This is a genomic window from Burkholderia sp. 22088, from assembly GCF_052045915.1.
In the GTDB taxonomy this organism is placed as follows: domain Bacteria; phylum Pseudomonadota; class Gammaproteobacteria; order Burkholderiales; family Burkholderiaceae; genus Burkholderia; species Burkholderia cepacia.
The window spans coordinates 112235-169706 of sequence record NZ_JBQEPY010000020.1; the positions used below are offsets into that span (position 1 = coordinate 112235).

The window sequence follows — 57472 nt, forward strand, 5'->3', positions numbered from 1 at the left end:
CGCGCTGCTTCGCCGGCTCGGCAGACTGCGGCTGCCGACGGCGTTGGTCGTCGATACCTCCGCGACGGCCTATGGCCGCTGGTGCACGCGGAACGGCGCCACCGCGCACGGCTGGCGGCTGCTGGAAACCGCGCGTGGCGCGGCGCCCGTCGGCGGCGTACTCGTGCCCTGGCGCGACTGCCTCGCGGCACCCGCGACCTCGCGCCGCGTGCTCGCCGATTTCGGCCATGCGTGGGCCGGCATCGATACGAGCGTCGCCATGCTGACCGACGCGCTGCTTGCGAACGACGTGCAGGTCGGGGGCATCGCGCTGGGCGATCTGCTCGCGCAACCCGGTGCCGCGCCCGTATCGCCCGCAAGAATGACCGGCGTCCTGGACCGCCTCGCCAATACGGTGCGCCTGCGCCGTATCACGGCGGCGACGCGCCGGACGCATTCGCTGCGGAGCCGGCTGTGACGGCAGCGCACCATCCGCGCATCGCGTTGATCGGCATGCCCGGTGCGGGCAAGACGACGATCGGCGCGGCGCTTGCGGCGGCACTCGACCGCCCGTTCGCGGATTCCGACCGGGAGATGGAGCAGCGCTTCGGCGCCCCGCTTGCCACGCTGTTTCCGCTGCCGACGTTCCGCGCCCGCGAAGCCGGCGTCATCGATGCGCTGTCGCAACGCGACACGCTGATCCTCGCCACCGGCGGCGGCGCGGTGCTGCGCGACGACACGCGCGCGCGCCTCAAGGCACGCTGCCACGTGATCTACCTGGTCAGCGACATCGACGCGCTGTACCGGCGCACCGGGCGCGATCCCGCGCGCCCGCTCCTTGACGTGCCCGATCCGCGCGCCGTGCTGGCCGAGTTGCAGCGGACGCGCGATCCGCTGTATCGGGCCTGCGCGCATCGCCTGCTCGACACGCGCGGCGCGTCGATCGACGAAATCGTCGCGGCGGCCCTCGCCGAATCCGCGTCCGCCTGACGGTCGCGCCCATGCGCGCGGCTTCCCCGCTCCCGGTTCCCTTCCCGCCCCGTCACGGGCGCTCCCCACTGCCATTTCTGACAGTTGCTCCTTGTTTGAGAATATCTAAAGATATATTTTTAGATAGTCTGAATTCGTCAACCGGACTCGTGGAAACCGATCATGTCCAAGTTTCTTGTCTCGACTCGAAGATGGGGTCCGATCGCTACGGCAGCCGTGACGGCGGCCGTCATGGCCGGTTGTGCCCCGTTCGGCCAGCAGCCGGCCCTGCAGAAGATCACCCCGGTCGAACAGCTCGACCCGGGCCTCGCGCTTCACGCGGCCAAGGGTCAGGCCGACGTGGACGCGCAATGGTGGCGCACCTTCGGCGATCCGCAGCTCGACCGCGTGCTGGCCGACGCGCTCGCGGGCGCGCCGTCGCTGAAGGCCCAGCGCGCCCGGGTCGACGAGGCGCTCGCGCAAGCCGACGTCAGCGCGGCGGATTCCCTGCCGCTGCTCGGCGCAGCGGTCAGCGCGACGCCGACGCGGCTGCCGCGCAGCTACACCACCCCGCCCCCCGCCGCAGGCCACTGGCAGGTCAACGCCCAGGCGCTGCTGAATGCGTCGTTCGATCTCGACGTTGCCGGGCGCCTGCGCGCGCTGACCCGCGCCGCGACCCTGCGCGCCGGCGAGCAGCAGTCGCTCGAGCGCGCGGCAACCGTGTCGTTGCAGGCTGCGCTCGTCGAAACATACCTGCAGCTCGCGCTCGAGCTGCAACTGCTCGACATCGCGAACGATACGCTGCGTCAGCACGATTACCTGCTGCGCCTCACCCGCCAGCGTGAAGCGGCGGGACTCGACATGCCGGTCGCGGTCGCGCGTGCCGGCGAGCCGCTGCCGCTCGCGCAGGCCGATGTCGAGCGGCAGCGCGCGGCCGTCGCGCTGCTGCGCCACCGGCTCGCGGCGCTCGTCGGGCGCGGGCCCGGTTATGCGGACACGCTCACGCCGTCACCGCGCGTGCTGCATGCCGTCGCGCCGTTGCCCGCGACGCTCCCGGCCGCGCTCGTCGGGCGCCGGCCCGACATCCTGGCCGCCCGCTATCGCGTCGAGGCCGCGTCGGCCGACATCGACGCGGCCCGCGCGGCGTTCTATCCGGACATCAACCTGATGGCGTTCGCCGGCGTGCAGAGTTTCGGCTTTCGCGCGCTGCTTCACGGCAGCAGCGGCACGTTCGGCGCCGGCCCCGCGATCACGCTGCCAATCTTCGAAGGCGGCAGGCTGCGAGCCGGCCTGCGCGCGCAGACCGACGCGTACAACGCCGCCGTCGCCGACTACGACGACACCGTCGTCAACGCGCTCGCCCAGGTCAGCGACTCGCTCGTGCAGCTCGACGCGCTGGCCAGGCAGCGCGATCTGAATCGCGATGCGCTGGCACGCGCGCAGCAGACCTACGACATCGAGACGCGGCGCTACCAGAAAGGCATTTCCGGCTACCTGGACGTGCTGCTGGCCGAAACCCGGCTGCTTGAAGACCGCCGGTCGGTCGCTCGCGCCGATACCTCACTTGCCGTCGAGCACGTCCGGCTGATCGCCGCGCTCGGTGGCGCAACGAACCCCGGAGCCCAACAATGAATCGCACCGACACCCCGCCGGCCGCCGCGCCGGCCGCCGCGGGCGCGGCGTCGCCCCCGCCCGCCGAACAGGCGCTGCGCACCACGCGGCGCCGCTATTTCCGCTGGTTCTTCATCGCGCTCGCCCTGGCCGCGCTGGCCGGCGGCTACTGGTGGGTCACGTCGCGCGGCACCGAGACGACCGACGACGCCTACGTGACGGGCGATGTCGTGCAGGTATCGCCGCAGGTGGCGGGCACGGTCGACACGATCATGGTGCAGAACGCCGAATGGGTACATGCCGGCGATCCGCTGTTCCGCGTCGATCCGACCGATGCGAAGCTCGCGCTCGACGACGCCGTTGCACAGCTCGCCCATGCGGTGCGCGAGTACCGCACCGCGCATGCCGACACGGCGCGCGAGGCGGCCCAGATCCTCCAGCGCAAGGCCGAGCTGTCGAAGGCCTCCGACGACCTGCAGCGACGGCTCGGCCTCGCGCAGGACGGCGGCGTATCGCGCGAGGACATCCGCCATGCGCGCGACGCGATGACCAGTGCGTCCGCCGCGCTGGACGCGCAGCAGGCCGCGTACGACGCATCGCGTGCGCGCGTCGACGGCACGTCGATCGACTCGAACCCGCTGGTGCGCGCCGCGGCCGCGCGGGTGCGCAGTGCGGCGCTCGCACTGCGCCGCACCGAAATCCGCGCGCCGCTGGCGGGGCTCGTGACACGCCGTGTCGTGCAGGTCGGGCAACACGTCACGCCCGGCGCGCCGGCCATGGCGCTCGTGCCGCTCGACCATGTGTGGGTCGAGGCCAACTTCAAGGAATCGCAGCTGCGCGGCATGCACGCCGGGCAGGCCGTCGAGCTTCGCTCGGACCTGTATGGCTCCGACGTCGTGTTCCACGGCCGCATCGAAGGCGTCGAGGCGGGCACGGGTTCGGCATTCGCGTCGGTGCCCGCGCAGAATGCGACCGGCAACTGGATCAAGGTCGTGCAGCGCGTACCCGTGCGGGTCGCGCTCGATCCCGGCGAATTGCGCGCGCACCCGCTGCGCATCGGCCTGTCGATGAACGCATCGGTCGTGCTCGGCGACAACGCGCCCGGCACCGCATCGGCCTCCGTGCGCCCCGCGCCGGCCGCCGCCCGGCGCCCGATCGACGCGACGTCGATCTTCGATGACGATGCATCGTCCGGCGACGCCCTCGTCAACGACACGATCCGCGCGAACGACGGCGTTGCCGTGCGCCGCGCGCCGGGAGCCTGAGCATGGCGCCCGTCGCTCGGGGTGCGGCGCCGAAACTGCCGCTGGAGCCGCTGCAGGGCCCGGCTCTCGTGCTCGTCGCGATCGCGATCAGCGTCGCCAACTTCATGCAGACGCTCGACCTGACGATCGCCAACGTCGCGGTACCGACCATCGCCGGCGATCTCGGCGTCGCGCCCGACATGGGCACCTGGATGCTGACGTCGTTCGCGACGCCGCTCGCGATCACGCTGCCGCTGACCGGCTGGCTCGCGCAGCGCTTCGGCCAGGTGCGGCTGTTCCGGGTCTCGGTCGTGCTGTTCGTCCTGACCTCGATCCTGTGCGGCCTCGCACCGAATTTCGAATCGCTGCTGCTGTTCCGCGCGCTGCAGGGCGCGGCCTCCGGGCCGATCACCGCGCTCTCGCAGGCGCTGCTGCTGGCCGTGTTTCCGGCCGCGCGCCGCAACGTCGCGCTGTCGGTCTGGCAGACCACCACGTTCGTCGCGCCCGTGCTCGGCCCGATCGCCGGCGGCTGGATCACCGACAACCTCTCGTGGCCCTACATCTTCTACGTCAACGTGCCGACCGGGGCGCTGGTCCTGCTCGTGCTGACCCGCTTTCTCGGCCGGCGCGACAACCCGACCCGCCACCTTCCCGTCGATTTCGTCGGCCTGCTGCTGCTCGCCGCCGCATTCGGCTCGCTGCAGCTGATGCTCGACCGCGGCCAGAACCTCGACTGGTTCGCGGCGGTCGAGATCCGCGCGCTCGCCGTGCTCTGCGTCGTGTCGTTCGTCGCGCTGGTCCTCTGGGAGCTGACCGACGCGCATCCGATCGTCGACCTGCGGCTGTTCGCGGATCGCGGCTTCACCGCGGGAACGATCGCGGTGACGGTCGGCTTCGGCGTCTATTACGGCGCGCTCGTGCTGGTGCCGCTCTGGTTGCAGACCGAGCAGGGCTACACGGCAACCTGGGCCGGCATCGCCACCGCGCCGCTCGGCATCGCGGGCATCGTGATCGCGCCGTTGATCGGGCGCATCCAGGGGCGCACCGACCCGCGCCACCTCGCGACCGTGGCGCTGGTCGGCTGGGGCGCGGCGTCGTTCTGGCGCATGGGCTTCAATACCGACGTGACGCTCGGCGACATCGCGGCCAACTCGCTGCTGATGGGCGCGGCCACCGCGTTTTTCATCACCCCGCTCGTGTCGCTGTCGATCGCCGGGTTGCCGCGCGAAAGGCTGCCGGCGGCGTCGGGCGTGCAGAATGCGCTGCGCCGGATCGGCACCAGCGTCGCCACCTCCGTCGCGCCGACCTATTTCGAACGGCGCTCGCGCGTTCACAACACATACCTCGTCGATCGCATCACGCCGTTCGATCCGGCCGCCGGCGACTGGCTCGCCCGGCTCGAACATGCGGGCATGTCGCCGGCCGGCGCGCTCGCGTCGGTCAGCCGCTCGATCGACGTGCAAGCCCACATGCTCGCGCTCAACGATTTCTCGTTCGGTTGCCTGCTGCTGTTCGGCGCGACCCTGCTGACCGTCTGGTCCATCCGCTACCGGCGTCCGTGACGCCGATCAACCGGCCCCTTCCTATGAACGCCCCCGACCTCCAAAACGTCGTCGCACCCGACATCGCCCCGGCGCGCACGGCCCGGCTCATCTGTTTCGGCGTCTTTCTCGGCGCGCTGACCTTCGGCCTCCTGCTGCCCGTCGTGCCGCTGTACGTGCACGACACGCTCGGCTTCGGCACGCTCGTCGTCGGCACGGCGGTCGGCGCACAATTCCTCGCCACCGTGCTCACGCGCAGCGTCGCGGGCCGCCGCGCCGATCATCGTGGCGCGAAGCGCACGATGTGCGCGGGGCTCGTGTCGTGCGTCGTCGCGGGCGGCGTCTACGTCGCGAGCGCCACGGCGCCGGCCGGCCCCGGCGCACGCCTCGCGCTGCTGGTTGCCGCGCGGCTGCTGTCCGGGCTCGGCGAAAGCCAGCTCGTCACCGGAGCGCTCGCGTGGGGCATCGGCACGCTCGGCGCGACCCGCTCGGGCCGCGTGCTCTCGTGGACGGGCATGGCCCTCTACGGCGCGATCGCGCTCGGCGCGCCATGCGGGATGGCGCTCGCGCGCGCCGGCGGGCTAGCGGCCGTGGCCGGCGCCACGATCGTCCTGCCCTGCATCGCACTCGCGCTCGTCGCTTCGCTGCCCGCCGTCGCGCCGCAGCCGGGCCTGCGGGTGCCGCTGTCCCGCGTGCTGCGAATCATCGCGCGGCCCGGATGCAGCCTCGCGCTGCAGGGCGTCGGTTTCGCGGCGATCGGCGCGTTCGTGACGCTGCTGTTCCAGGCGCGCGGATGGGAAGGCGCGGGCCTCGCGCTCAGTTGCTTCGGCGGCGCCTTCGTCCTCGTCCGCGTCCTGTTCGGTCATCTGCCCGACCGGTTCGGCGGCTATCCGGTCGCGCTCGCCGCGCTCGCGGTCGAGGCGATCGGCCAGCTTCTCCTGTGGGCAGCGCCGGTTTCCGGCGTCGCGCTCGTCGGCGCGACCGTGTCCGGCCTCGGCTGTTCGCTGGTCTTTCCCGCGCTCGGTGTCGCCACCCTCCGGCACGTGCCGGCGCAGGCACGCGGCACCGCCCTCGGCGGCTTCACGGCGTTCCAGGACGTCGCCTATGCGTGCACCGGCCCGCTCGCGGGCTGGGTCGTCGCGCGTACCGACTACCCGTCCGCCTTCGCCGTCGGCGCGTGTGCCGCATTCGCCGGCGTCCTGCTGACAGCGTGGCTGATGCACACCGACCGGTCGCCCCCGTGAACCCCGGCGGACGGCGGGCGCATGCCCTGCCGTCCGCCGCCCGTATCCGACACCCTCGCGGCGCCCGCGCGGCGCCATCCTGCAGTCCTTCACGCTTCTACAAGGAGTACCGATCATGGAATACCGAACCCTCGGCGGAACCGGCTTCAAGGTCCCCGTTCTGAGTCTCGGCACCGCGACGTTCGGCGGCGGCAACGCATTCTTCAGGGAATGGGGCAGCACGGACGCCGCCGGCGCGCGCGAGCTCGTCGACATCGCGCTCGACGCCGGCATCTCGATGTTCGACAGCGCGGACGTCTATTCCGACGGACTCGCCGAAGAGCTGCTCGGCCAGGCGATCGCCGGCCGACGCGATCGCGTGATCGTGTCGACGAAAGGCACGTTCCGGCTCGGCGAGGGCCCGAATGACGTCGGGTCGTCGCGCCATCATCTCGCCAATGCCATTCACGGCAGCCTCAAGCGGCTCGGCACCGACTACATCGACGTGTACCAGTTGCATGGATTCGATGCCCAGACACGCGTCGAGGAAACCCTGCGCACGCTCGACGATTTCGTGCGCGCCGGCAAGATCCGCGTGATCGGCTGCTCGAACTTCTCCGGCTGGCACCTGATGAAGTCGCTCGCGGCCGCCGATCGCGACGGGCTCACGCGGCATGCCGTGCACCAGGTCTACTATTCGCTGATCGGCCGCGACTACGAAACGGAGCTGATGCCGCTCGCGCTCGACCAGCAGGTGTCCGCGATCGTCTGGAGCCCGCTCGGATGGGGGCGGCTGACCGGCCTGATCGGACGGGGCCGACCGTTGCCGGAGACGAGCCGGCTGCACAAGACCGCCAACGAGGGCCCGCCCGTCACGGATGCCCTGCTGCACCACGTCGTCGATGCGCTCGACGAGATCGCCACCGAAACCGGCAAGTCGGTCGCGCAGGTCGCACTCAACTGGTTGCTGCGGCGGCCGACCGTCGCGAACGTGATTATCGGCGCCCGAAACGCCACGCAACTGCGCGAGAACGCGCAGGCGGCCAGCTGGGCCTTGACACCCGACCAGGTGAAGCGGCTCGATGCCGCCAGTACGACGCAACTGCCCTACCCGTACTGGCACCAGCGCGGCTTCGAGCGCAACCCGGCACCGGTCTAATACGGTGCCTGCGCGTGCGGCACCGGCGGCGACCGATGCGACGGTACCGCACGCGTCGCCGCGGCCTGCATGCGCGCGGCGAGCGGCGACGCGCCGACCAGCCAGTCCAGCTCGACAGGTAACGGCGGCAGCGCGGGCGACGCGTGCGCGGTCAGCGCATCGTAGCCGAACACCCAGTCCGGCTCGGTCGGGCCGTGCATGAAGGTATTCGCGGCGGACACGCGATGCACTTCGCCGAGTCGCGCGACCCGGCACTGCGCATAGGTCGAGAACGCACTCGCCGCGTTCGACGAGCCGATGAGCGCACGCAGCAGGATCGTCGCGTCCTCGAGCGCCATGGCCGCGCCCTGCGACATGAACGGGCGCATCGGATGACAGGCGTCGCCGATCAGCACGACGCGCTCGTTGCCGAACTCGAACTGCGGCGAACGTTCGAACAACGCCCACTTCATGACCGACTCGCGTGGCGCGCGTGCCAGCATGTGACGCACGGCCGGATGAAAATCCGCGAAGATCGCCTGCATCTCGTCGACGTCGCCGGGCATCGACGAAGCCTGCGTGGGCCACTCGGCCTGCGGTGTCATCGCGGCGAAATAGAATTCGCGGCGCGCGCGATCGAGCCAGTACGACAGCACGAATTTCCGGTCGCCCCACCACTTGGTCAGATCCTCGACCGCGAGTTCGCCCAGCAGCGCACGCGGATACGCCCCGCGAAACGCGACCTGCCCGGAGAATTCCGGCGCCTCGAAACCGCGCAGCGCCTCGCGCACGCGCGAGCGCAGGCCGTCTGCCCCGATCACCAGATCGGCCGTTTCGCTCGAACCGTCCTCGAACGTCAGCCTGATCGCGTCGCCCGCCGGGTCGAGGCCGGCGAGACGCTTGCCCCACGCGATCGTCCCGGGCGCCACCGCCCCCAACAGCGCGGCATGCAGGTCGCCGCGCTTGAGCGTCACGAACGTCGCGCCGAAGCGGCCGATCGCGTGTTCGCCGAGCGGCAGCCGATACAGCAGCTCACCGTCGGCCGCCTGGCGGTTGGCGAACGCATCGGGTTCCTGGCCCGCCCACAGGGCCTGGCGATGCACGCCGAGCAGCCGCATCACCCGCATCAGATTCGGGCTCAGGTGAATGCCGGCGCCCACCCGGGCAAACGCCGGTGCCTGCTCGAACAGGCGCACGTCATGGCCGATCCGTTGCAGCATCGCGCCGAGCGCGCACCCGCCGATACCCGCGCCCACGATCGCGATGCGCGCCGCCGAAGTCGTCCCGGTCATCCCTGCTCTCCCACGGTTGCCGCCGGTGCCGCGCCCTGTACGATGATGCCGATCGTGCGTGCGGTGCGTTCGCGAATATCCCGTGCGCGCCGATAGCCGTCGGACTCGTACCACGCCTTTGCGCGGTCGATCGAATCGAATTCGAGCACCACGACGCGCCGAGGCGACCACGCGCCTTCGAGCGTTGACGCCTCGCCGCCGCGCACCAGGAAACGCCCGCCGAATTCAGCGACGGTCGGCGCGCCGATCTCGCGGTACTCCTCATAACCGCGTGCGTCGTGAACGTCGATGTCAAACACGATATATGCCGTCATGTCTTCCCCCCACTTGGTCTCGCGGGCCGCGGCCGAGCGCGGCCCCGGTGTCACAGGCTCCCGAGCGCGATGCTGTGCGTGTCGGCCGCATCGAGCCGCAGCTGCCTCGCGCGCTGATATTCGTCGGAGCCGTGCCAGCGGCGCGCCGCGTCGAGATCGTCGAACTCCAGCACGACCAGGCGCCGCGGCGTCCATTCGCCTTCAAGCACGACCACGTCGTCGCTGCGTGCGAGCACGCGGCCGCCGTGCGCGGCGATCGTCGGCACACCGAGCTTCCGGTATTCGGCGAATCGCACTTCGTCGTATACGTCGACATCCACCACCACATAGGCACTCATGTCCGCTCTCCCGTTGATGCATCCGCTTCGTCATGCGCGACTTCGGTATCGAATCGCACGAACACCCGGCCCGCCTCGATCTTCACCGGGAACGTCTTCACGCAAGCCGTGACCGGCGCGCACAGCGCGGCACCGGTACGCACGCTGAAGCGCCCCTGATGCAGCGGGCACTCGATTTCGTCGTCGAGCAGAAACCCGTCGCTCAGGCGCGCCTCGCCGTGCGTGCACTGGTTGTCGGTCGCGAAGATCTCGTCGTCGACCGCGAACAGCGCAATGTCGCGCCCGCCGACGATCACGCCCGTCAGCCCCTCCTCGCGTACCGCGGCCGTATCGACCGCATAGGTCCATTCCGTCGTCACGCTGCCTCCTCAGATCGGATAGATGATCGAATTCGGCACCATCTCGCTGTCGTACACGCAGATGCGCGACTCGAAACGCAGCCCGTGCGGCGTGCGGCGTATCCGGTCGAGATAACGACCGGTGTTGTACACGTCGCTCATCTGCTCGCTCTTGGTACGCAGCACCGCGTAGTTCGTCTCGGCCTCGATGACCGATTCGTCGAGATACGTGATGAGCGGCGTGCCGATCAGGTGGCGCTGGTAGTACGGGTCGTAGAACAGCGTCTCCTTGATGCCGTACACGCGATCCTTCAGCATCCCCTTGCTCTCGAACGCGAGCAGCGCAAGCGGAAAGTCGCGTTCATGGTTCTCGCGCGGCAACAGCTGATACGTGCAGTCCTCCTCGAAGAATTCCGGCCACGCGTCCCAGTCGCCGCGATCCAGTGCGGACGCGTAGCGCGCGTTCAGGTCCACGAGCCCGTAGAAATCGGCGAAGGTCGCCGCAACCGTTCCGGTGCCGCGCGTCGCGGGCCGTGCGTCGGCCAATGCGGATGAAATCGTCATTCATGCCTCCATCACGTGGCGCCAGTACTGGTACATGCCGCGCACGAGCGTTTCGCTGACCATGTGGTCGGTGCGCTCGTCGACTTCGCGGCCGCCGAGCTCGTTGTATACGTTGCCGTGCTGGATCTGCTCGAAGCTCTGCTGCACGCACTCGATCACTTCGCCGTCGTCCGCCGAAACGAAGCCGGCCGGCCCGAACAGGTTGGCCTGGCGCAGCCGCCGGCGCGTCATGTCCTCGTCGTCCGTCTCGAATCCGAAGTGCGTCCAGACGTAATCGAACACGCCGGGGCTGACCGGGCGGATGCGCCGGGTCGACAGCGCATTCACCTGCTGCTGGATGATCACGCTCGGCATCAACGTCAGCATCACGACGGTCGGCTCGCCCCACCACGGCTCGTGCACGACGTCGAGGAAACGGTCGTCGTTCAGCGTCATGCGCTCCTTGAAGCTCGTCACGTTGTGCGTGACCTCGCCGCCGCCCCCGCCGCTGCGGATCGAGATCATCGCGCCGTGACGGTGATGCGCGTCGGTGACCAACTGGGCCGGATTGTCCGCGCGCCACAGCCCGAAGTTGACGAACCAGGTGTGCAGGAGCCCCGCGTGATAGGGGTCCTTGATGTTCTCCACCATCAGCTTCCAGTTGCTCGGCACGCGCTGGCGCGTATAACCGAGCACGGTCAGCTTCGGCCCGTGGAACAGGCGGTCGTAATAGCGCAGGATGTCGGGACCGAGGAAATCCTCGAACGACTCGACGTCCTGGTCGAACGACGCGAACACCGCGCCGCCGCGCGTCGACACGCGCAGCCGCCGCAACGCGTGATTCTTCGGATCGAAATCCGGCGGCATGCCTCCGTTGATCTTGCCGCTCTGCCGTACGCCGCGCCGGAACGGCACGCCGACCAGGTTGCCCTTCAGGTCGTAGTTCCACTGGTGATACGGGCAGTGGAAATCCTTCGCGTTCCCCGCGCGTTCACGACAGAACTGCATGCCGCGATGCGCGCAGGCGTTCTCGAACACGACCACCTCGCCGTCCTCGGTGCGCGTCATCACGACCGAACGCTCGCCGACTTCGGTGCGCTGGAAATCGCCGGGAGACGGCACTTCCGCCTCGAGGCCGATGTAACACCAGTGTTTCGAATAGAACAAACGCTCCAGTTCGCGCTGGTAAAGCGCATCGCTCGTATAGGCTTCGAACGGTGTCCGGCTTGCGCCGTCCCCCTTCCAGTCGAGCGCGTGTGCGATATCGATGGGTGAGTTCAAGAAAGCTCCTTTCAGTAAGAAATGGCTTGTACGGTGCCGGCCGGAACACCCGGTACCAGAAAGCCGACTCGGGACCGCCGCCGCGACGCGACCGCGGCGGCGAACAGCTCGATCAGTGCAACCGTGTCCTCCCAGCCGAGACAGGCGTCCGTCACGCTCTGCCCGTAGGTCAGTGCCCGGCCGGGCACGATGTCCTGCCGCCCCTCGACGAGAAACGACTCGACCATCACGCCGGCAATCGCGCGCTGCCCGTCGCGCAGCTGCCCGGCCACGTTCTCGCAGACGGCGATTTGGGCGCGCGTCTGCTTTCCGCTGTTGCCGTGACTCGCATCGATCACGACGTGCGGCGGCAACTGCGCATCGCGCAGCGCCGCACAGGCGGCCGTCACGCTGACGTCGTCGTAGTTCGGCACGCGCCCGCCGCGCAGCACGATGTGCGTATTCGGATTGCCCTGCGTGGACGCGACCTCGAGGCCGCCTTCGTCACGCGGACGGAGATAGTGATGCGCTGCCCGCGACGTGCGAACCGCGTCGATCGCGATCTTCACGTTGCCGTCGGTGCCGTTCTTGAAGCCGATCGGCGCATCGAGGCCGGATGCGATCTGCCGGTGAATCTGCGACTCGGTCGTGCGTGCGCCGATCGCACCCCAGGACACCAGATCGTCGAGGTAGGGCGCCGTGAGCGGATCGAGAAACTCGGTCGCGACCGGCATGCCGAGTGCGTTGACGTCGAGCAGCAGGCGACGCGCGAGACGCAGCCCGTCGTCGACGCGGTAGCTTCCGTCGAGCCGCGGGTCGTTGATCAACCCCTTCCAGCCGACCGTGGTGCGCGGCTTTTCGAAGTACGTGCGCATCACGACCTCGAGCGTATCGGCGTAACGCGCCCGCAGCGGCGCGAGCCGGCGCCCGAATTCGAGCGCGGCGTCCGTGTCGTGAATCGAGCACGGCCCGACGATCAACGCGAGGCGATCGTCCCTGCCCGCGAGGATGCGGGCGAGTGCGCGCTGGGCGCCACGTACCACGCGAGTGGTCGCGGCGTCGGCATGCAACTCGCCGCGCAGTTGCATTGCCCCGGTGACCGCCGCCGTCCCTTTCAGATGAGGCTGTTCCACTTGACTCTCCGATTTCGATTCGACAATACGAAACTCACGGGGGTCAATTAAAGCTTTATCAAATTCGATTCGATACTGTCATTTATCTCAGTCGCCAATCGAATTCCTCAATCTGCCATTTTTTACAGTATCTAAAACCATCCGATTCAATTTATTTTCATCGCGAGGACATGCGCCATTGCACCTCGCACTCTCACATGGAGATACACATGACGAAAAATCATTATGAAACTGAAATTACAGTTAAATACCGGGAGACGGACGGACTCGGGCATGTCAGCAGCCCGGTTTATTACGATTACCTTCAGCACGCGTATCTGACGTTCATGCACGACCTGCTGGAGCTGCCGTATTCGGAGAAGTTGCCGCACATCATGGTCAAGACGTCGTGCGAGTACCTGAAGCCCGCGCAGTACGGGGATACGATCACGGTGCGCAGCAGCATTACCCGTTTCGGCTCGAAGAGCTTCGAACTCGAGCACCTGATGATGCGGGACAACGGCGCGGCCGGCGACGACGCGATCGTTGCCCGCGCGCAGTCGACGCACGTGATGTTCGACTATGCGAGCAATGCGACGATGCCGGTTCCCGAAGAGTTCAAGGCGCGCGTGCTGGCGTTCCAGGGCGCGATCTGACAAACGGCTTCCCGGGGCGGGCGCCCCGGGTCCTTTCTAAACGAATACGATCAGGCCCATCAGCACGGCTTTCACGACCGCGTTTGTCTTGTTCGAAGCGTCCAGCTTGGCAATGGAACGTGAAATGTGAAAATTGATCGTACGTTCGGTCAATCCGAGAATCATGCCTATCTCATAGGCAGTCTTCCCTTCGGCTGCCCATTTCAATACTTCACACTCTCTCGTGCTCAACGCGACCGCAGTGGGGGGTGTCATGTTCAATGCCAACCGAGTCATTCTAATCTCCAGAACAATTAACCATGCTGGCCGACTCGGCGCACGCCCATCCTGCGAAGCGTGAATCATCCTGTTCAGCCCTCGAAAGCGCAAACGACAGTGCTTGGCGCCAAAGCGCCAGCCTGTTTCTTTATTTATTAAGTCAGTAATGCACGCGAATCGGCCATGTGCCGCTCGCGTACCTCGGGATCATTATCAGCAACGATCAGGCAACAATCACGAATCAAGGTGCATTGAGCGAAACAATGCAATACGGATTAATTACGCCGGACGCAGCAATCGGACAAGGTTGAGCATACCGAGTTGCAATCCCGCGCGGAAGATGCGTCAGGCTCAATGTATTCATGCAGTTGACGCGCGCGAACGTGACGTGTGCACCGTCATGGTTCAGGTGCGCCGACATCGTACAACGACGACGCCTGGGTCGCGCAGACACGTCGCAGGCAACTGCGCAGCCAGCGATGCGCGGGGTCGTTATCGAAGCGCGGATGCCATATCTGCGAAACCGTCAACGTGGCAGTCAGCACCGGCAACGGGAAGCTGAACATTCCCCCCCGCGATTTCGCGGTCTGCCGCTCCGGAACATTGGCGATCAAATCCGAGTCGCGCGCCAGGGACAATGCGGCGGGAAAACCGGACACGATCGCCGCGACGGTTCGCTGCAGCCCCAGCGTATCAAGCACGTTGTCGATGGGGCCGCTGAGCTGCCCCCGCCGCGACACGCTGATATGGCCGAACGATGCATATCGCTGCGGCGTGACCTCCTCCCGCGCAAGCGGGTGACCGGCCCGAACGACGCCGATGAAGCGGTCGCGAAACAACGCCTGCACACGCAATTCGGGGCCCGTATGGCCCACCACGCCGATTTCGAGATCGACGGCCCCCATGCGCAACGCCTCGACACTCTTGTCCGGCTTCGGCGCGAAGCGCAGCCGAACGTTCGGCGCGGTTTCCATCACCAGCGCGAGCAGTTCGGCCGCGAACGTATCGACGAACCCTTCGTTGGCACGGATCGTAAACGTGCGCTCGAGCCCGCCGAGGTCCGCGTTCTTGCACGGACAAAGGACAGCCTGCGCCCCTTCCACGAGCGCGCGAACCTGGACCCGCAGTTCAAGCGCATGAGGCGTCGGCACCAGATCGCGTCCGGCCCTGACGAGCAGCGGATCACCCGTCGTGGCCCTCAGGCGGGCCAGGGACCGGCTCAATGCCGACGGGCTGAGGCCGAGCGTCTCCGCGGCCCGCGCGACGCTGTTCTCGGACAGCAAGGCATCCAGAACAATCAAGAGATTGAGGTCAGGTGCATTCATCTTGTTCAACTCGTGCCGATCGGGACCCGGCCTGGATTGACGATTAACGGGAACCGCGAATTCGACGTGATATCCGCGCAGCGCACGATGACGGACAACCGTGCCGCTCGATCGCCGGCACGGCGTTCCATCCGTCATCATGCGCCGGAATACGTGAAGCGAGACGGCCCGTTTGCGCGATGTCATTCTGTTTCCGGATTGTGCACCGCACGCGATTCGATCTCAACCGCCATTCGACGTCGCCGCCTGTCCATATCGGCCGCAGACACCGGGTGACGGCAAGGCAAGCAGGAACCTGTCGTCATGGGTCGACGCGGTGCGCCTGCATTCGGCCGATGCGGTGCCCTGCCGGCGGCCGGGAATCGGCCGGCCACGCAAATCGAACGGCATCCCGAACGCGATCTCGCGGTATTCCGGCTACCTGCATCGGCCGCGCTTCGCGGACGCGCGTCGCCACGCTACTTCGGCTTGTCGCCCATCGGATTCCGCAACCGGGCCCGCTGTCGACGCGCGCACGAGTTGCACACGACCACGTCGCGATTCATCAGCGCCACGAGGGTTGGGTCACGCGCGTATCGCAATCGCCGCGCCCCCTGCGCGATCTGTCGATGCTCGTGCGTGTACTCGAGGCGGCCGAGCGCGGGAACGGACCGCGCACGTGGCGTTACCGGTCATGAGAGGAACCCCGGTTCGCCCGCGTCGAATGCCCGGGTTCGGCACCCGCCGGCGCGGAAGCGGCAGAAGCAGCCAGCGGCGCGTTCATGTACGCCGGGACAGCCTTCTTTCCCTGTCGGACGCCCGGCGGCGGCGCCGTCGGGCGCTGCTCCATGTCGGCCAGCATCTGCCCGCACGGCAACGAGCGACTGCGGCCCGGCTGCAGCAACGCGAGCAGACTGGCGAGCGGATTCAGCAAGCCCAGCCCGATCGCGGCACCGCCACGCGCGATCAGTGCGCCCGCCTTCACCCCGACGTGCGGTTGCTTGAAGGACCCGGTGACGTACAGCGGCGAGCGTAGCGATATCACCCGGAATCCCTTGGTGTGGGGATGGATCGTCAGGTTCATGGTCTCGTCCCGCAGGTTCACGGTGCCATCCATGCCGATCACCGCATCCTCGGTGTCGAGCGCGAATACGCGCGAGTCGAGCACGCCGTTGGTGACCACGAAGTCGGCCACACCGCAGTTGATCTTGACGTCGCGCGTGCCGAACAATTTCTCGTACACCACGTTTGCAACGTTCAGCCCCGCGGCTTCCATCAGCAAGAGACTCACCGTGCCGTCGGTCACCAATGTCTTCACTTCCCCGTTGGAAGTCGCGGCGAGTGCCGCCGGCGAATTGCCGGTGGCCGACAGCGCGGCATCGCCGTTGACCTCGCCGAGCGCCGTTTGCATCACCGGGAATGTCGGGAACAGTTGCTTGAGTTTCAGATGTCGCGCCTGCAGCGAGAACCGCCCCTTGAGCGGCGTGCCGCTGCCGTCCAGGTGGATGTTCGAAGCAAGCGTACCGCCCGCGACGCCGAAGTTCAGCGGGTTGAGCGTCAGCACGCCGTCGTGCAACACGACGTGGGTCGACAGGTCGGTGATCGGCAAGCTCGCGGTCTTGACGATGCGCCGCCCGGTCAATCGAACGTCGGCGTCGATCTTCTTCCAGCGGTCCGTGCGGAATGCCTCGACCGGCAACGCCTTGTTCGCGGGCTGCGCGACGGCGGCGCCCCGCCGCGCCTTGCTGGCATTCGTGTCGGCGCCGATGAGCGGCGCAAGGTCGGAAAACTGCAGCAGCCTCGACACCAGCGTACCGGACAAGAGCGGCCTCGGTTCGCGCGAAACGTATACCAACGAGCCGTTGATGTCGCTGCCGCCGACGCGTCCCGTGAAGTCCTCGTACTTGAAGACGTTGCCGGACGCCCGGAATTGGCCGACCAGTCGGCCGTCGGTCGCATACGGAGCAGTTTCGGGAAGGGTGAGGCCCGTGACGTCATACAGCTTGGCCATGCTGGTGCCCGCGAGCCACAGTCGAAGATCGACCGCCGCCAGGTGAGCCGGATCGGTCAGCGTGCCGACGAGCGCCAGGTGCGTATCGCCGAAGCGCAAGTCGGCTTGAACCGGAAACGGGTGTTGCGCGCCCTGCACCTCCAGCACATTGCCGATCTTGCCCGTGCCGGCGACCGCGCCTTTCTTGTAGGTCCCCTTGACGGTCCAGCCGATCGCGTACGTACCGACGCCGGCAGATGCCGCGGGTGCTGCGGGTGCTGCGGGTGCTGCGCCCGTCGATGCGCTCGTTGTCGCCGAAGCCGTTGCGCCCGACGCGGCCACTGCGGGCGCGCTCGATGCCATCGACGGGCCTGATGCAGCCGGGGCTATTGTGGTGCGAGATGTCGTCGCCGCGGCATGGGACGCAGCGGCCAACGCTTGCGACGCCGCGGCCGATGCGCGGGACGCCGCCTCGGCACCCGACGCCGGCACCACCGGTTGCGCCGGGCCGGAGCGCGCCTGGGCCGCGAGCTTTTTCTGACCTGCCGGCCCGACGGCTCGTGCCGATTCGTGTTGCGCCAACGCCTGCTGCTGCTTCACCACCGCGTCGAACGGGATCGGCTGGCCAAGCGTGTCGACCACGGCGCTCAGATCGAACTGCTTTTGCAGATCGTAGTAGCCGAGATGACCCTGGGCAAACGCGACCTGATGCAGGTCGAGCGTCCATCGGCCCGGCTGCGCGGGCCTCTTGAGCTTGAGCGTCCAGTTGACTCGCCCGTCCCTGATGCGCTCGAGGTCGACGGACGGATTGACCAGGTCGATTGCCGGAATCACGATGCGGCGTGCCATCAGCGGCAGCGCCTCGACTTCGAAGCTGATCATGTCCAGCGCGACGAAATACTTCGTGCGCGCCCAATCGGGATTGGCGATCGTGACATCGCGTGCGCTGAATCGCGGCCACGGCACCCATGCACGCCAGCCTTGCTCGCTCACCGGCCGACGCCAATCGATACGCAAATCGCCGTTGATCGCGAACTGACGTCCGATCGCGTCCGACACCTTGTCATCGATCCACGGCCGGGCTCGATTCCAGTCGAACGTGACAATGAAGATGACCAGCGCGGCAAGCGCCAGGGTGACAATGACGGCAAGCCACGCGGCCACCTTGCCGACGGTGTGGCCAATGTGCATTGCTCCCTCCCCGAGTTTGCTGCACCGTATCCAGCAATTCGTGTTCCTGAATACGGGGTCCGCCCGCCAGGTAGCGTGCGTGCCTTCGAGATGGGGTTCGTACGACTTTTCAGGCGTCGATCTTCGCAGTAATGTTCCGGATCGACTGCACTACCTGCCCTCGCTGCGTAACGCCGGCAAGCTCGTTGAGCGAGAGAAGCGGACGCCTGCTGCAGTGCTTCCTGCATCCGCGGGATGCGATCGGGAGGATCAATGGATCGTCGCCATTTCCTCAAGTCGTCGGCCTTTTTTACCATTGCGGCTGCCGCCGCTGCTGTCCCGTATGACGTTTCACCAGCGGGCCTGCCGGGCAGCACCGTGCGCAAAAAAACCAGTCAATTTCCGCAAGGTGTCGCAAGCGGCGATCCGCGCGATCGCTCCATCGTGTTCTGGACACGCTGCGTGCCGGTACCGAGCGGCGACCAGCACGATGCAAGAAGTGCCGCGCGCGCGGTACCGCTACGGCTCGAAGTATCGACGCTGCCGGATTTCTCGACGCTCGTCGCCAGCGTACCGCTGAGGGCGCTGGCCATCTACGACTTCACCGTGCGCGCGAAGGTGACGGCGCTCTCGCCGAAGACGACCTACCACTACAGGTTCGTCGCAGGCGGCGACGTCAGCATGACCGGTGTCGCGCGCACGGCACCGGAGGCCGACGAGGCCAACGAACAGGTTCGCTTCGCGTGGCTCACCTGTCAGGACTGGAGCGTCAACCACTGGCAGGCGATGACGCTGATGGCCGCCGAACGCGATCTCGATTTCGTCGTGCACGTGGGTGACTATATCTATGAAACGGTCGGGACCTCTCCCCCCGGCCAGGCCGAGCCGGCACATTCTCCGCTGCACCTGCCCGACGGCAAGCGGCTCGCGGACGGCCGCGCGTATGCCGACACGCTCGACGACTACCGGACGCTCTATCGCACCTATCGTACGGATTCGCGCTTGCAGACACTGCACCAGCGCCTGCCGATGATCGCGATCTGGGACGACCACGAATTTTCCGACGATTGCTGGCAGGACCATCAGGTCTACACCAACGAGGAGCGACAGGAAACCCGGCGGCGGCGCAACGCCAGTCGCGCGTGGGCGGAGTACATGCCGGTGGATTGGGGCGACGTGCGCTTCGAGCCGGACGATCCGTCGTACACGAACATTCGCATCTACCGCGATTTTCGTTTCGGCATGCTGATGCATCTGGTGATGACGGACGAGCGGCTGTATCGCGACGACCATGTCGTGAGCGAAGCGGCTATCGCGCGCGCGCACGGGCACGACCCGGTGCACGGTGACGACGCGGCCGGCTCGCGCTACTTCGTCAAGCAGGATGGACTGCTACGCGACGAGGCGCGTCTTGCCCGGCAGTTGGGCCGCCCGCCGTCGCTGCTCGGTCCGGAACAGACGCAATGGTGGAAAGCCGCGATGAAGGGTTCGCCGGCAACCTGGAAGGTGTGGGGCAACGAGGTGATGTTGAACCGTCTGTGGTTCGTGATGCCGGGTGCACCCCAGACACCGGGAGCCCGCCTCGTGGTCGATTGCGACGCATGGGACGGTTATCCCGCGCACAAGCACGAACTGCTCGCCTACTTGAGGGAGCACGGGATCCATAACGTCGTCGCGATCACCGGAGACCTGCATGCATTTCAGTGCGGCATCGTGCGGGACGATCCCGATCCCGCGACAGGGGTGCCGGTCATCGTCGATTTCGTCTGCGCCGGCATCAGCAGCATGTCCTTCTATTCCTACCTGAAGGCCGCATGGAACGGCACACCGCTCGCGTCCATCGCGGCGACGCCTGCCAGGCTCGACCGCTTCCTGATGGCGAACAACCCCGATCTGTGCCACGCCGACCACGACGCGCAGGGTTACGCGTCGGCCACGGTCACGCCGGACTCCTTTTCCGTCACGTTCAACAAGATGAAGCCGTTGAACCCGGACGGCGCCGCGCCCGCGGATGCACTGCTGGGCCGCACGCGATTGACCGTGCCCAGGGATTCGGTCGAGGTACGCGTCGAGCACATGTAGGTTCCGACGCGCCGCCGTTTCCCGGCGGCATTGCGCGTCTCCGAAAACTCGAGCAAGCGGCCCTGTGCGGTCATGCACAGGGCCGTTCCGCGCGGCGCGTCAGTGGAAATGTCCGCCGAAAAGCCCGAGCAACCCTATGATGATCAGGTACAGCGCAACGATGTAATTCAGCAGGCGCGGTACCACCAGAATGAGAATCCCGGCGATCAGCGAAACCAATGGGCTCCAGTTCGTGAATTCGTGCATGGCGCGGCCTCCTGACAGTGGATCGCGAAATCGGATGTGCGTCGGTGCGACGCTGATCCACGTAGCGGAGCGATTTCCATGCCTGACTCGACGCGTGCCGCGTCGGGTCTTCGAATCGGCGAGCCTCCTCTTCCGGAGCCGCGCAGATCGCTCAATCGGCGGGGGGCAGCTTCGCGGACAGGTCCGGAAAGTGGAGTTCGCCTTCGTAGGTCTCGGCACCGGCTGCGAGTATCGCCTTTACACGCGCCTGTATCGCTTCGTTGGCCACGCACAGATCGGCCTCGTGCGCTTCCACCAACAAGCCTTCGGAGAAGGAAACGTCGGACCCCATGTCCACGGACCGCTTCAGGTGTGCAATCGTGGAGGGCGGGAACGTCGCGATGCGGCGTGCCAGCTTGTCCACGAACGGGCCCAGTTCCCTGGCCGGCAATGCACGATTGATATAGCCGTAGTGGTCGGCCAGCTCCGCGGAGAAGTCTTCCCCGGCCAGCAGTACCTCGAGGGCGCGGGCGCGTCCCATCCGCCGCGGCAGGCGCTGCGTGTTGCCACCGCCCGGGACGAGCCCGCACACGACCTCCGGCTGACCGAACACGGCTTCGCCAATCGCGGCGAAACACATGTCCGCGGCCAGCGCAATTTCGCAGCCGCCGCCGCGGGCGATCCCTTCGACCTTCGCGATGACGGCCTTGGGCATGTTGCGCAAGCGCTCGCCAAGCATCTGTGTCAGGCGGAAGGTGCGCGTATTCGAAGTCGTTTTCGGCGCCGAGCCGACACGATGCAGGCCCGAGTGAGCGATGAAGAACTTCGGCACGGCGCTCTGCAGGACAACGACACGTACGCTCGCATCCTGTTCCAGCAGCCGGGTCAGCGAGTCGAACTCCTCCGAGAGAACCTCGTCGAGCAGATTCAGCGGCGGATAGTCCAGGGTAACCGTGGCGACGCCGCTATCGCGGGTCACCCGGATATGTTTGTAGTCGGCATAGCTTCCGCCTCCCCCCTGTGATGGCGCGGACGGTTGGGGAGCAGCGCCCCCTTCCGAAGACGCGAGCAACACACCGGGCGCGAGTGTGGCGGCACCGATTGACTGGACGAAGGTACGTCGAGAGATAGTCGACATGGCAGACTCCTGGGTTGGTTTCATCTCGCCTCGGCAGAGCCGCGCCCGGCTCGCGATCCGCGGCGGCATCAAGTAACGCAGTTGCAATCCCCTGGCGCGGCGGTCCCCATGTCACTGCGCATGGCAATGACTGCGCCGGCAATCCGGCGTCGTTGAGCGGCATTCGTCAGTTTGAAAAAGCAAGCTTCGCCGACGTCATGATCCTCGTCCCGTCGGGGCCTTTGCAAGAATCCTCCCTAAGTGGGGGGGCGCCCCGATCGACCTCGCGCGGCAGCGCGGAGCGGGTCGATCCTGCACGCCCTCCCCGAACAGGGGGCTGCCTTCGCGCCGGGCCATGGGTACTTTTGGCGGCATGGCCCCTTCGGCACATGATCCGGCGCGCGTCTCCCTTCCTGGGCATCCGCCCGACCCATGCCTGTTGAAGTGCGTACCGGCACGCTGTCGCTGCAGGGTCGGCAGACCCTCGCGGCCGCGCTCCGACGACACCACGGAATGATCCGCCCCATCCATGAACAAAAGCCAATCATCCGGCGACAGGCCGGCGCCTGAGTCAGGCCGGCGTGTTTTCCTCAAACGCGTCGCCATCGTTCCCGCCGCCGTCGCGATAGGCGGGTGCCATTCGGGCGACGACGCATCGCCGGCACCGACGGCGACGCAAAATGCCGGCAGCGGCGTTCGGCTCGACACCTATCGTCCGGTGTTCTTCACGCCCGAAGAATGGCACTTCGTACTCGCGGCGGTAGATCGCCTGATCCCGCACGACGACGAGGGGCCCGGTGCGCTCGACCTGAACGTTCCCGTCTTCATCGACCGGCAACTGGAAACCGGTTACGGCTACGCGGCGCACTGGTACATGCAGGGTCCGTTTCGCGCCGCCTCCCCGCTGTTCGGCTATCAGTCGAGGCTCACGCCGCGCGAGTTGTATCGGGCCGGCATCCAGGCGACGAACGCACGCTGCATGCGCGAGTTCGCCGGCAAGCGCTTTGCCGAACTCCCCGTCGCGGAACAAACCGGCGTGCTCGCACGCCTGGAGTCCGGCGCGATGGCATTCGACGCGATCTCGTCGGCGGATTTCTTCGCGTTTCTGCTGGAGAACACCCGCGAAGGCTATCTGTCGGACCCGATACACGGCGGCAACAAGGAGATGGGCAGCTGGAAAATGATCGGCTTTCCCGGGGCCAGGGCGGACTTCCTCGACTGGGTCGGGACCGGCAAGCTCTACCCGTACGGGCCCGTCAGCATCGAAGGTCAACAGGGTTGAGACGCATATGCCGCAAATCACGAAGCCGGAAGTGGATGCCGTCCTCGTCGGGATGGGTTGGACAGGTTCGATCATGGGGATGGAGCTGGCCGAGGCCGGCCTGACCGTAGTCGGCCTGGAGCGCGGCGCAAACCGCGATACGAGCCCCGAGTTCGCGTACCCCGCCATCGCCGACGAGCTCGCCTACATTCAGCGGCGCAAGCTGATGCAGAATCTTGCGCACGAGACGGTCACGATCCGGCATGCGCCGAACGAAGACGCGTTGCCCTACCGGCAGCTCGGCGCATTCCTGCTGGGTACCGGGGTAGGCGGCTCGGGCGTGCACTGGAACGGCACGACCTGGCGTGCCAACGCCGCCGACCTCAAGATCCGCTCGCACTACGTGCAGCGATATGGCGCCGGGTTCATCCCCGGCGACATGACGATCCAGGACTGGCCTTACTCACTGGACGAACTCGAACCGTACTTCGAGCGCCTCGAGGCCGTGATGGGCACGTCGGGCAAGGCAGGCAATCTGCACGGCCGGATCGTCGACGGCGGGAATCCCTTCGAGGCCATGCGCCGGCGCGACTATCCGTGCCCGCCGCTCGCCGACAATTATCCGGCGACGCTGTTCCGGAACGCGGCGCGCGACGCCGGTTTTCATCCGTTTCCGATTCCCGCGTCCAATGCGTCGATCGCCTATCAGAACCCGTACGGAATGCAGCTCGGCCCGTGCAACTTCTGCGGCTATTGCGAAGGCTTCGGCTGCTACATGTATGCGAAGGCATCGCCGCAAGCCTGCATCCTGCCCGCCTTGCTGGCCAAACCCAATTTCGAGTTGCGCGACCGATCCCATGTGACGCGTGTGCAGCTCGATTCGGACGGCAAGCGCGCGACCGGCGTGACCTATCTCGATGCGCAGGGCCGGGAAGTGTTTCAGCCGGCGCGCATCGTCGTGCTGTGCGCGTTCCAGATGCACAACGTGCGCCTGCTGCTGCTGTCCGGGATCGGCACGCCGTACGATCCGGCGACGGGAACGGGAACCGTCGGCAGGAACTTCGCCTATCAGAAGAACAGCGCGGTCTCGCTGTTCTTCGACAAGGACGTCCACATCGATCCGTTCATCGGCGCCGGCTCCGGCGGCCAGGCATTCGACGACTTCAATGCGGACCACTTCGATCATTCCGCCGCGGGGTTCGTCGGCGGTGCCTATATCAGCGCGATGGTCACCGGCGGCCGTCCGATCGGACAGACCCTGCTGCCGGAAGGCACGCCCAAATGGGGCTCGGCGTGGAAGAAGGCGCTCAAGGACAACTACCTGCATTCGTTTTCCATCGGTACGGCGGGGTCGGTCATGTCTTACCGCACGAACTACCTGGATCTCGATCCGACCTATCGCGACGCATACGGCCTTCCGCTGCTGCGCATGACGTTCGACTGGCACGACAACGAGATGCGCATGACGCGCTTCGTCACCGGCAAGGCCGAGCAGGTCGCGCGTGCGATGAAGCCGAAATCGATGTCGGTCCACGCCGGGAAGATCGGCGATCACTTCGACATGCGGCCGTACCAGACCACGCATACGACGGGCGGCGCGGTCTGCGGGGATCGTCCGGACACGAGCGTCGTGAACAAGTACCTGCAATCGTGGGACGTCCACAACGTATTCGTGACGGGGGCCTGCGCGTTTCCGCAAAACTGGGCCTACAACCCGACAGGCATGGTCGGCGCGCAAGCGTATTTCTCGGCGCGCGCGATTCGCGAGCAGTACCTGAAGAATCCCGGTCCGCTGCTACCGACATAGGAAAGGCAATGGGTGAGCGATACAAGAAACTGGCCGGAATCTCATTCGGGCTGCTATGTACCTTCGTCACGCTGGCTACGTGGTTGCCACCGGCCGACGCGAACGCGCAGGATGCCGGGCAGATCGCGCGCGGCGCCTATCTGGCGCGCGTCGGCGATTGCGTGGCATGCCACACGTCGCGCCGCGACCAGCCGTTTGCCGGCGGGCTGCCGATGGAAACGCCATTCGGTACGATCTATTCGACGAACATCACGCCCGATACCACGCACGGCATCGGCCGCTACAGCTACGACGATTTCGCGGCCGCGCTGCGCAAAGGCGTCGCGAAGGACGGGCACCTGCTCTACCCGGCCATGCCGTATCCGTCGTTCTCGAAGGTCAGCGACGCCGACACCCGTGCACTCTATGCGTACTTCATGCACGGCGTGCGCCCGATCGGCCAGCCGAACACCGAGACGCGGCTCCACTTTCCGTTCAACCTGCGCGTGCTGCTCGCGGGATGGAATCTTCTGTTCCGGCCCAGTGGCACGTATCGCGAGGACCTGACGCAAAGCGCGACGTGGAATCGTGGTGCCTATCTCGTTCAAGGGCTCGCGCACTGCGGCGCATGTCATACGCCTCACGGCCCGATGGGCCAGGAGAAGGCGCTGGACGCACGCGGGACGGACCTGTACCTGAGCGGCTACACGCTCGCGGGCTGGCATGCGCCCGATCTGCGCCCCGGCGACGGAAACGGCGCGGGCGAGCGCACACGGGACAGCATCGTTCAGCTTCTGCGCACCGGACGATCGCACGGCAGCGCCGCGTTCGGCGGGATGTCCGAAGTGGTGGAGAACAGCACGCAGTATTTCAGCGACGCCGACCTGGCCGCGGTGGCCGATTACCTCGTCAGCCTGGGCCCCGGTCGCACAACGCGGACGTCGGCGGCACCTCCCGTCAAGTCCGATACGACTGCGGCGTTGCGCTCGGGCGTCACGCCGACGGGCGGCGCGTTGCTGTACCTCGACAACTGCAATGCGTGCCATCGCTCGGACGGCAGCGGCGCGATGAAGGCGTTCCCCGCGCTGGCGGGCAACGCGGTGGTCACGTCCGACGATCCGTCGTCGGTCATTCACGTGATTCTGACCGGCTCGCGGATGCCGTCGACCCGATCCGATCCGGCGCCGCTGGCCATGCCCGCATTCGGCTGGCGGCTGTCGGACATGCAGGTCGCCGAGCTCGCGACGTTCGTCCGCGGCAGCTGGGGCAATCGTGCCGGCACGGTGAGCGCATCGGACGTCGCGAAAGTCCGGCGGCAGGTCGATCCGGCGCAACTGAAGCGGATTCGGGCCGCCGTCACGAACGAAGTGACCGACGACGGTGCGCCCGGTTCGACCGGCAAATGACCTCGGGCGGCGGCCCGTATCACGCGGAGCCCATCGCCCGCACGCGATCGAAGGACTGCGCGGCACGGGCCTTCCACTTGTTTGACTCGATTATCGGAAAACCATCATGCGATTCATCAGCTTTGTCCGCGACGGCGCCACCGGCGTCGCCATCCGGTCCGGCGACGGCCGTTATCTCGGACTGACGCGTAGCGACCCGGACTTTCCCGGCGATCTCGACACCCTCGTTTCCGGCGGTCCTGCCGCGCTGGCGCAGGCCAGCGAACGCCTCCAGCTGGCCGGCCGGCCGCTGGACCTGGCCGATTGCACCCTGCTCCCGCCCGTGACGCGGCCGGCGAAGATCATCTGCGTCGGGCTCAACTATGTCGAGCACTCGCACGAGGCGGGCTACGAGGTTCCGTCGTATCCGACACTCTTCGCACGCTTTCGCAGCAGCCTGACCGCGCACGGCGCCGCGATACGCATGCCGACGGAATCGGATCAGCTCGACTACGAAGGCGAGCTGGCGGTCGTCATCGGGCGCGGCGGCCGGCGCATCGCGCGAAGCGATGCGTTGAACCATGTGGCCGGTTATACGGCTTTCAACGACGCGACCCTGCGGGACTATCAGTTCAAGACGCCGCAATGGACGGTCGGAAAGAATTTCGACGAAACGGGCGCACTCGGCCCCGAGCTGGTGACCGTCGACGAATTGCCGGCGGGCGCGGCCGGTCTCAGGCTTCAGACCCGGCTCAACGGTGTCGTCATGCAGGACGCCAATACGAACGACATGATCTTCGACATCGCTGCGCTGATCGCCACCATCAGCGAAGTCATGACGCTCGAGCCAGGCGACGTCATCGCGACCGGCACGCCGTCGGGCATCGGCATGGCGCGCAATCCGCCGCGCTGGATGCGCGCCGGCGACGTGTGCGAGATCGAGATCGAGGGGATCGGCGTACTCAGGAATACCGTCGTGCAATCGTGATCCGGTCGGGCCGGCGCAGCGCGCGCCGGCACGCGTTCAGCCAGGCTGCATGATCAGCGCATCGTTCGCGAGGATCATCGCGCCGGCGTTGGTGGGCCTCGGCCGCTCCGCCGGACGAAACACCGCGTCGCCGGGGAAGATCGGCAAGTGCGTCAGCACGCAGATGCCGCGGCGTGACGCGACGACACGCCGCCAGCGCTGCTCGCCGAAGTGCCGGACGCCGGGCTCGACCCAACGAACCATCAGCACGCTTCCGTCGCATTCCAGCACCGTCACCCGGGCACCCGCGAACTCGCGGGCGGAACCCACGCGCGGCCCGTCGTCCAGTCGTGAAATCGCATCAGGCATGTCCCGCTCGCAAGCCGGTGCGGTCGAGCCGTGGGCCCGGTCGACCGCGCGTGTTCAATCGGTCACGTGATCCTGACCAGCATCTTGCCGGTGTTGGTCCCGTTCATCAGCCCGATAAAGGCCTCCGGCGCGCGCGCGATACCGTCGACGATCGTTTCGTCATGCACGATCTGCCCGGCTCTCAACCACGCCGCCATTTCGTCGACGAACGCGTCGCGGTGCTGCCGATAGTCGTGCAGCAGGAAGCCCGTCAGCGTCAGGCTCCGATAGACGACGTTTTCCATGAACCGCGGCCCGGGCGACACGCCGACGCGGTCGTACTGCGAAATGGCGCCGCAGATCGCCGCCCGCCCGCCGTAATTGAAGGCCGACAAGGCCGCCTCGAGATGATCGCCGCCGACGTTGTCGAAATAGACGTCGATACCTGCCGGTGCCGCGGCCGCCAGTTGCTCGAGCACCGGCGCGCGCCGGTAGTTGAACGCCGCATCGTATCCGTAACGTTCGCGCATCACGGCAACTTTCTCGTCGCTCCCTGCCGAGCCGATCACGTGCGCGGCGCCTTTCAGCCGCGCGATCTGCCCCGCGAGCGAGCCGACCGCGCCCGCCGCGGCGGACACGAATACGACTTCATCCTCGCGCATGCGTGCCACCACGAGCAGCCCGACATAAGCCGTCATGCCCGTTGCGCCCATGACGCCGAGGTGAACGCTGCTCGGCAAGTCGGGCAAGTCCGCGACGCGGGTGAATTCGACCGCGGCGCCCTGCGCGATGTCGCGCCAGCCGTAGCGGTGCAGCACGAGATCGCCGGGTGCGAACGTGCTCGACGCGCTGTCGGTCACACGGCCGACCGCGGCGCCCGTCATCGTTTCATGCAGCTTGAACGGTTCGACATACGACGGCCGGTCGTCCATCCGGCCGCGCATGTACGGATCGACCGAAACGTATTCGTTGCGTACGCGAACCTCGCCGTCCGCCAACGCCGGAAGCGGCACCTCGACCGTCAGGAAATCGTCCGGGACCGGCTGGCCGTTCGGCCGTCTCGCCAGTTGAATCTGCGTGCTGATCGTGGAGAACCTCACCGCCCCTCTCTCCTTGCAAGAACCCAGGGTGCCGGTGGTGCCGGCCGGGCACGCCGCACGCATGCGGCGGCGTACCGCGCCTCATGCACCGGCGATTCGGACTTCGCTCACGTGCTCGACCGACGGCGGGCCCACGAAGAAGGGGCCGGCCAGTTCGCGCCATCGCTGAAAATCGGCTGTCTGGCGAAAGGCGTCGTGCAGCGCGACGCTTTCCCATTGCACCATCAGGCGGTAGCGCGACGGTTGCTCGATACCGCGATACAGGCGCAAGCCATGGCAACCGGGGGCGCGTTCGATCAGCGGCTTCGCCTCGGCGACCGCGCGCTCGAATTCCTGCTCTCGGTTTTCCTGGATCTCGATCTGGGCAATTTCAAAAATCATGGCGGGTTTCTCCGCGCAACGCGAACCGTCGCGCAGTGCAATTGACACGATGCCGGCATCGATCCCGGGCCGGACATTCCGGGTGGGCGGCGCGTGCATGCGTGCTGCCCTGCTGCCGGCTCGCGTGGACAGGCGGACGCGCCCCAATCGTCGACGGGTTCATGCGCGGTTCAGCACGACGTCCTGGCAGTTTTTTCAGCCGCGGTCGGATCGGCAGATGAGGTCGGTGTGGAACGATCGAGCCGTTTCATGCTGCGCAGTCTCGCTCCGGAACCGGACGACGTCACCGCACCCGCTCGATACGAACCGGCCTGCATCGTTTCGGCCCGTCGCGACGATGAGCCAACGATAGCGTTGTCCTGCCGACCGCTCTACCCCCAGTACGGGGGGGTGAAAAAAACTCAGGAAGCACCGGCCCCCGATGCTGACGGCAACCCGCTTCCATGCATGCCGAACTCGCCGACCGACGGGCGTTCGTTCGAGCCGGTCACTGTTTGCGGCCGACGACCCGCTGCCATGCGGCGGCCTGTTCGTCGCGTACGAGCTGCTCGGCGGATTCGGGCCTGACCGTGCGATACGGCGGCGCCTCCGCCTCGATCACCGTGACGATGGCGTCGATCATTTCCGCAGGATCGTGTTGCCGATTCAGTTCGCGCGTCGGCCAATGGGCGACGACGCGCTCGCCTTGATCCCACCACTGATCCATGCTTTCCATGCCGGTATCGTTGAAGCCGGTGCGATAGGCACCCGGATTGATCGTGACGACTTCGACGCCGTAAGGCTGCAGTTCTTCCGCCATCGCGGAGCAGATGCCTTCGACGGCATGCTTCGACGCGGCGTAAGCGCCGTCGAACGGCACCTTGATCAATCCCGCGACCGACGACATCCAGACGATCCGGCCATGCCCGCGCGCGACCATCCTGCGCGCGAATCCCTGCGCGACCTCCAGCGCCGCAAAGACATTCGTTTCGAAGACCGAACGAAACACGGAGATCGGGATCTCCACGAGCGGGCCGGACTCCATGATGGCCGCGTTGTTCAGCAGGACATCGATCTCGTGCGTCAATGCGTGCGCACGATCGATTTCGTTCGTCACATCGAACTTGATGACCTGCATGTCCACGCCGCGCGCCTTGGCCTCCTGACGCAGTGCCCAGACCTGCGGCCAGATCTGGCCGCACGCGATGACGCGATGCCCCCGCTCCGCCAGTGCGAACGCGACCCCTCGCCCGAATCCGGACCCTGCACCGGTTATCAACACCGTTCTGGTCATGCATCCTCCCGCTCGGTTCACGATGATTGCGCGCCCACCCGGACGGCGATCTTGCCGACTACGTTACGGCGTTTCCCGCAGCCAACGGCCCCCCCGAATGGGGAGGCGGACCGCATCGACGACACGGGTCGAAAGCGGCCGCATGCCGTCAGTCGCAGCGACGCCCGATTCCGGCGAGCGCCTTATGACACGGCCCTTGCGGGGAACGGATACCCCGTTCGCCGTGGCCATGCGCGCCGCGTCAACCGCAAACGGGACCGATCGGAAAGCGCGAAATCGCGCCCCACCCTCGCTAGACGACTGGTCTACTCAGTCGTATGATCCGCGTCACGGTTCGACCGCCCTATCGACCCTCGCATTCATGCGATGCATGGCGCAACCCGGCGCACCCCCGCAGGTCATGCCCTGTGACGTTGCCGGCAAGCGTCCACGCTATAGACGACTGGTCTACTTTGTTCGTGCGTCGTGCCGTCGTGGCACGTCGTCCCGCGCATCCCGACCGTCACGCGAACAACCCGCCGCCGCCGGCACGATCCGGGCGGCGAAACCGTTACACAGAGGTCACCCATGCCGCATTCCCCATCCGTCAATCGCCGGGTCGTCCTGGCCAGCCGCCCCGTCGGCGCGCCGGCAGCGCACGACTTCCGGCTCGAAACCACGGCGGTGCCGACGCCCGCCGACGGCGAAGTCCTCCTGCAGACGCTTTACCTGTCGCTCGATCCCTACATGCGGTGGCGCATGCGCGACGCGCCGTCCTACGCGCCGCCGGTTGCGCTCGGCGACACGATGGTGGGCGGCACCGTCAGCCGCGTCGTCGCGTCGAAGCATCCCGCGTTCGCGGTGGGCGAGCTGGTGCTGGGCGACAGCGGCTGGCAGGACTACGCGCTCTCCGACGGCGCCGACCTCATGCCGCTCGGCACGGATCTCGAGCGCCCGTCCCATGCGCTAGGCGTGCTTGGCATGCCGGGCTTCACCGCCTATACGGGCCTGCTGAAGATCGGGCAACCGAAGCCGGGCGAAACGGTCGTGGTCGCGGCGGCGAGCGGCGCGGTGGGCGCCGTCGTCGGCCAGATCGCGAAGCTCAAGGGCTGCCGCGTCGTCGGCATTGCGGGAGACGCGGAGAAATGCCGGTACGTCACCGAGACGCTCGGCTTCGACGTGTGCATCGACCGGCGGGCCCCCGATCTTGCGCGGCAGCTCGCGCAAGCCTGCCCCGACGGCATCGACATCTACTTCGAGAACGTCGGCGGTGCGATTTTCGACGCCGTGCTGCCGCTCCTCAACGTCGGCGCACGCGTGCCGCTCTGCGGCCTGATTTCGCAATACAACGACAGCGAACCGGCGCCCGGCCCCGACCGGCTGCCGCGCCTGACCGACACGCTCCTGAAGAAACGGATCCGCATGGAGGGCTTCATCATCCTCGACCACTATGCGACCGGCTATCAGGCGTTCCTGGCCGAAATGGGCCGCTGGGTCGAGGCCGGCGAGATCACGCCGCGCGAAGACGTCACCGACGGCCTGGAACGTGCGCCGGAAGCGCTCATCGGCCTGCTGGCAGGAAAGAACTTCGGCAAGGTGGTCGTGCGCGTCGCCGAAGTCGCTGCATGAAGCGAATTCGCGCATCCCTCATTCATCTCCATCCCCAGACATCATGAAACTTCTGTTCGTCCTGACTTCCCACGACACCCTCGGTTCGACCGGCGAGAAAACCGGCTTCTGGCTCGAGGAATTCGCGGCTCCCTACTACACGCTGAAAGACGCGGGCGCCGACATCACGCTGGCGTCGCCGGCCGGCGGCCAGCCGCCGCTCGATCCGAAAAGCGCGGACCCCGCGTTCCAGACCGACGCCACGCGCCGCTTCGAAGCCGATCCGGCCGCGCGCGCCGCGCTCGCGGCCACGCAAAAACTGTCGGAGGTCGCGGTCGACGCGTTCGACGCGGTGTTCTATCCGGGCGGCCACGGCCCCCTCTGGGATCTCGCCGAAGACGCACGGTCGGTCTCGCTGATCGAGCAGGCCATCGCCCTGGGCAAGCCGGTCGCAACCGTCTGCCACGCACCGGGTGTGCTGCGCCATGCGAAGGGGCCGGACGGCAAGCCGCTCGTCGCCGGCAGGAACGTCACCGGCTTCTCGAATTCGGAAGAGGATGCCGTCGGGTTGACGAACGTCGTGCCGTTTCTCGTCGAGGACGAACTCAAGTCGAAGGGTGGCCGTTATTCGAAAACCGATGACTGGCAACCGTACGTGGTCGTCGACGGCCTGTTGATCACCGGCCAGAATCCGGCGTCGTCCGAACCGGCCGCCCACGCGCTGTTGAAACTGCTGACGCGCGCCTGACCCGCGGAGCGCCCCCCGCACCGGCGGCGAACATCCGGTTCGCCGCCGGCTCGCGCACGAACGACACGCGCGGGAACGCGGCCGTCGCGCGATCACATCGATCCTGATCCCGAAAAAGCGTTTAACACCACGCGCAATACTCGAACGCGCTTCCGGAAAATACAATCACGGTCGTCCTGTCGCCGCACGCCTGCATCGCGCACCACATCCATCATGTCTTCGCCGCCCTCCAGATTCACGTCATCTATTTCGGATACCCAAACAGGCATCGCCGATGCGGCCCGTCATTGGGCCGGCACGAGCGGCGTCACCTGGCTGTACATCTTCAAGACCCTGCTCGCCGCGCTGCTGGCGCTCGGCGTGGCGATGAAGCTCGAACTCCCGATGCCGCGCACGGCGATGACGACGGTCTTCGTGCTGATGCAGCCGCAAAGCGGCATGGTGCTCGCCAAAAGCCTGTACCGGATCTGCGGCACGATCGTGGGCCTGCTGGCCATGCTGGTGCTGATCGGCCTGTTCGGTCAGGTACCCGAACTCTTCCTCGGCGCCACCGCGCTCTGGATCGGCATGTGCACCGCAGGTGCCGCGCGAAACCGCAACTTCCGGACCTATGGATTCGTGCTCGCCGGCTACACGGCCGCGCTCATCGGCATCCCGTCATGGCAGCATCCGGACGCGGCCTTTCTTTCTGCGATGACGCGTGTGACCGAGGTGACGATCGGCATCCTGAGTTCGGGCGCAGTCAGCGCGCTCGTCTTTCCGCAGCATGTCAGCGAACAGATCAGCCGCGTGAACCGCACGCGGTTCACCGCGTTCGCGGACGACGTGCTGTCGATTCTGTCCGGCCGGATCGACCGGTCGTTTCTCGAGGCGCTGAGCGTGCGCATCGTCGACGAGACCGTGAGCGCGGAAGCCGCGCGCAGCGCAGCGGTGTTCGAAGGCCCCGACACGCGCTTGCGAAACGGCCGCCTGACGCGGCTCAATGCGGAGCGCATGGCGGCGTCGACGCGGTTGCACGCATTGAGTCAGCTGATCGCCCGGCTGCGTGTCGCGCGAGCCGATGGGGTGCTGACGGAGATCGACGCACTGATGGCCGGTATCGCAGAGCCGCTCCGACTCATACGGCAGGACGCGACGCACGCCGACGATATCGACGCATTCGCCGCGTCGCTGGCCGCCACGCTCGAGCACTGCCGCACGGCGCTGCCCGGCCGCGCGCAGTCGGCGCGAGACCGGCTCGGCAGCGGCGCGACCGCGCTCGATTTCGACACGGCGGTCGACCTGCTCGACCGGTTCCTGGGCAGCTATGTCGCCTATGCGAGCACCTATCTGTCGCTGAACGCCACCGCGCACGAGCGCGAACAGTGGGTGACGCCCTACGAACCGCGTACCAATCCGCTCATCGCGGCAGTCGCCGGCGTCCGCGCAATGCTGCTGACGCTCGTGCTCAGCGCGTTCTGGATCGCGACCGCGTGGCCGTCGGGCGCCCTGCTCGTGCTGAACGGCGGTGCCATCTGCGCGCTGGTCGCGTCCTCCGCGCACCCGTCTCGCACCGCGTTCCAGATGGCGATCGGCACCGCGTTCGCGTCCGTCGTCGGGCTGATCGTCATGTTCGTCGTCTATCCGGTCATCGACGGCTTCCCGCTGCTCTGCGTGGTACTCGCCGCGCCGCTCGCATTGGGATGCTGGATGACGACGCGCGCGTCGCTGGCCGGGTACGGCATCGGCTACTGCATCTATTTCTGCTTTCTGACCGGCCCCGACAATGTCGTCGCCTACGATCCGACGTCCTTCATGAACGACGCGATCGCGCTGGTCCTGTCCATGCTGATGGCGTCCGTCGCGTTCGAGCTGTTCCTGCCGCCGACGATGCGCGGGTTGCGCCGGCATCTGCTGGCCGACCTGCGCAGGCAGGTCGTGTTCGCATGCACCGATTCGGTCGCAACGCTGCGCACGCGCTTCGAAAGCCGCACGCGCGACCTCATGTATCAGGTACGGTCGATATCGCGTGACGACCCGGTGGCAAACGGCGAGTCGGTCGAATGGTTTCTGTCCGTCCTCGAGATCGGCTCGGCCGTCGCGGACCTGCGCGACGCAACGGCCATCGAGGCGGCACGAGCCGCGCCGGACGCCGCACCGGCCTGGCTCGACGATTGCGCATCCGCGTGCCGCGCGATCCGGCTGCTGTTCGAGGCGCCGACACCGAAGGCCAGCGCTGCTGCCACGCACGCGGTACAGGTTGCAATCGCCACGCTGCAACGGACGATGCAGACCACCGATGCGGCAGGCCCGTCCGCGCCCCGCCTTCAGACGGTGCTCGGCAGCCTGCATTTCATTCACAGCGCACTCGCGGCACCCGACTCGCCGCTCTCCGCTTTCCGCCCGCACTGACCACGCGTCGGCACCCGCCGCGCACTCCGGCTCGTTCACCGGCGCACGGCGGGCGACGCGGTTCGTTCCGGTCAATGCTCGACGGCCCGTTCCGCACCGAGCCCGGTCTGGGCGCGCACGAACTGGGCGTCGAACGCATGCCGCTCCGCGTCGGCCTTCGAACTGCGATCGAGTGTCGACATCACGTAGCTCGCCAGGAACGCCAGCGGCATCGTAAACAGCGCCGGATGATCGTACGGGAACACGGCAGCCGGATGCCCGAGCACCGACTTCCACACCGCCGGCGACAGAATGACCAGCGAGACCGACGATACGAGCCCGACGACGCCGCCGCAGACGGCCCCGCGGCTCGTCAGCCCCTTCCAGTACATCGAAAGCACGAGCGGCGGAAAATTCGCCGAAGCGGCAACGTTGAACGCCAGTGCCACGAGAAAAGCGAGGTTCTGCCCTTTGAACAGGAGGCCGAGCACGACGGCCACGGCGCCGATCGCCAGCGTCGTCCACCGCGTGACGCGGATTTCATCGGCCCCGCTCGCTCGGCCCTTGCGCAACACGCCCGCATAGAGGTCGTGCGATACGGCCGACGCACCCGCCAGCACCAGGCCCGACACCACGGCCAGGATGGTGGCGAACGTCACCGCCGCGAGGAAACCGAGGAACAGGCTGCCGCCCGTCGCGTCCGCGAGATGCATCGCCACCATGTTGCTCCCGCCGCGCAGCACGCCGCCCACGCGTCCGCCCTCGAAGAACTGCGGATCGGTGCCGACGATCACGACGCTCGCGAGCCCGATGACGAACATCGCAATGAACATGAAGCCGATGCACGTGCTCGCCACGAATACGCTCTTCCTGGCTTCCCGTGCATTCGGAACGGTAAAGAAGCGCATCAGCACGTGCGGCAGTCCGGAGAGCCCGAACACTGTTGCGAGCGACATCGAGACGGCCGAGACGGGGTCCGAGAACAGGCGGCCCGGCTCCATCAGCGCGTTCCCCGCGTGGTGTACCGAGATCGCCGACCGCGCGAGCCGTTCGAAGCTGAAACCGAAGTGACCGAGCGCCAACAGCGTCAGCAACGTGCCGCCGAACATCAGCAGGACGGCCTTGATGATCTGAACCCACGTCGTCGCGATCATCCCGCCGAACGTCACGTAGACGATCATGAGACACCCGACGCCGATGACCGCATAGTTGTAGTCGATGCCGAACAACAGCTGAACGAGTTCCCCCGCGCCGACCATCTGGACGATGAGATAGAAGAACACGACCGTCAACGAACTGACCACGCCCATCCAGCGCGTGCTGACCGGATCGAGCCGGTAGGCGATGATGTCGACGAACGTGAACCGGCCGAGATTGCGCAGCCGTTCGGCCATGAGGAACAGCATCACCGGCCATCCGACGAAGAAGCCGACGACATACAGCAGGCCATCGTAGCCCTTCGCGTAGACGAGACTCACGACGCCGAGCAACGTCGCGGCGGACATGTAGTCACCGGCGACCGCAAGGCCGTTCTGAAGCCCGCTGATTCCGCCGCCGGCGGTGAGGAAGTCGTTGACCGTCCTGGTACGGCGCGCCGCCCAGTACGTGATGCCAAGCGTCATGCAGACGAACACCATGAACATCGCGATGGCGGCCGGATTGAGCGGCTGACGCTGCCCCGCCTCCACGGCGGGGCCGGCCCACGCAAGGCCGCCCGGCGCGGCGGCAAGCGCGCATGCCGCGGTCGAAACGCGTGCGATCGGTTTCATTGCCCCACCTCGCCCAGCAATTCGCCGGTCAGACGTTCGAACCGGTCATTCGCGACGCGGACATACAGCCACGTCAGCCCCCATCCCGCAACGATCACGGCGATCGCGAAGATCACGCCGACGGTCGTGACACTGCCAGCCCACGCGGCGCTGCGCAACAGGTCGGGCCGCAACGCGACCAGCGCAATCAACCCGAAATACGCGCCCAGCACGATGACCATCGACACCCGGCCCAGGCGTGCGCGTTCGTCGACCAGCTCTCGAAACTTCGCGTGCAACCGGATACGTGAAACTGCGCTTGCATTCAACGTCATATGTCTCCTCCATCGCCAGTTTTGAGAATCGGGATCGCTCGTGTATCCGTCATCTCGCCAGTCGATTCGTCATCCGTAAGATAGGGTTCGCTTCCTTGTCCGGTCTGCCTTTGCTGCGCGATCGCCAGGACGACCGAGCTTATTTCCGCCATCGACGAATAGCAGCCCCCACAGGTGGGGGGCGTCGGCGCGCTCACGTGTCCCCCGGGGAAACACCGACTGTTCCCGTCGACGACCGTCACTCGGGGCTCGCGTACGCATGGAATACCGGGGCGAGCGGCGCGAGGCGAACCGCCCCCCGTCCGGGGGGTGGAAAAACGTGTCTTCGCGCGGTATTTCTCACGAATCGCCGCTGCTGCCGCGCCCTCCTTTCATTCGCGACGTCATGAACCTTTTCCGTACCGACCTGAACCTGCTGGTGGTACTCGAACGCATCTACGCCCAGCAGAGCATCACGCGCGCGGCGCAGCAGCTCAGCCTCAGTCAGTCGGCGGTCAGTCATGCGCTGAACCGGCTGCGCGAGTTGCTCGGCGACCCGCTGTTCGAGCGCCACGGCAATGCCATGATGCCCACCCCGTTCACGAGAGCGATCATTGCGCGCGTGCGCAACGGCCTGCATATGCTCGAATGCACGCTGCATGAAGCCAGCCGGTTCGATGTCGCGACGACGATCAGGCGTTTCACGATCGGCATCCTCAATGCCCAGGAACCGGTGGTATTGCCGGCCATCGCGCAATACGTCGCACAGCACGCACCGTCGATCGATATCGCCGCGGTGCAACACGACCGGCGCGCGATAGAGGCCGACCTGCTCACGGGCTCGCTCGATGCCGTGATCGACGTGCTGCTGCCGCACCCGCAATCCGTCCGCAGTACCCGGCTGTCGACCGACCGGTACGTCGTGCTGTGCCGGCGCGATCACCCGCGCGTCGGACAGCGCCTCGACCTCGACGCCTATCTCGCCGAAGAGCACGTGCTCGTGACGAGCCGGCAGCGCGGCGGCGGCGTCGAGGATGTCGCGCTCGTCAGGCTCGGCGGCGAACGTCGCGTGCCGCGTCGTCAACCAGACCGGCCTGCTGCTGACCATGCCGGAGCGGTACGCGCGGCTGCTCAACGAGATGTGCGGCAACCGGATGCTCGAATGCCCGTTCGACGCGTCGATCGATACCTATCTCTACTGGCACGCGAATGCCGATGCCGATCCCGCGAATGGCTGGCTGCGTCGGCAACTGGGCGACATATTCGATCCCGTTCACGCGGACACGGGAGCCACCCGTGATGCGGTGCCTCGCCGGCCGCGCGCTCACCCGCGCAGCTCGCGCCGCAGGATCTTCCCCGTCATGGTCTTCGGCAGTTCGTCGATGATCTCGACGATGCGCGGATACTTGTACGCCGCCATCCGCTCCTTGCAGTAGGCGACTGGCTCGTCCGGCGAGACTTCGGCATGCACGCGGCGGGTCGAATGCAGCGCCCTGCATGGCGAAGATCCTTCGAATGCGAACATCCGGAGGATCCGGTATCGCTCAGCAATGCGACATACGCCGCATCACTGCCCGCCTTCCATGCGCAACTGAAGCTTGCTGGTCACCGACGTGACGCCCGGCACCTGGCGAGCCGCTTCCACCGCGGCCTTGTCCTGCGACTCGTCGGTAATCAATCCCGCCAGCGTCACTTCACCCGTCTTTGCCTTGGCAAAGACGGTGACCTGTGCATTGCCGATCCCGTGCGCTTTCACGATCGCCTGACGGACCTTCTTCGCAAATGCACGGTTTTCCAGGCGCTCGGCCTTCTTGGCCGATCGCGACGGGGCAGCCGTCTGCGTGGCCGTTTGCGTGTCGGGGGTACCGGATTGCGCGTAGGACGTGACGGACGTCAATGCGACAAAGCCGGCGACAACGATCATAAGGCGTGACTTCATCATGCTCTCCTCAATTTGAACGAACGGGAAACTACGGGTGGGTGGGTACTCGAATCGGGCCCGGTATTGCGCCTGCGTCGCGCCGGCCACGGCCGGTTGCAGTGCGCAGGCCTTATGCGGCAATCGCATTCAATGCGCCTTCGTCGGCTTCCAGCGCCGGCGAAAGCGTCATGCGCAGATGCTCGAGAAATGTCCGTATCTTCGCGTCCATGAACTGCCGGGATACGTACATCGCGTAAACGTCGAGCATCGTCAGGCGGTAACCCGGCAACACCCTGACGAGTTTCCCGCTCCGCAGATCGTCAATGACGGAGTAAATCGCCAACGACCCGATGCCCATGCCGGCACGCAACGCGATCGCCAGCGCTTCCGGTGCATTCGCCTGGAACGGGGCCGAGAGAACGGAGTGTGATTCCACCTCGCCGCGCGTGCCATGAAGCAACCATTCATCGTTCGAGTCGGCCGGCGTGTCGAGGCGCAAACACGTATGGTCGGCAAGATCGGCCGGCTTCGACGGGGTGCCATGCCGGTCGAGATAGTCCTGCGACGCGACCAGCACGCTGTAGCACCTTCCGTAGGTATGCGCGATGTATCCCGAATCGGGAAGACTCGACGCCGCGACCACCGAAATGTCGTAGCCGTCTTCCACCAGGTTCGGCATCCTCTGCGAATAGGTGATGTCGACGGCCACCTCGGGAAAAGCCGCCTGATAGGTGACGACTGCCTCGGTGACATGGCTTTGCCCCAGGCCCGGCATCGTGTGCACGCGCAACCGCCCGTATGGCCGGACGAGTGCGTTTCTCGCCTCGGCATTCGCCTGGTCGACATCGCCTAGGATGGCCAGCAGGCGCTCGAAATAACGCCGTCCGCTGTCGGTCAGCGAAATCCTCCGGGTCGTTCGATTCAACAAGCGGGTCTGCGCATATTCTTCGAGGCCGGATACCGCCCGCGATACCTGTGCAATCGCCACATCGGTCTGTTTCGCTACTGCCGTAAAGCTGCCGGCCTGCACGACGCGCACAAACGTCCGCATGTTCTCAAGGATGTCCATTTCGACCCATCATCCAGTGCTGCATCCACGCGACACGCCAGCGAGGTGCGGCGACGCGTTCGGTGTCACCGATTGTCCGGCATTCCGCGCCGACACTTCAGCCCCCCGGTCGGGGGGCTGAAGTGTCGGTCGATCATGTGGAATGCTTGGCGTTTGCGTCAACGCGCTGATCGCGCAGACGCACCGGTCGCGAGCCGATATGACGACGTAACCTCATCCGCTCGAGCGTGGCGTGCTCTTCGTGACGAACGAACAGTCCGTACACCTATGGGTCGACGGTCGATGTCCGGATCAGAGGCTGTATCGCCTGCCCCGGCCAATCGCCTGCGGGCGCAAGCCGTTCATTCGCCGCCTGGGCGCGTGCGGGACGCTTCGAGCGCCAACCCGCTGCGCACGGCCTGGATGCGCGACGTGACGTTGAGTTTTTCGAAGATGTTCTTCAGATGCCACTTGATCGTCTCCGGCGCGACGCGCAGCGCACGGGCGATTTCCTTGTTCGAGAGCCCGCGCGCGACGTAGTCGAGGATCTCGACTTCCCGGGCGCTCAGGTTGCCGGCCACGCCGGGCCGCCCGGCCGGCGTCGCGCCCGCGGCGCGCTGCGCGTCGAACGCACGCATCAGTTCGCGCGGATACCACGCCCCGAGCGCCGGAAACCGGTCGAGCCGGTTCTGCACGCGCGTCAACATACGCTCGACCGGCGGACCTTCGTCGACGAAGGTCCGCACGAGCCCGTTGCCCTGACCGTATTCGAGCGCGCGGGCGAGCATCGCGAGCGCCGTCTCTTCGTCGCCCGCCTGTTCGCACGCGAGCGCGCGCAACACGGCCGCCTGCGCCGCCAGCCAGTCGAACCCGCGGGCGGCAAGCAACTCGTGCACGGTCGCCATGACTTGCGCGGCCTCGTCCGCGCGCGCATCGGCAAGCAGCAGGCGCGCACGTGCGGATTGCGCCATCTGCCATGTCTCGACCTGGCTCGACGTTTCTTCCGGCGGCGCCTCCGACACCAGCGATGCGAGCGCCCGCCCGACGCGATGCGCCTGCGTCGGCTTCCCGGCATGGAGGTGAAGCCGGATGCCGGTCGCCATGCATGCAACGCGCAGCCGTAGCCATTGCCGGCTGCATGCGATGTGATCGGCCTCGTCGAGCAGTTCGTGCGCGCGCGCTTCGTGCCCGGCCTGGAACTGCAGCAATGCGGCGGTCTGCACGAACCTGAGCAGCGGCCCCAGCGAACACGCCTGCATCGCGATGTCGAAGCGGTCGACCTGCGCGTCGCGCACCTTTTGCCAGTCGTTCCATTCGTAGTAAATGGCCGACAGGTAACCGGACGACAGCGCCGTCGCCGCCGACAGGCGCCCCGCCGCCCGCTCCGCGGCACGCAACGCCGTTTCGAACGTCTTCGACGCGTCGTGCAAGCGGCCGGCGACGAACTCCGCGAGGCCGGACATGTTCTGGCGATACACGTTCGCAAACAGCGGTTCGTGGCCGGACGCCGCGCGCTCGGCCCGCGCCCGGAGGTCCAGCGCGTCGTCGAGGCGGCCCGCGTACCCGAGCCCGAAACTCAGCGCGGTCTGCCCGATCTGCTCGACCCACGAACCGGACGGCGGGCCGGCCGCGAGTACGCGCTCGCCCAGGTGCAGCGCCTCGATGCTGCGATCCGACAGCGCGACGATCAGCGAGCGGACGGCCAGCAACTCGGTCGCCGTGACGGCATCGGTGTCGAGCCGCCCCGCGTCGATGTCGGCTTCGAGCGCATCGAGTGCGTGCCGCGCGTCGATGATCTGCATCGCCAGTGCCAGCGCCCATGCATGCGCGATCCGCAGCCGCAGCCGGCCTGCCAGCGCCTGCCCGGGCAGGCGCGACACCCAGTCGAGCACGGTGCGCACGTCGCTCGACGCGATCAGCTTCATCGCGCATGCCTCGACCCAGGCGGCGGCCGCGTCGAAATCGCCCGCTGCCAGCGCGTGCCGGACGGCGTCCGGCCACTGCCGCTCCGCCGCATACCACTCGCTCGCACGGCGATTGAGCGTCGCCACCGCATCGGGCTCGCGCAGCGCCAGTTCCTCGCGCAGGTACTGCAGAAACAACGCGTGATAGCGATAACGCTGGCGGTCGCCGTCGATCGACCGGATGAAGAGGTTATGCCCGATCAGCCATTCGAGGCAGCCGAGCGCATCGTCCCGGCCGGTCAGCGCATCGCACAGCGCCGGCGTCATCCGGTCCAGCACGGCCGTGTGCAGCAGGAAGCGCCGGATCGCGTCCGGCACCTGCGTCATCACGTTCTCGTTCAGGTACGCGGCGATGCCGGCCCGGGCATGGCTGACCTGTTCGGCCACGCGCGCCGCATCGTTGTCGTCGTTCAATGCAAGCGCCGCGAGTTGCAGGCCCGACACCCAGCCCTCGGTGGCCGCGCGCAGGCGCTCCACGTTTGCCGCGTTGAGCGGCTTGCCGGCGATCAGCTCGAAGAACGAGCGCGTTTCGGTATCGTCGAAACGCAAGTCATTCTCGTCGATTCGCACGAGCTGGTCGCGCGAATCGAAGTAGCTGAGCGGCAGCGCCGGTGCCGAACGGCACGACAGCACGACGTGAAGGTTCGACGGCGCGTAGCGCAGCAGACCGAACATCGCGTCGTGGATGACCGGCGACACGAGGCGATCGAAGTCGTCGAGCATCAGGAACAGTTCGACACCCGAACTTTCCAGCTCGTTGAGCAGTTCGTCGAACACGACCTTCAGCGGAATCAGTGCGCGGTCGCGCAGCATCTGCCGGGCATGCGCGCCGACCCCGCCCGTCGCGTCGACGATCGCCGCGACGACGTAGGACGAAAAGATCGACGCGTTGTCGTCGTCCTGGTCGAGGCTCACCCACGCGACCTTCCTGCCCGATTCGACCAGCGTGTTGCGCCATTCCGCCAGCAGCGTCGTCTTGCCGTACCCGGCAGGTGCGCAGACGAGCGTCAAACGGCGATCGAGGCCACGGCGCAGCCGCCCGAGCCGCGTGATGCGCGACACGATCCCGCTGGCCGACGGCGGCGCGAGCTTGGTGCGCACGAGCACTTCGATCGTGTCGGCGTCCGCCGGGCTGGTTGATCGTCTGTTGTCCCTCGGCGTCATGCTGTTCACGTTCTCCTCGCGCACTGCGCGTATCCGCCCGGCAGGAAAAGCACCGCCGGCCGCCCGGCCAGATGCCCGGCCACGGCCCGCGGCGCTCCGCAACAGCATAGCGAGTCGGCGCCGGCCGTCAAAAGTAGGTGATGTCCGTACCGCTCCGCCCGCTCGCGGCGCCGCATCGCGGTCGGCTCCAAAGGACCCGCATTGTTCTTGAACGGGCGCACGATGTTCAGCCCCCCATTCGGGGGGTACCTCGCACGACAATGTCGTTTCATTCTGGCAACTCGGCATCGCGGGCGACCCGCGCCGCCACCGACGCTGCGCTTTCCCCAGGAGCCGCCATGAACAGTCGCGACGCCGTCGCCGCGTTTTTTGACCGGTATCGCCGGCATGACATCGAAGGGATGCTCACGCTGTTCGCGCCGGATGCCACCCTCGACTACGTGCCGATCGGCGTGACCGGCCGGGCGGACGTACAGGGCAAGGCCATCTGGGCGGCGCTGCTGGACGCATTTCCGGACCTGCACAACGAGGTCGACGCCATTCATGCGGACGACGCCGGCCGTCACGCCACCGCCGAAGTCACGATCGGCGGCACGCAGGTACGCGAATTCGCCGGCATCCAGAACCGCGGACGCACGTTCTCCCTCCGGCATGCGTTCGTGTTCGAATTCGATACCGACGGCCGAATCGAGCGGCTCGCCGCCTACTGGGACAACGTCCGGCTCTTCGAGGATCTCGGCAAGACGACCCTCGGGTGACGTCCTCCGGACGATTCCGTCGTGCCGACCCGGCGCCGCACCGCAAGTGCGAGCGGCACCCGGCGGCCACGCCGCACTCAGTCGGGCTCGTAGCGCTCGCGCAGCGCGCGCTTGTTGATCTTCCCGACGCTCGTCTTCTCGATCGCGTCGACGATCAGCAGGCGCTCCGGCACCGCATAGCGCGAGATCAGCCCGCGGTCGGCCACCTGCTTCACATGCGCCTGCAACTCCGCCGGCCCGACGCGGCCCACATGCTCGTCAGCCAGCACGACGAGCGCGAGCGGCCGCTCGCCCCACCGCGCGTCCTTCACGCCGATCACGGCCGATTCCCGTACGGCCGGATGGCGCGACAGGATGTCCTCGAGCTCGAGCGACGACACCCATTCGCCGCCCGTCTTGATCACATCCTTGATCCGGTCCGTGATCTGCAGCCGACCGTCCTTGTCGATCACGCCGATGTCGTTCGTATGAAGATATCCGCCGGCCCACAGCGCGGCCGATGCCGCCCCGTCGCCGAGATAACCCTGCGTCGCCCACGGCATCCGCACGACGATTTCGCCCGCCGAGCGGCCGTCGTGCGGCACGTCGCGAAATTGGGCGTCGACAATGCGCAGGTCGACGAGCGGCAGCGGCAAGCCTGCCTTCGTCCGGCGCGCGATATCGTCGTCGTCCGTCGTGCAGCCGGCCCCGAGCGGCGGATCGACCTGCGCGATCGTCATCAGCGGGCAGGTTTCGGACATGCCGTAACCCGTGTACACCTCGATGCCGCGCGCGAGTGCCGCCCGCGCCAGCCCCTCGGGCAGCGGCGAGCCGCCCACGATCACCTTCCACGACGACAGGTCGATCCCGGCCAGCGCCGGGCTGTCGAGGATCATCGCAAGCAGCGTCGGCACGCAGTGCGAGAACGTCACCGATTCGCGCGCGATCAATGCGAGCAATCCGTCCGGCGAATAGCGCCCCGGATAAACCTGCTTGAGGCCGAGCGCGGTCGCGATATACGGAATGCCCCATGCGTGCACGTGGAACATCGGCGTGATCGGCATGTAGACGTCGTCACGATGGATGCGGCCGCGATCGCGCGCGCTCGACAGTGCCGCCATACCGGCCAACGTGTGCAGCACGAGCTGGCGATGGGTGAACGCCACGGCTTTCGGCAGCCCCGTGGTACCGGTCGTGTAGAACGTCGTCGCGCGGGTCTGTTCGTCGAAATCGGGGAACACGAAATCCGGCGGGCTGGCGCCGACCCAATGCTCGTACTCGTCGACGAACCCATCGGGAAGGTCGATCTCGGCTCCGTCGCCGATCAGCACGAACCGTCTCACCGTTTCGAGCCGGTCGCGAATGCCGGCGAGCATCGGCAGAAAGTCGCGATGCACCAGTGCAACCTGCGCCCCCGAATGATTGAGGCTGTACAGGAGCTGATCGGGAGACAGCCGAACGTTGGCGGTCATCAGCACCGCCCCCATCATCGGAATCGCGAAATAGCACTCGAGATAACGATGGCTGTCCCAGTCCATCACCGCGACCGTATCTCCGGTCCCGACGCCGATCGACGACAACCCGCTGGCGAGTTGACCCAGACGATGGCGGAAGGTCCAGTAGTCGTGGCGCACCTGGTCGCCGTAAACGATTTCCTGTTCCGGCCGCGTCGCCAGCGGGGTGTGAAGCAATTGCTTGACCAGCAGCGGATACGTGGACGCGGACGGCAATGGCTCATCCCGGGAGCCGGAATGCGAAGGGTTCATGAGAGTCTCCGTGAGCGGCGACGTGGCCCGATTCAAGGTTTCTGGCGGCCATGCAGGCCGTCGTCGACGACGGTTCGCGTCGGCCAGGGTGACAGTCAAGATACCGTACCGGCATGCGCCGGACACCCCCACGTTTGGGGGGACAAGCCGTCCTGGCGGATCGGCCATGCCGAGATCGATCGCGCGGGCGGCAACCCACCTGATCGGGGGGGCAATTAATCCCGGCCGCGTTGTAAGATTTCCGGGCATGCTCGCGCGGCCTGGCGAAATCGCCGTCTTCGCCTCGAAGTGCAAAGGAGACCTACCGAGCAGACTCGAAGGCCTCCGTCGGCTGAGCACGGCAATCGTCGACGCCAGACCGATTCCTGAACCCAGTCCAGTGAAAGGAGCAGTTATGACCACCGAGCCGCAGCAAACGGACAAGATCCCCTCGCCCGATCCGGCCGAGAACAATGCGTACTTTCCGTCGCCGTATTCGTTGTCGCAGTACACGTCTTCAAAGACCGACTTCGACGGCGCGCATTACCCGAACCCGTACAAGGGCGGCAAGTGGAAGGTCCTGATGATCGCCACGGACGAACGCTACATCCTGATGACGAACGGCAAGATGTTCTCGACCGGCAATCATCCGGTCGAGATGCTGCTGCCGATGCATCACATGGATCAGGCCGGCTTTGAAATCGATGTCGCGACGCTTTCGGGCAATCCCGCCAAGCTGGAGCTGTGGGCCATGCCCGGCGACGACGAGGCCGTGCAGTCCACGTACCGGAAATACCTGCCGAAACTCAAGACGCCGCTCAAATTGTCCGACGTGCTCGAAAAGGACCTCGGCGCCGATTCGCCGTACATCGCGGTGTTCATTCCCGGCGGCCACGGCGTGCTCGCCGGGATTCCGCACAGCAAGGAGGTAAAGCGAACCCTCAAGTGGGCGCTCGACAACGACCGGCACATCATCACGCTGTGTCACGGCCCGGCGTGCCTGCTGTCGGCGGCCGTCGACGAGGATCCGCAAAACTATCCGTTCAAGGACTACGAGGTTTGCGTGTTCCCGGATGCCCTCGACAAGGGGCCGAATCTCGATATCGGGTACATGCCGGGCCCGCTGCCGTGGCTCGTCGCCGAAAGCCTCGAAAAACTCGGCGCCAAGGTGTTGAACAAGGACATGACGGGCCGGTGCCATCAGGACCGGAAACTGATCACGGGCGATAGCCCGCTTGCGTCCAACAACATCGGCAAACTGGCCGCCGCGGCACTGCTGAAGGAAGTCGGGAACTGACGACCGGCTTGCATCGCGCAATTGCACTGGTGTTACGCGTCACCGGTGCAATTGCTGTCGTCATCGGCGCGGGCAACAGGCAACTGTTTCCCCCGGGACGGGTGCGCTACGCGTTCGATCCTCGGCAAAACCTTCGTCGAGCATTGGGGCGCTTCAATGTCGACTAAACCGCAATCCCCGATTTAATTGGCTTCGTTTGCTGCGTGTGCTCACGCAGCATCAGGATCATTCGAGAATACCGAGGATGCCAAATCATCGAGGAAAGCCATTCCCGCGTTATCTGCACAGCGCATCCCGAGCAGCCTCGAGTATTTCTTCCGACAGCGCCTCGTTATCGACCACGCGCGACATCATCAGCGCACCGATCATGGCTGACGCGGCCGCCAGCGACTTGCCACGCTTGCTTGCTTCCGTGCCTCCCAACTGTGCCTCGATGAGACCTACGAGACGGAGAAACCCGTCCGTCGCGACTTGCCGCGTGCGTGAATCGGCTCTCGCCATATCTCCACCCAGCGCCGCAAACGGGCAGCCTATCGACATATTGTCGCGATGCGCGACCGACAGGTAACGCTCCGCAATCTCCCGGCGCGCCTCACGAGGCGGTTTCCCCTGCACGAACGACTCGAGCGTCCCGTACAGCGTCGCGCTGGCAACATCGCATGCTTCCGCCACGAGATGGTCCTTCGACTCGAAGTGCCGATAGAACCCGCCTGGGGTCAAGCCGGCAGCCGACATGATGTCGGCAATCCCCGCACCTACCACCCCCTTCTCGCGAAACTCCCTTGCGGCAGTTTCCACGATCCGCTTGCGGGTCTCGCTTGCCTCTTCCCTGGACTTTCTCATATCGATCCTGCGCCGGAGCGCTCCGTGTAAAACTTCCCGTTGACACTTAGAGTGTATTCATACTCTAATTGGATGTCGACCATACTCTTATTTACCCAAGGGGGCGGAAGTGGGACAGGACTGGAAACATGGATACGTCCATACCAACGGCATTCGCATGCACTATGTGGAGCAGGGATCCGGGCCGCTGATCCTGCTCTGTCACGGGTGGCCTGAATCGTGGTTTTCGTGGCGCCATCAAATCGCGCCATTGGCGCGGGCCGGGTACAGGGTTGTCGCAATGGATCAGCGAGGCTACGCCGACACCGATGCACCGCAAGCGGTCGACGCATACAACGTCCTGAATCTCGTTGCGGACCTGGTCGGCCTGGTTCATGCGTTGGGGGAAGAACACGCGATTCTCGTCGGGCACGATTGGGGATCCATGGTCGCAGCGTCCGCCGCACTGCTTCGTCCCGACATGTTCCGCAAACTGGCTTTGCTGAGCGTGCCGTACCTGCCGCGCCAGACACTGCGGCCGGCCGTCCGCTTTCAATTGCTCACGCAGGAGCAGCATTTCTATCAACAGTATTTTCAGGAACCGGGGCGGATCGAGCGCGAGCTCGAAGCCGACGTTCGCCGCGCTTTGCTGGGCATTCTGTATTCGGCCTCGGGGCAGGCTCGCTCGAGTGAAAAACACCGCCATTCCAGCTTCGTCCGTTTCGACAAGGCCAGTCGTCTTGTCGACAGTCTCGTGTTCCCCGACGAGCAACCCGCGTGGCTGACGACGGAGGAACTCGACTACTTCACGGCACAGTTCAAGATGTCGGGTTTCCGGGGCGGCATCAACTGGTATCGGAACTTCGATCGGAACTGGGAGCTGACGCCGTTCCTGGACGGCGCGCGCATCCTCCAGCCCACGGTCTTCATCGCCGGTGAACTGGATGGCGTGCTGAAGATGGCGAAGGACGAATACGAGACGCTCGAACGTAACGTGCCCAACCTGAAGGGAAAGCACCTGATTGCCGGAATCGGTCATTACGCGCAGCAAGAAGCGCCTGACGCGGTCAATCAGCTGCTGCTGTCGTTCCTGTCCGACCGGGGATAGGGACGAAGCATATGGATCAGACTTCAAACAAGCCCGATGCCGGCGCGCTACGTCGCGCCCGCATTTTGGGCGGCCCCCTGTTTCGAACCCTGCTGTCGCTCGGGGTAACCACCATGGCCGTATTGATCGCCCAGACATTCGTCGGCGTGCTGGAGACGTGGTACGTGAGTTTTCTCGGTACCGATTCGTTGGTCGGCGTGTCGCTTGTCTTCCCGATCTCGATGTTGATGACGATGATGTCCAACGGCGGCATCGGAGGTGGCGTTGCGTCCGCCGTGGCTCGAGCAATTGGCGGCGGCAAACGGCGCGATGCCGACGCGCTCGTCCTGCATGCGGTTGTCGTGGCCGTGGCACTCGGCTGCCTTTTCACGATATTGGCGTGGTGCTACGGTCCCGAGTTGTATGCCGCACTCGGCGGTCGAGGGCCGGGACTCGCTGCGGCGGTGACCTATTCGAACTACGTATTCGCTGGCGCCATACCGGTCTGGATCGTCAACTTGCTGTGCGCAGCCCTGCGAGGCAGCGGGAACGTCAAGATTCCCGCGATCACGACTTTCGCCGGTGCGCTGGTGCTGATTCCGCTTTCGCCTTTGCTGATTTTCGGCATGGGCCCTGTACCCGGCCTGGGCATTGCCGGTGCGGGTATTGCCGTCTCCCTCTATTACAGCATCGCCGCCGTCGCGCTTCTGATCTACATGGCCAGGGGGCACGCCGGATTGGTCCTGACGCGCACGCCGCTGAATCTGCGCTTCTTTTCGGACATTCTTCGGGTTGGTGCGCTCTCGTCGATAGGCGCACTGCAACTGAATCTGATGGTCGTATTGCTGACCGCGGTGGTCGGGCGTTTTGGCCAGGCTGCGCTGGCCGGCTACGGCATCGCTTCACGACTCGACTACGTCTTGATACCGCTGCTGTTCGGTCTAGGTACCGCCGTGCTGACCGTCGTCGGGACATGCATGGGAGCCGGCGACGTCGCGCGGGCCAGACGAGCCACCTGGCTCGGCATTGCGATGGGAGCCGGCTTCACGCAGATCATCGGGTTGGTCGTCGCCATCCATCCTCCCGTCTGGCTGGGCCTGTTCACGCAAGACACGGCCACGACACACTTCGGGGGCCTCTATTTGAGGACCATCGCGCCACTCTACGGTCTGGTCGGCGTGTCTTTCATCCTCTCGTTTGCGGCCCAGGGTATCGGCCGTCCTTTCTGGACAATCCTGGGTGGAACGGCTCGCTTGTTCATTGCGGCCGGTGGTGGATGGCTGGCCGTCAATCAGCTGGGGGGCGGCATGGGCACGCTGTCCGCCTTCGTCGCGGCGGGGACGATCGGTTCAGCGCTGGTATGCGCGGCCACGATGGTGCCCAAACGTATCTGGACTCGGGTCGAGGTGTGACGGATCACGCAACGACCCGCCGTTATCGATCGGCTATATCTGGAGAATGGTGAAATGAATCGTACCGTCATCGCTGGTTATGTGCGCACGCCTTTCGCATTTGCACGCAAAGGACCCTTTCACGCAACGCGGCCGGATGATCTCGCCGCCGTCGCACTTGCCGAACTGGTCCGACGCAGCGGAATCGATCCACACCTGATCGAGGATGTACTGATGGGGTGCGCCTATCCCGAGGGCGCTCAGGGAGACAACGTCGCACGTATCGCATCGCTGCTCGCGGGACTGCCCGTTCAAATCGGTGCCGCGACGGTCAATCGCTTTTGCGGCTCGTCGATGTATGCCATCCACATGGCGGCCGGACAGATAGCCATCGGTGCCGGCGAAGCGTTCATCGCGGCCGGTGTCGAGAGCATGACGATGGTGCCGCAAGGCGGCTTGTCGGCATCTCCGAATCCGCGTTTCGCGTCGAGAGAACATCCCGATGCAGACGTTCCGACCCAGGCGTACACGCCAATGGGCATCACTGCCGAAAACGTGGCGGCACGCTGGGCTATTTCGCGTGAGCAACAAGACGCGTTCGCCGTCGAGTCTCAGCGCAAGGCGTCACGTGCGCAAGCCGAAGGTCGTCTGGTCGATGAGCTCGTGCCGGTTATCACGCCCGACGGCACCGTGGTCGATCGCGATCTTTGTCTGCGTCCGCAGACTTCGCTCGAAGGGCTTGCTGCGCTGAAACCTGCGTTCGGGGAAGGCGGTACCGTCACGGCGGGTACCGCCTCGCCTTTGACGGATGGTGCCGTTGCCGTACTCGTCACGTCGGAAGCATTCGCGCGACAGCATGGGCTCGACATGCTCGCCCGCGTACGGTCGACTGCAATTGCGGGCCTTGAACCCGAAATCATGGGGATGGGGCCGGTACACGCGACCCGCAAGGCGCTTGCGCGTGCCGGCTTGCGCATCGAGGACATGGATGTGATCGAGATCAACGAAGCCTTTGCCTCGCAAGCGATCGCATGCATGCGCGAGCTCGGCATCCATCCCGATCGAACCAATATCGACGGCGGAGCAATCGCGCTTGGCCATCCGCTCGGCGCAACAGGCGCACGGATCACGGCCAAGGCGGCGACGCTACTGCGCCGTGTGAATGGTCGTTACGCGCTTGCCACGCAGTGTATCGGTGGCGGACAAGGGATCGCGACTGTTCTCGAAGCGTTGTAGTCACCCGTTCGATACTCGCCCTGCAGGCTGCGCTCCACGCGCAGCCTTGAACGTGGCGCGAAGCGGCCGCCACGGACATCCATGTCGCTGCCGGCAACCAGCATCCGCACTGCGTGTTCATTTCCTCGCGGTGCAAGGGCGAGTCCGGCTGGCGTGTGAAGCACGGAAGGAGGACCCGGTGGAACTCATCGTGTTCGAGAACGTGCCACGGCTCGTGACGCGGGCGCTACCTGCTCGACCAGATTGGGCAGATCCTGCGCCACTACGACTACGCCGTGAACGAGGCGACACACGACAGTAGCAAGATCGACGGTCTCGCGCAGAGCCGGAAAGCGACTTATCACCACCCGGCGAGCGGTTTCGAAGCATCAATCACCGCGCGAATGCCGAGGTAGCACCCAGAGCATCCGTCCCACTGCCTCGGCCTGGTTCCGGGTGTGCGTCTTCTCGTAGATCGCGCGCAACTGGGTGCGAATGGTCGCGAGCGACACGCCCGCGCTGGCCGCGCATTCGTCCGGCGTCTTGCCACCGATCAACGCCTCGGCGACGGCGGCTTCCGCGCTCGACAAGCCGAACGCCTGTCGTAGCTGTTGCGCGGCGACGAGCGGCGCCCCGCTACGTTGCCTGGCCGTGACGAGCAGCATCGCATCGCCGAGAACGGCATGCCGCCCGTGTCCGGACAAGGCGGCGATGCTCAGAAAGACTTCGTGCGCGGCGTTCACGGTGCTGGACAAGGCCAGACTCTCGCTTTTGCGGGTTTTCGCGACACGCCCCAGCGCCGCCTTGAGCGCGTCATTCTGAGGCGCACTTACCGCGCCAAGATGACCGTTCTCGAGCCTGATCCAGGTGGCCGCGCGAAGCATCGCTTCGGCCGCCCTGTTGACGAACACGATGCGTGCATGCCGGTCCAGCGCGAAGACGGACAGGCCCAGTTCCTCCATCAGTTCGGTACCGAGTGCCGCATCGTGATGCAGTACCCTGGCGTCCTGCCACAGGTTGATCGAACGTTGCAGATGCCCGGCCATGCCGGTCAGCATCGCACGCTCTTCCGGTGAATAGGGCGGGCGCCCGTGCGCGCGCAACAGCCCGAGCAAGATGTTGTCGCTACCGGGGCGGGCGAACCGAATGCCCATCAGATAGCGAATGCCCGACGGAATTTGATAGTCCTGGAAGAATTCGCTGCGTTCGATATCGCGCTCGGTCAGGTGATCCTGGCAGCAAACGAATTCGCCTAGCGGTGCATTCTCCACGAAGCCTCGGCGTGGATCGAGCGCGCCGTAATACTGGTCGTAGAGCGCGACGATCTCGTCGAATTCCGCGCGCGGTGAATAAATCGAGAATTTCGGCGCATTGCGTGCGGCGTCCCAACTGAACATGTGAAATACATTTGCACCGAGGCTTTCGGATACCCGGTGAAAGACTTCGAGAAAACCATCCGGATGCAGCGCGGCCTCGTAGAGGTCCCCGATGAGTTGGTCACGGTGCATGCTCCCCCCGTCGCTTCGCGATCTTCGTATGTTGATTTTGTCTGACGATATTGCTTCGAATACCGAATGTTTTCAGGCTAACACAGGTTATTTGCATGCAGTGCCATGTTATTTCCTGATTTTCATCCACCTGAATGATGATCAAAAAAAATGGCTTTGCGAGAATCCCGGCCATTCAGCGTGCATGAGCAGTGCATATGGCACGTATCAACCAGCAGGCTCCCGGGGGAAAAACAATGAAGCTCACACCTGTCGTATCCGGTATCGCAGTGCTCGTCCTGTCGGCTTGCGGCGGCGGTAGCAGTTCGTCCTCGTCGCCTGCCGAACCAACAGCACAGACGGTCAGTGGGGTCGCGGCCGCCGGCGCGGCGATGCAGGGTTCCACCGTGAAGCTGGTCGATGCCACCGGCAAAGCGGTAGACTGCCCGGCCGATGCGTCGACCGGCGCGTTTCATTGCACCGTAACGGGCTTGAGCGCGCCGTACGCATTGTCCGCGTACGGCAACGTCGCCGATTCGCAGGCCACGTTGATCGCGCTCAGCGCGAAAGCCGGCACGCAGACCATCAACATCACGCCGATCACGAACGCAATCGCCGCCACGATCATCGGCGACAACCCGACGAAGCTGCTCGCCGACACCGGCTTGCTGCAGAGCAAAGTCACCGCGCAGGCAGTTGCGAGCACCGTGCAAGCTTATTCGTCTGCGCTATCGGACCTGCTGGCCGCGACCGGCAATACGGGTGTCGACCTGATTTCCGGCCCGCTGACCGCCGGCGCACCGGGCCTCGACCGGCTGCTCGACCAGGTGAAGGTCAACGTGCTGCCGGATGGCGGCGTCCAGATCAGTTCGGTGGCAGGCGCGTCCAGCGATACGCCGGTACAGCTTCAGCTAGCACCTGGTGTCGCGCCGCAGGCCGGCGACAAGGCGAGCCTGCCGGCCGCCGCGACCATCAATGGTGCGGTAGTGTCGAATTTGCCGAGCGCCAGCGATCTGGCCGCATTGCAGACCGCACTCAACCAGTGCTTCGCCGGCTCGACCGGCACCGCGCGAACGGGCGGCAGCGTAGCGGCGTGCGGCCGGATCTTCGTGGACGACGTCGCATCGAATGCGCTGAACGCCGGCGTGCCGGCTGCATATCTCAACAACGGGATGTCGGCCGACCAGGAGTTCGGTGCAGTGGCCGGCAGAACGCCGGGGATCGTGGCCGACGATGCAATGAACAACGCCAGCTTCAGCTTGCCGGAAGTCATCCGCGTCGTTGCCGGTGACACGATGTGGGTCAAGCTCGCGTGGACGCGCAGCGATGGCATTCGCGACGGCATGCAGCAGCATGTGCAACTGGCGGTGCGGGCGGGCAGTCTCGCGAGCGGCGACAACGGCTGGCGCGTGGTCGGCAATCAGCGCGCGGTATTGAGCAAGGTGAACGCGAACGCGCAAAAATGGGACTGGCTGAATCCGGCCAACCCGTCGACGGGAACCAATGCATTCGTCGATTCGCTCAACCTCCAGGTGGGCGCTGTCGATGCGACCGGTACCGCCGTGGACTTCGCGATCGTGAACGGCCCCGGCTTGCGCAACGGCGTGTTCCTGCAGCCGTCGAGCGGCACCTGCGACACCTTGAACATCCGGGCGCAGATCGCGAGCGGGCAGACGCCGGCGCAGCTTGCCGCGCTGGCGAAGAATGCGCTGTGCCGCAACAATTTCCGCCTCGCCGGCGTCGCGCAGGATCCGGCCACCCAGGGCCAGTTCACGTGGCCCGGCGACGCGCCGCGCAACAATACCGCGTGGGCGAAACCGCAACTGAGTGCCGCCGAGCTGGCCGACATCAAGCCGTTCAGCGCCTATACGATCGACGTATATCAGAACGGCAACACGTCGACCCCAGCCAAACACTACACGGTTCGGTTGCGTACGCCGTCGCCGCTTCCCGAAGCGCTGCGCCAGTACGCGTGGCACGAGCTGGCGCAATCCACGCGCGACAAGCTGACGCCGGGCACTCCCGATACATTCGTGGGCGGCACGACCTTTCCGCTGGCCTGGACGTCGAAAGCCGGACTGCCGTTCGTCAAGCGCGGCAACGTGCAGATTCGCGCAACCGCGGCCGGGCAGACGGCGGCGACGTTCGTCAATGGTTCGGCATCGGCGTTGCCGGTCCAGCCGGGCGCTGCGGTGACGCTCAACGTGCCGGGCGACCAGGGCGTGGCGTTTCCGTCGGTCGCCGGCTGGACCGGCAGCACGGACTTCTCGTTCGTGAATTTGAACTGGTCCGATCCGGTCGACACGCTCTTTACCGAGTCCTTCGAGTACGACCGGTAACGGGAGGCCCAAAATCGGCGCTCGCTGACAGTCCCGTGCATGCCGGATCACCTTGGTCGTGTCCGGCTGCGAGGAAAACGGCGAGCGTCGCGTCGAACCCGGCTCCGTGTCGTCGCGTAGCGGGATCGCCTCTTCCCGAGCCGTACGAAGACGGCGAGCGGACATTCCGTGACGCGATGCCTCGCGCCCGGCCCACACGTGATGGGTCCAGGTCACCCTGAACAGGCGACGAGCACTCGCAGCATTTCCGGCACGACAGAAACGACTCGAAACCGTGAGTACCACCGACCTCCCCGCGACTCGCTCACTGGCCGCAATGATCTGTGCGGATACAGGTCAAACCGATAGCCGCCGATAAAGGCGAGCTATCGCAGAAACGGCGCTAACGCTTCTGAAGCTTCGGAGAACTGCTTTTCGAGGAAGTCGAGCAATGTGCGCACGCGCGGTGCCATATAAAGCGTGCGTTGAAAGAGTGCGTTCACTGGCACGTCCGGGCAACGCCACTCCGGCAGGAGCAGCTTCAGCCGCCCGGCCTGCAGATCTGCGCCGATGTCCCAGATCGACTTCATGGCCACGCCGCGACCCTCTATCGCCCATTCGCGGGCAAGCGAACCGTCGTTCGTTTGACGTGAACTGTCGAGCGGTGCCGTGAACAATGCTGTCTCGCCATCGCGCGCGAAACGCCAGTTGTTCGCCGCGCCCGCTGCCGAAGAAAGTACGATGAACCGATGTTCACGCAAATCGTCGGGATGGTTCGGCATACCGTGCGCGGCAATGTAGTCGGGCGACGCACATAGTGCACGGCGATTGTCGGCCATGCGCTTGGCGACCATCGAACTGTCGGCCGGCACGCCGAAGCGGATCGCGAGATCGATGTCGTCCTGCAGCAAATGTGACAGCGAATCGGACAGGACCAGCGTCAGCGTGACGTTCGGGTGGCGTTCGTTGAATTCGTCGAGCCATCGACGTAGCACGGTGCGTCCGAAATCGGAGGTAGCCGACACGCGCAACGCCCCACTCACCGACGCCCGTCCGGCCTGCAATGCAGCGCGCGCATCTTCCAGGGTTTGCAGCGCATGCTGGCAATGTACGAGGTACAGGCGACCTTCGTCGGTGAGGCGCAGCTTGCGGGTCGACCGCTCGAACAGCTGAGTATGGAGTTCTCCCTCGAGCTTCACGAGCCGGGCGCTCGCCGCCGCGGGAGAGAGGCCGAGCTTTCTGCCGGCAGCCGAAAGACTGCCTTGGCTTGCCGTTTCAACGAAGAGGCGAATATCACCGAGATTGTCCATGATCGCGTCACGCGAAAATAATGATGGGTTGTGCCGCGCGATGCTCCGCGCGAGCCCCGGCATGGTAACGCGATGCAGATCGAATCAGGAAAGGCCGACCGTCGGGATCGGCCTCATGCCCGTTTACCTGGCGACCACGCCGAGCTGCTGGAGGAACGTCAGATTGTCCTCGAGATGCCAGTTGTCGGTGATCTTGCCGTCGCGAACGCGATAGATGTCCGTCGCGATGAAGTCGACCACCTGCCCCTTTCCCTGCACGCCGTTGAAGCTGCCCGTGAAGTGACCGGTGAAGTGCAGATGGGTGATGACGCGGTCGCCTGCGACGATCATCTGTTCGACGTCGGCGTGAACATCCGGCACGGCGCCATGGAAACTCTTCGATGCCGCGAGTGGCCCCGCGATGCCCTGCGGCCGGCCGGCGGGCAACGTGCGGTCGGTGAAATCGGCCGCCAGCGCCTCGCGAGCCTGGGCCTCGTCACCCGTGCTCCAGAAGGTATCGTAAAGGCGTGCCGCACGGATCTGTTGCTCGGCCTGATGCTTCGACAGACTCTTGTCGACAATCAGCGTTTTCGGTTGCACGAGATTGTCGTCGGTGGCGGAAACGGCAGGCAATGCGGCAGCAGCTGTGGCGGCGGCCAACGCGATGCGGGAAACGACGGAAACGACGGTGCTGGTTTTCATGTCAGGCTCTTTTGCGGTGTGCTCGAAAAAAATGAAATGAATCCGGAAATGATGCGGCGTTGAATGTTCAGGCGGGAATACGTACTGCGCGATCGCATCAGTGCGAAGCCGCTCGGGCAGTACCCTAGATCGTCTCGCTTTCGCGTACCGTAATCGGGCTTTTCAGTACGAACCGTGCAATGTCGTCCTTGCGCATGAACGCAACGCCGGGATGGCTCTTCGCATAACGCAGAAACGCGTCCCATGCACGTGTCATCTGCGGCGTTCCGCTGATACGGTCATGCGCGCTGATCGACATCATGCGTCGACGCGA

The 57472-nt window shown here is 65.9% G+C and carries 51 protein-coding genes (2 of these 51 cut by a window edge); 23 read left to right on the top strand and 28 right to left on the bottom strand.

Annotated elements, in window-relative coordinates:
* From ACTJLD_RS32515 to ACTJLD_RS32545, 7 genes are all read left to right on the top strand, one after another.
* Positions 1-457, top strand: the 3' portion of a protein-coding gene (locus ACTJLD_RS32515; protein WP_027792284.1) for a hypothetical protein. It extends 224 nt beyond the left edge of the window; the window shows 457 of its 681 coding nt (coding positions 225-681); the start codon falls outside the window, past its left edge; it ends in the stop codon at positions 455-457.
* Positions 454-969 carry a shikimate kinase gene (locus ACTJLD_RS32520; protein ID WP_440660706.1) on the top strand — a complete coding sequence of 172 codons (516 nt, stop codon included), beginning with the start codon at positions 454-456 and terminating at the stop codon, positions 967-969. Before ACTJLD_RS32515 ends, ACTJLD_RS32520 begins: the two co-directional genes overlap by 4 nt.
* Positions 970-1131: 162 nt before the next feature.
* Positions 1132-2580 carry an efflux transporter outer membrane subunit gene (locus tag ACTJLD_RS32525; RefSeq protein ID WP_063807560.1) on the top strand — a complete coding sequence of 483 codons (1449 nt, stop codon included), beginning with the start codon at positions 1132-1134 and terminating at the stop codon, positions 2578-2580.
* On the top strand, positions 2577-3824 hold the full coding sequence (locus tag ACTJLD_RS32530) for an HlyD family secretion protein (protein WP_027792281.1): 1248 nt from the start codon (positions 2577-2579) through the stop codon (positions 3822-3824). The genes ACTJLD_RS32525 and ACTJLD_RS32530 overlap by 4 nt, the downstream gene beginning before the upstream one ends.
* 2 nt (positions 3825-3826) lie before the next feature.
* Complete coding sequence (locus ACTJLD_RS32535; RefSeq protein ID WP_059696871.1) at positions 3827-5365, top strand: DHA2 family efflux MFS transporter permease subunit; 1539 nt, start codon at positions 3827-3829, stop codon at positions 5363-5365.
* 23 nt (positions 5366-5388) lie between these two features.
* Complete coding sequence (locus ACTJLD_RS32540; RefSeq protein WP_034196204.1) at positions 5389-6588, top strand: arabinose transporter; 1200 nt, start codon at positions 5389-5391, stop codon at positions 6586-6588.
* Positions 6589-6703: 115 nt separating this feature from the next.
* Positions 6704-7726, top strand: coding sequence for an aldo/keto reductase (locus ACTJLD_RS32545; protein WP_440660709.1), 1023 nt, complete (start codon positions 6704-6706; stop codon positions 7724-7726).
* On the opposite strand, the gene ACTJLD_RS32550 is transcribed toward ACTJLD_RS32545, so the two are convergent.
* From ACTJLD_RS32550 to ACTJLD_RS32580, 7 genes are all read right to left on the bottom strand, one after another.
* Positions 7723-8997: an FAD-dependent monooxygenase gene (locus ACTJLD_RS32550; protein ID WP_124545301.1), complete on the bottom strand. Its 1275-nt coding sequence runs from the start codon at positions 8995-8997 to the stop codon at positions 7723-7725. The genes ACTJLD_RS32545 and ACTJLD_RS32550 overlap by 4 nt on opposite strands.
* The gene (locus ACTJLD_RS32555) at positions 8994-9296 is read right to left on the bottom strand and encodes a DUF1330 domain-containing protein (RefSeq protein WP_440660710.1); all 303 of its coding nucleotides are present in this window, start codon (positions 9294-9296) and stop codon (positions 8994-8996) included. The genes ACTJLD_RS32550 and ACTJLD_RS32555 overlap by 4 nt, the downstream gene beginning before the upstream one ends.
* Positions 9297-9361: 65 nt before the next feature.
* Entirely contained in the window at positions 9362-9649 is a 288-nt protein-coding gene (locus ACTJLD_RS32560; RefSeq protein ID WP_027792275.1) for a DUF1330 domain-containing protein, read from the bottom strand.
* Positions 9646-10008, bottom strand: a complete 363-nt coding sequence (locus tag ACTJLD_RS32565; RefSeq protein ID WP_059696880.1) for a non-heme iron oxygenase ferredoxin subunit — start codon at positions 10006-10008, stop codon at positions 9646-9648. Before ACTJLD_RS32565 ends, ACTJLD_RS32560 begins: the two co-directional genes overlap by 4 nt.
* A 9-nt stretch (positions 10009-10017) precedes the next feature.
* On the bottom strand, positions 10018-10551 hold the full coding sequence (locus ACTJLD_RS32570) for an aromatic-ring-hydroxylating dioxygenase subunit beta (RefSeq protein WP_027792273.1): 534 nt from the start codon (positions 10549-10551) through the stop codon (positions 10018-10020).
* Positions 10552-11811, bottom strand: coding sequence for a Rieske 2Fe-2S domain-containing protein (locus ACTJLD_RS32575; RefSeq protein ID WP_027792272.1), 1260 nt, complete (start codon positions 11809-11811; stop codon positions 10552-10554).
* An 11-nt stretch (positions 11812-11822) separates the two neighbouring features.
* Positions 11823-12923 (bottom strand): 3-deoxy-7-phosphoheptulonate synthase, encoded by a 1101-nt coding sequence (locus ACTJLD_RS32580; protein ID WP_440660713.1) that lies wholly within the window; start codon positions 12921-12923, stop codon positions 11823-11825.
* A 209-nt stretch (positions 12924-13132) separates the two neighbouring features.
* On the opposite strand from ACTJLD_RS32580, the gene ACTJLD_RS32585 reads away from it, so the two are divergent.
* Positions 13133-13558 (top strand): acyl-CoA thioesterase, encoded by a 426-nt coding sequence (locus tag ACTJLD_RS32585; RefSeq protein ID WP_021157713.1) that lies wholly within the window; start codon positions 13133-13135, stop codon positions 13556-13558.
* Between the two features lie 36 nt (positions 13559-13594).
* Here ACTJLD_RS32585 and ACTJLD_RS32590 read toward each other — a convergent pair whose 3' ends face one another.
* From ACTJLD_RS32590 to ACTJLD_RS32600, 3 genes are all read right to left on the bottom strand, one after another.
* Positions 13595-13834: a LuxR C-terminal-related transcriptional regulator gene (locus ACTJLD_RS32590; RefSeq protein ID WP_225723211.1), complete on the bottom strand. Its 240-nt coding sequence runs from the start codon at positions 13832-13834 to the stop codon at positions 13595-13597.
* Positions 13835-14214: 380 nt separating this feature from the next.
* The gene (locus tag ACTJLD_RS32595) at positions 14215-15141 is read right to left on the bottom strand and encodes a LysR family transcriptional regulator (protein WP_034196250.1); all 927 of its coding nucleotides are present in this window, start codon (positions 15139-15141) and stop codon (positions 14215-14217) included.
* A 664-nt stretch (positions 15142-15805) separates the two neighbouring features.
* On the bottom strand, positions 15806-18301 hold the full coding sequence (locus ACTJLD_RS32600) for an AsmA family protein (protein ID WP_440660714.1): 2496 nt from the start codon (positions 18299-18301) through the stop codon (positions 15806-15808).
* A 252-nt stretch (positions 18302-18553) separates the two neighbouring features.
* On the opposite strand from ACTJLD_RS32600, the gene ACTJLD_RS32605 reads away from it, so the two are divergent.
* A complete protein-coding gene (locus ACTJLD_RS32605; RefSeq protein WP_440660716.1) occupies positions 18554-20362 on the top strand; it encodes an alkaline phosphatase D family protein in 1809 nt (602 codons plus the stop codon).
* A gap of 99 nt (positions 20363-20461) precedes the next feature.
* Here ACTJLD_RS32605 and ACTJLD_RS32610 read toward each other — a convergent pair whose 3' ends face one another.
* Both ACTJLD_RS32610 and ACTJLD_RS32615 read right to left on the bottom strand, forming a co-directional pair.
* Complete coding sequence (locus ACTJLD_RS32610; protein WP_021157720.1) at positions 20462-20608, bottom strand: DUF3096 domain-containing protein; 147 nt, start codon at positions 20606-20608, stop codon at positions 20462-20464.
* Positions 20609-20759: 151 nt separating this feature from the next.
* Complete coding sequence (locus tag ACTJLD_RS32615) at positions 20760-21725, bottom strand: enoyl-CoA hydratase/isomerase family protein (protein ID WP_060082737.1); 966 nt, start codon at positions 21723-21725, stop codon at positions 20760-20762.
* 508 nt (positions 21726-22233) lie between these two features.
* On the opposite strand from ACTJLD_RS32615, the gene ACTJLD_RS32620 reads away from it, so the two are divergent.
* The 4 genes from ACTJLD_RS32620 to ACTJLD_RS32635 all read left to right on the top strand — a co-directional run bounded on the left by ACTJLD_RS32620 (position 22234) and on the right by ACTJLD_RS32635 (position 27124).
* On the top strand, positions 22234-22986 hold the full coding sequence (locus tag ACTJLD_RS32620; protein ID WP_440660718.1) for a gluconate 2-dehydrogenase subunit 3 family protein: 753 nt from the start codon (positions 22234-22236) through the stop codon (positions 22984-22986).
* Between the two features lie 7 nt (positions 22987-22993).
* Positions 22994-24772 (top strand): GMC family oxidoreductase, encoded by a 1779-nt coding sequence (locus tag ACTJLD_RS32625; protein ID WP_059696889.1) that lies wholly within the window; start codon positions 22994-22996, stop codon positions 24770-24772.
* Between the two features lie 8 nt (positions 24773-24780).
* Positions 24781-26157: a c-type cytochrome gene (locus ACTJLD_RS32630; RefSeq protein WP_440660719.1), complete on the top strand. Its 1377-nt coding sequence runs from the start codon at positions 24781-24783 to the stop codon at positions 26155-26157.
* Between the two features lie 106 nt (positions 26158-26263).
* A complete protein-coding gene (locus tag ACTJLD_RS32635; RefSeq protein ID WP_440660721.1) occupies positions 26264-27124 on the top strand; it encodes a fumarylacetoacetate hydrolase family protein in 861 nt (286 codons plus the stop codon).
* 36 nt (positions 27125-27160) lie between these two features.
* Here the strand turns inward: ACTJLD_RS32635 and ACTJLD_RS32640 are convergent, their stop codons facing one another.
* From ACTJLD_RS32640 to ACTJLD_RS32655, 4 genes are all read right to left on the bottom strand, one after another.
* On the bottom strand, positions 27161-27472 hold the full coding sequence (locus ACTJLD_RS32640) for a DUF3331 domain-containing protein (protein ID WP_081076279.1): 312 nt from the start codon (positions 27470-27472) through the stop codon (positions 27161-27163).
* Between the two features lie 62 nt (positions 27473-27534).
* The gene (locus ACTJLD_RS32645) at positions 27535-28551 is read right to left on the bottom strand and encodes an NADP-dependent oxidoreductase (protein WP_060061267.1); all 1017 of its coding nucleotides are present in this window, start codon (positions 28549-28551) and stop codon (positions 27535-27537) included.
* Positions 28552-28632: 81 nt separating this feature from the next.
* The gene (locus ACTJLD_RS32650; protein ID WP_374702477.1) at positions 28633-29031 is read right to left on the bottom strand and encodes an antibiotic biosynthesis monooxygenase family protein; all 399 of its coding nucleotides are present in this window, start codon (positions 29029-29031) and stop codon (positions 28633-28635) included.
* Positions 29032-29419: 388 nt separating this feature from the next.
* Positions 29420-30205: an SDR family oxidoreductase gene (locus tag ACTJLD_RS32655; RefSeq protein WP_440660723.1), complete on the bottom strand. Its 786-nt coding sequence runs from the start codon at positions 30203-30205 to the stop codon at positions 29420-29422.
* A gap of 567 nt (positions 30206-30772) precedes the next feature.
* Between ACTJLD_RS32655 and ACTJLD_RS32660 the strand changes: the two genes are divergently transcribed.
* From ACTJLD_RS32660 to ACTJLD_RS32670, 3 genes are all read left to right on the top strand, one after another.
* Positions 30773-31813 carry an NADP-dependent oxidoreductase gene (locus ACTJLD_RS32660; protein WP_440660725.1) on the top strand — a complete coding sequence of 347 codons (1041 nt, stop codon included), beginning with the start codon at positions 30773-30775 and terminating at the stop codon, positions 31811-31813.
* A gap of 43 nt (positions 31814-31856) precedes the next feature.
* The gene (locus ACTJLD_RS32665; protein WP_440660727.1) at positions 31857-32540 is read left to right on the top strand and encodes a type 1 glutamine amidotransferase domain-containing protein; all 684 of its coding nucleotides are present in this window, start codon (positions 31857-31859) and stop codon (positions 32538-32540) included.
* Between the two features lie 213 nt (positions 32541-32753).
* Positions 32754-34931, top strand: coding sequence for an FUSC family protein (locus tag ACTJLD_RS32670; RefSeq protein WP_440660728.1), 2178 nt, complete (start codon positions 32754-32756; stop codon positions 34929-34931).
* A 71-nt stretch (positions 34932-35002) separates the two neighbouring features.
* On the opposite strand, the gene actP is transcribed toward ACTJLD_RS32670, so the two are convergent.
* Together actP and ACTJLD_RS32680 are read right to left on the bottom strand one after the other, a co-directional pair.
* A complete protein-coding gene (gene actP / locus ACTJLD_RS32675; protein ID WP_124816203.1) occupies positions 35003-36679 on the bottom strand; it encodes a cation/acetate symporter ActP in 1677 nt (558 codons plus the stop codon).
* Positions 36676-36993, bottom strand: coding sequence for a DUF485 domain-containing protein (locus ACTJLD_RS32680; RefSeq protein WP_440660730.1), 318 nt, complete (start codon positions 36991-36993; stop codon positions 36676-36678). Before ACTJLD_RS32680 ends, actP begins: the two co-directional genes overlap by 4 nt.
* A gap of 259 nt (positions 36994-37252) precedes the next feature.
* Between ACTJLD_RS32680 and ACTJLD_RS32685 the strand changes: the two genes are divergently transcribed.
* The gene (locus ACTJLD_RS32685; RefSeq protein ID WP_440660732.1) at positions 37253-38272 is read left to right on the top strand and encodes a LysR family transcriptional regulator; all 1020 of its coding nucleotides are present in this window, start codon (positions 37253-37255) and stop codon (positions 38270-38272) included.
* A 24-nt stretch (positions 38273-38296) separates the two neighbouring features.
* On the opposite strand, the gene ACTJLD_RS32690 is transcribed toward ACTJLD_RS32685, so the two are convergent.
* The 4 genes from ACTJLD_RS32690 to ACTJLD_RS32705 form a co-directional block, all read right to left on the bottom strand.
* Complete coding sequence (locus ACTJLD_RS32690) at positions 38297-38497, bottom strand: AMP-binding enzyme (RefSeq protein WP_063827854.1); 201 nt, start codon at positions 38495-38497, stop codon at positions 38297-38299.
* 42 nt (positions 38498-38539) lie between these two features.
* Positions 38540-39040 (bottom strand): BON domain-containing protein, encoded by a 501-nt coding sequence (locus tag ACTJLD_RS32695; protein ID WP_230952210.1) that lies wholly within the window; start codon positions 39038-39040, stop codon positions 38540-38542.
* On the bottom strand, positions 39024-39962 hold the full coding sequence (locus ACTJLD_RS32700) for a LysR family transcriptional regulator (protein WP_048027848.1): 939 nt from the start codon (positions 39960-39962) through the stop codon (positions 39024-39026). The genes ACTJLD_RS32695 and ACTJLD_RS32700 overlap by 17 nt, the downstream gene beginning before the upstream one ends.
* A gap of 341 nt (positions 39963-40303) precedes the next feature.
* Complete coding sequence (locus ACTJLD_RS32705) at positions 40304-43069, bottom strand: LuxR C-terminal-related transcriptional regulator (protein ID WP_440660733.1); 2766 nt, start codon at positions 43067-43069, stop codon at positions 40304-40306.
* Between the two features lie 338 nt (positions 43070-43407).
* On the opposite strand from ACTJLD_RS32705, the gene ACTJLD_RS32710 reads away from it, so the two are divergent.
* The gene (locus ACTJLD_RS32710) at positions 43408-43827 is read left to right on the top strand and encodes a nuclear transport factor 2 family protein (protein WP_059685771.1); all 420 of its coding nucleotides are present in this window, start codon (positions 43408-43410) and stop codon (positions 43825-43827) included.
* A 77-nt stretch (positions 43828-43904) separates the two neighbouring features.
* Here ACTJLD_RS32710 and ACTJLD_RS32715 read toward each other — a convergent pair whose 3' ends face one another.
* Entirely contained in the window at positions 43905-45572 is a 1668-nt protein-coding gene (locus tag ACTJLD_RS32715; RefSeq protein WP_440660735.1) for a fatty acid--CoA ligase, read from the bottom strand.
* 394 nt (positions 45573-45966) lie between these two features.
* On the opposite strand from ACTJLD_RS32715, the gene hchA reads away from it, so the two are divergent.
* Positions 45967-46848, top strand: coding sequence for a glyoxalase III HchA (hchA, locus tag ACTJLD_RS32720; protein WP_440660768.1), 882 nt, complete (start codon positions 45967-45969; stop codon positions 46846-46848).
* 276 nt (positions 46849-47124) lie between these two features.
* On the opposite strand, the gene ACTJLD_RS32725 is transcribed toward hchA, so the two are convergent.
* The gene (locus tag ACTJLD_RS32725) at positions 47125-47691 is read right to left on the bottom strand and encodes a TetR/AcrR family transcriptional regulator (protein WP_027792270.1); all 567 of its coding nucleotides are present in this window, start codon (positions 47689-47691) and stop codon (positions 47125-47127) included.
* 157 nt (positions 47692-47848) lie between these two features.
* Between ACTJLD_RS32725 and ACTJLD_RS32730 the strand changes: the two genes are divergently transcribed.
* Genes ACTJLD_RS32730 through ACTJLD_RS32740 form a run of 3 tightly spaced genes read left to right on the top strand, consistent with a single transcriptional unit; the run spans position 47849 to position 51384 of the window.
* A complete protein-coding gene (locus tag ACTJLD_RS32730; protein WP_440660770.1) occupies positions 47849-48778 on the top strand; it encodes an alpha/beta fold hydrolase in 930 nt (309 codons plus the stop codon).
* Positions 48779-48789: 11 nt separating this feature from the next.
* Positions 48790-50169, top strand: coding sequence for an MATE family efflux transporter (locus ACTJLD_RS32735; protein ID WP_081084747.1), 1380 nt, complete (start codon positions 48790-48792; stop codon positions 50167-50169).
* A 54-nt stretch (positions 50170-50223) separates the two neighbouring features.
* Positions 50224-51384, top strand: a complete 1161-nt coding sequence (locus tag ACTJLD_RS32740) for a thiolase family protein (protein WP_440660736.1) — start codon at positions 50224-50226, stop codon at positions 51382-51384.
* Between the two features lie 368 nt (positions 51385-51752).
* On the opposite strand, the gene ACTJLD_RS32745 is transcribed toward ACTJLD_RS32740, so the two are convergent.
* Entirely contained in the window at positions 51753-52871 is a 1119-nt protein-coding gene (locus ACTJLD_RS32745; protein WP_124672570.1) for a helix-turn-helix transcriptional regulator, read from the bottom strand.
* A gap of 236 nt (positions 52872-53107) precedes the next feature.
* Between ACTJLD_RS32745 and ACTJLD_RS32750 the strand changes: the two genes are divergently transcribed.
* Entirely contained in the window at positions 53108-55189 is a 2082-nt protein-coding gene (locus tag ACTJLD_RS32750) for a hypothetical protein (protein ID WP_440660738.1), read from the top strand.
* A gap of 365 nt (positions 55190-55554) precedes the next feature.
* Here the strand turns inward: ACTJLD_RS32750 and ACTJLD_RS32755 are convergent, their stop codons facing one another.
* The 3 genes from ACTJLD_RS32755 to ACTJLD_RS32765 all read right to left on the bottom strand — a co-directional run.
* Positions 55555-56478, bottom strand: coding sequence for a LysR family transcriptional regulator (locus ACTJLD_RS32755; protein WP_060319095.1), 924 nt, complete (start codon positions 56476-56478; stop codon positions 55555-55557).
* 123 nt (positions 56479-56601) lie between these two features.
* Positions 56602-57159 carry an ester cyclase gene (locus ACTJLD_RS32760; protein WP_124816213.1) on the bottom strand — a complete coding sequence of 186 codons (558 nt, stop codon included), beginning with the start codon at positions 57157-57159 and terminating at the stop codon, positions 56602-56604.
* Between the two features lie 124 nt (positions 57160-57283).
* Positions 57284-57472, bottom strand: partial view of a polysaccharide deacetylase family protein gene (locus tag ACTJLD_RS32765; RefSeq protein WP_440660740.1) — the 3' end only. Its footprint extends 858 nt past the window's final position; the window shows 189 of its 1047 coding nt (coding positions 859-1047); its start codon lies beyond the right edge, outside the window — the gene reads right to left on this strand; it ends in the stop codon at positions 57284-57286.

Coding starts and splice junctions, on each gene's coding strand:
- ACTJLD_RS32525 (WP_063807560.1), top strand. CDS start 1,132: ATGTCCAAGTTTCTTGTCTCGACTCGAAGATGGGGTCCGATCGCTACG.
- ACTJLD_RS32530 (WP_027792281.1), top strand. CDS start 2,577: ATGAATCGCACCGACACCCCGCCGGCCGCCGCGCCGGCCGCCGCGGGC.
- ACTJLD_RS32535 (WP_059696871.1), top strand. CDS start 3,827: ATGGCGCCCGTCGCTCGGGGTGCGGCGCCGAAACTGCCGCTGGAGCCG.
- ACTJLD_RS32540 (WP_034196204.1), top strand. CDS start 5,389: ATGAACGCCCCCGACCTCCAAAACGTCGTCGCACCCGACATCGCCCCG.
- ACTJLD_RS32545 (WP_440660709.1), top strand. CDS start 6,704: ATGGAATACCGAACCCTCGGCGGAACCGGCTTCAAGGTCCCCGTTCTG.
- ACTJLD_RS32550 (WP_124545301.1), bottom strand. CDS start 8,997: ATGACCGGGACGACTTCGGCGGCGCGCATCGCGATCGTGGGCGCGGGT.
- ACTJLD_RS32560 (WP_027792275.1), bottom strand. CDS start 9,649: ATGAGTGCCTATGTGGTGGTGGATGTCGACGTATACGACGAAGTGCGA.
- ACTJLD_RS32570 (WP_027792273.1), bottom strand. CDS start 10,551: ATGACGATTTCATCCGCATTGGCCGACGCACGGCCCGCGACGCGCGGC.
- ACTJLD_RS32585 (WP_021157713.1), top strand. CDS start 13,133: ATGACGAAAAATCATTATGAAACTGAAATTACAGTTAAATACCGGGAG.
- ACTJLD_RS32590 (WP_225723211.1), bottom strand. CDS start 13,834: ATGACTCGGTTGGCATTGAACATGACACCCCCCACTGCGGTCGCGTTG.
- ACTJLD_RS32595 (WP_034196250.1), bottom strand. CDS start 15,141: ATGAATGCACCTGACCTCAATCTCTTGATTGTTCTGGATGCCTTGCTG.
- ACTJLD_RS32600 (WP_440660714.1), bottom strand. CDS start 18,301: ATGCACATTGGCCACACCGTCGGCAAGGTGGCCGCGTGGCTTGCCGTC.
- ACTJLD_RS32605 (WP_440660716.1), top strand. CDS start 18,554: ATGGATCGTCGCCATTTCCTCAAGTCGTCGGCCTTTTTTACCATTGCG.
- ACTJLD_RS32610 (WP_021157720.1), bottom strand. CDS start 20,608: ATGCACGAATTCACGAACTGGAGCCCATTGGTTTCGCTGATCGCCGGG.
- ACTJLD_RS32615 (WP_060082737.1), bottom strand. CDS start 21,725: ATGTCGACTATCTCTCGACGTACCTTCGTCCAGTCAATCGGTGCCGCC.
- ACTJLD_RS32620 (WP_440660718.1), top strand. CDS start 22,234: ATGAACAAAAGCCAATCATCCGGCGACAGGCCGGCGCCTGAGTCAGGC.
- ACTJLD_RS32625 (WP_059696889.1), top strand. CDS start 22,994: ATGCCGCAAATCACGAAGCCGGAAGTGGATGCCGTCCTCGTCGGGATG.
- ACTJLD_RS32630 (WP_440660719.1), top strand. CDS start 24,781: ATGGGTGAGCGATACAAGAAACTGGCCGGAATCTCATTCGGGCTGCTA.
- ACTJLD_RS32635 (WP_440660721.1), top strand. CDS start 26,264: ATGCGATTCATCAGCTTTGTCCGCGACGGCGCCACCGGCGTCGCCATC.
- ACTJLD_RS32640 (WP_081076279.1), bottom strand. CDS start 27,472: ATGCCTGATGCGATTTCACGACTGGACGACGGGCCGCGCGTGGGTTCC.
- ACTJLD_RS32650 (WP_374702477.1), bottom strand. CDS start 29,031: ATGCACGCGCCGCCCACCCGGAATGTCCGGCCCGGGATCGATGCCGGC.
- ACTJLD_RS32655 (WP_440660723.1), bottom strand. CDS start 30,205: ATGACCAGAACGGTGTTGATAACCGGTGCAGGGTCCGGATTCGGGCGA.
- ACTJLD_RS32660 (WP_440660725.1), top strand. CDS start 30,773: ATGCCGCATTCCCCATCCGTCAATCGCCGGGTCGTCCTGGCCAGCCGC.
- ACTJLD_RS32665 (WP_440660727.1), top strand. CDS start 31,857: ATGAAACTTCTGTTCGTCCTGACTTCCCACGACACCCTCGGTTCGACC.
- ACTJLD_RS32670 (WP_440660728.1), top strand. CDS start 32,754: ATGTCTTCGCCGCCCTCCAGATTCACGTCATCTATTTCGGATACCCAA.
- actP (WP_124816203.1), bottom strand. CDS start 36,679: ATGAAACCGATCGCACGCGTTTCGACCGCGGCATGCGCGCTTGCCGCC.
- ACTJLD_RS32680 (WP_440660730.1), bottom strand. CDS start 36,993: ATGACGTTGAATGCAAGCGCAGTTTCACGTATCCGGTTGCACGCGAAG.
- ACTJLD_RS32685 (WP_440660732.1), top strand. CDS start 37,253: ATGGAATACCGGGGCGAGCGGCGCGAGGCGAACCGCCCCCCGTCCGGG.
- ACTJLD_RS32690 (WP_063827854.1), bottom strand. CDS start 38,497: ATGTTCGCATTCGAAGGATCTTCGCCATGCAGGGCGCTGCATTCGACC.
- ACTJLD_RS32695 (WP_230952210.1), bottom strand. CDS start 39,040: ATGCGATTGCCGCATAAGGCCTGCGCACTGCAACCGGCCGTGGCCGGC.
- ACTJLD_RS32700 (WP_048027848.1), bottom strand. CDS start 39,962: ATGGACATCCTTGAGAACATGCGGACGTTTGTGCGCGTCGTGCAGGCC.
- ACTJLD_RS32705 (WP_440660733.1), bottom strand. CDS start 43,069: ATGACGCCGAGGGACAACAGACGATCAACCAGCCCGGCGGACGCCGAC.
- ACTJLD_RS32710 (WP_059685771.1), top strand. CDS start 43,408: ATGAACAGTCGCGACGCCGTCGCCGCGTTTTTTGACCGGTATCGCCGG.
- ACTJLD_RS32715 (WP_440660735.1), bottom strand. CDS start 45,572: ATGAACCCTTCGCATTCCGGCTCCCGGGATGAGCCATTGCCGTCCGCG.
- hchA (WP_440660768.1), top strand. CDS start 45,967: ATGACCACCGAGCCGCAGCAAACGGACAAGATCCCCTCGCCCGATCCG.
- ACTJLD_RS32725 (WP_027792270.1), bottom strand. CDS start 47,691: ATGAGAAAGTCCAGGGAAGAGGCAAGCGAGACCCGCAAGCGGATCGTG.
- ACTJLD_RS32730 (WP_440660770.1), top strand. CDS start 47,849: ATGCACTATGTGGAGCAGGGATCCGGGCCGCTGATCCTGCTCTGTCAC.
- ACTJLD_RS32735 (WP_081084747.1), top strand. CDS start 48,790: ATGGATCAGACTTCAAACAAGCCCGATGCCGGCGCGCTACGTCGCGCC.
- ACTJLD_RS32740 (WP_440660736.1), top strand. CDS start 50,224: ATGAATCGTACCGTCATCGCTGGTTATGTGCGCACGCCTTTCGCATTT.
- ACTJLD_RS32745 (WP_124672570.1), bottom strand. CDS start 52,871: ATGCACCGTGACCAACTCATCGGGGACCTCTACGAGGCCGCGCTGCAT.
- ACTJLD_RS32750 (WP_440660738.1), top strand. CDS start 53,108: ATGAAGCTCACACCTGTCGTATCCGGTATCGCAGTGCTCGTCCTGTCG.
- ACTJLD_RS32755 (WP_060319095.1), bottom strand. CDS start 56,478: ATGGACAATCTCGGTGATATTCGCCTCTTCGTTGAAACGGCAAGCCAA.
- ACTJLD_RS32760 (WP_124816213.1), bottom strand. CDS start 57,159: ATGAAAACCAGCACCGTCGTTTCCGTCGTTTCCCGCATCGCGTTGGCC.